The following is a 57,671-nucleotide window of genomic DNA, read 5'->3' as shown; positions in this document are numbered from 1 at the left end:
CTCGCTTCGGAGTGGCCTCCAACAGGCGGCGGTTCGGTATCGGCCGGATGTTGCTGGTTCTGGCCCTGGTATCAGCCGGGGTGAAACTGGTCGTGGTGCAGGGATTCGAGGCGAGCGCGCTGTCCGAACGGGCCGACGACCAGTTGCTCACCAAGACCACGATCCCCGCGCAGCGTGGTTCCATCCTGGACTCCGAGGGCAGAGTGCTCGCCTTCAGCAGCGAGTCCCGCAAGCTCTACGCCAATCCGAAGCTGCTGGATCAGCAGCAGCGCGAGTCGGACAATCCCGAAGCGCCGAGCGGTCCGGAGAAGAAGCGGGAGATCGCCGCCTACATCGACAAGGTGACCAACGGCAGGGTGAGTGAACGGGAAACCCTGCGGGCGTTGTTCTCGGGCGAGCAGTTCCTCTACTTCGGCTCGTTGATCGATCCCGCGGTCGCCCGCGAGATCCACGACAAGTACCCGCAGATCGGTACCGAGTACCGAGCGGTCCGGCAGTACCCGGCCGGATCGGTGGGCGCCGGTATCGTCGGTTCCGCTTCCTGGCGCAAGGGCAAGAACAAGATCCTGGGGAACGTGGGTCTCGAGAGCTCGCTGGACGGCACGCTCTCCGGTGAGGACGGTCTTCGGATCTCCCACACCGCTCGCATAAGCACCGGACTCGTCATCCCCGGCACCAAACGCACCATCCGACCGGCGGAGCCGGGCTCGGACGTCCGGCTGACCGTCGACTCGGACCTGCAGTTCGTGCTCGATCGGAAACTCGACTCCTACGTTCGGGATGTCGGCGCGGAGGGGGGAAGCGCGGTCGTGCTGGACTCGCGGACCGGCGAGGTGCGTGCTCTGGCCAACTCCGATCTCTCCGCCGATCCCTCGCAGGGCAGTCGTGCCTCTCGCCACCTGAGCAACCCGGCGGTCACCACTCCCTACGAACCCGGTTCGGTGAACAAGATCATCACGGCCGCCGGGGCCATCGAGCACGGGATCATGCGGCCCGACAGTGTGCTGCGCGTGCCGTCGAAGATCGAGATGGGTGGTGCCACGGTCAGGGACGCCTGGCAGCACGGCACCCTACCGCTCACGTTCACCGGAGTGCTCGCCAAGTCGTCCAACGTGGGGACCCTGATGACGGCGAAGCGGCTGGGCAAGGATCGCTTCGGCGAGTTGGTGAAGAAGTTCGGGCTGGGTAGTGAGACCGGCATCGCCCTTCCCGGCGAGAGCTCCGGGGTCGTACCGCCGACCAAGCAGTGGTCGGACACCCGGTTCGCCAATCTGCCGATCGGCCAGGGACTGTCCATGACAGTGTTGCAGATGGCCGGGATGTACCAGGCCATCGCCAACGACGGTGTGCGGATCCCGCCGCGGGTGGTCGACTCGACCATCGGGCCGGACGGCCAGGAGCACCAGCGGTCCGCACCGCAAGGGGTTCGCGTCGTCAGCGAGCGAACCGCCGACACGGTCAAGAACATGCTGCGCGCGGTCGTGCAGGACGAGCGGGGACAACGTGGCACCGCGCCGCGGGCCGCGCTGGCCGGTTACCAGGTCTCCGGCAAGACGGGGACGGCGCAGCAGCCCGATCCCGAGTGCGACTGTTACAGCAACTCGCAGCACTGGGCGACCTTCGCGGGGATGCTGCCCGCCGACAACCCGAGGTACGTGATCGGAATCATGATCGACGATCCCGACAGGGGGCATCTCACCGCCGCCCCGCTGTTCCACGACGTCGCGGCTGATCTGACACGTCGGTACGACATCCCGCTGTCCGGCGAACCGGCTCCGGAGATGACGCTGCGGGTGAGATAGCCACCACGACGTCCCGGAGAGGTCGGACCGACCGCGCGAGTCGGGCGGCGACGTGAGTCGGGCGGCGAGCTGGCGGTGGTCATTCGTGGGGAAGGAACAGTTCTTCACTCGAACGAGTGAAAACCGTTCGAGCAGGCGAGACCACCTCGCGACGCACCTGCCTACCGTAAAGCTGCTCCGTGGAGCGGTACCGGTAACCTTTTTCCCGTGCCTTCCCCGGTTGCGAGTTCTCCGCCACGTCCCTCGCGTGTCGAGCCGGTACGTGTCGAGGAGTTAGCCGACTCGATCGGTGCCCGTGTCGTTCGTCCCGCCGAGACCCCGGAATCAGCCGCCGCGTCCGTCGAGGTGGCCGGAGTGACGCTGCGTGCCCAGCACGTACGGCCGGGTGATGTCTTCGCCGCGTTGCGGGGCGCCAGAACGCACGGTGCCGAGCACGCGGCCACCGCGCTGGATGCGGGTGCCCGGGCGGTCCTCACCGACGAGGCGGGGGCCGCTCACCCCGAGCTGCTGCGGCACCCCGCCGTGTCGCGCGGTGAGGTCGCGCTGCTGGTTCACTCGGATCCGCGCGGTGTGCTCGGTGAGCTCGCCGCCGAGGTCTACGGTCGTCCCGCCGACGGGTTGTCGGTACTCGGTGTGACAGGGACCTCGGGCAAGACGACCACGAGCTATCTGATCGAGTCGGCGCTGCGGTCGGCCGGGCTGGTCACCGGCCTGATCGGGACCGTCGAGACCCGGCTGGCCGGTACCCGGCTGGAAAGCGCGTTCACCACCCCGGAGGCCCCCGACCTGCAGGCACTGCTGGCGGTGATGCTCGAAGGGGGAGTCACCCACGTGGTCATGGAGGTGTCCAGTCACGCCCTCGTGCTGGGCAGGGTTGCTGGGCTGCGGTTCGCCGTGGGCGGTTTCACCAACCTCTCCAGCGAACACCTGGACTTCCACCGCGACATGGCGGACTACTTCGCGGCCAAGGCGATGCTGTTCGATGGTCGCTGCGCTCGGGAGGTGGTGTGCACCGACACCGAGTGGGGCTCCAGGCTGGTCGGGCCGGAAACCGTCACGGTGGCCACGCAGGGCACCGCGGACTGGACGGCCACCGATGTGGTCACCAGCACCACCGGTGCGCAGCGGTTCACCGTCAACGCTCCCGACGGCGCCCGCACCGAGGTCGAGCTGCGGCTGCCGGGCTCGTTCAACATCGCCAACGCACTGTTGGCCACCGCGATGGCACGAGCCGTCGGTGTCGAGTACGCCGATATCGCGAACGGGCTCGGTGAGGTGGACGTTCCGGGACGCATGGAGCGTGTCGCGCTGGGACAGGACTTCGCGGCGGTGGTCGACTACTCCCACAAGCCGGGAGCCGTCGGCGCTGTGCTGGAAGCCGCACGCTCCCAGGCGGCGGGGAAGGTGATCGTCGTGCTCGGTTGTGGCGGTGATAGGGACACGGCCAAACGTCCCGTCATGGGAGCCACGGCAGCCCAGCGGGCCGACGTTCTGATAGTGACCGATGACAATCCCCGTAGTGAGGATCCCGCGCGGATCCGTGCCGCCGTGCTCGAGGGAACCACTCGGGTCGCGAAGTCCGAGCGGGCCGAATCCCACGAGATCGGTGATCGGCGTGCGGCCATCGTGGAAGCGGTACGGCGCGCAGCCGGCGGTGACGTCGTCGTGGTCGCCGGTAAGGGGCACGAAACCGGTCAGGAAGTGGCGGGTGTGGTTCACCCGTTCTCCGATCGCGACGAGCTCGCCGCGGCACTGCGTGAACGACTCGGGAGTCCGCAAGGGACGGAAACCGTCCCCGCTGGTCGGATCCCCGACAACCAGCGGGGAAGTGACGAGGAGGCAAGGTGATCCGGCTCAGCCTCGACGAGGTAGCTGGGGCGGTCGGTGGCAGGCTGCACCGCGCCGATGGCAGCGAGGTCGTCACCGCGGCCGTCGAATTCGATTCCAGGAAGATTCGGCCCGGTGGGCTGTTCGTGGCGATGCCGGGCGAGCAGGTCGATGGTCACCGGTTCGCGGAGCAGGCGGTCTCCGACGGTGCCGTCGCGGTGCTGGCCGCCAGGGAGGTCGCGGCTCCCGCGGTGATCGTGCCCGCCGTCGGTTCGGCGGAGCGGTCCCGCGCGATGGCGCTCGCGGCCGACGAGGACGGCTCCGGAGCAGCGGTTCTGGTGGCCATGGCCCGGCTCGCCCGTTTGGTCGTGGACAAACTCGCGAACCAACTCACGGTCGTGGGAGTGACCGGTTCGTCCGGCAAGACCTCGACCAAGGACATGATCGCGCAACTGCTCGAGCGGATGGGGCCCACCGTGGCTCCCCCCGGTTCGTTCAACAACGAGCTGGGGCATCCGTGGACGGTGCTGCGCGCCGACGAACGAACCGAATACCTGGCGCTGGAGCTCTCCGCGCGCGGTATGGGGCACATCGCGGAGCTCTGCGAGTCCGCTCCGCCCCGGATCGGGGCGGTGCTCAACGTCGGCAGCGCACATCTCGGCGAGTTCGGATCCAGGGAGGCGGTGGCACAGGCCAAGGGCGAGCTCGTCGAGGCCCTGCCGAGCGCTGCCGAAGGCGGAGTGGCGGTGCTCAACGCCGACGACCCGGTCGTTTCGGCCATGGCCGAGCGCACCCGGGCGCGGGTGCTTCGTTTCGGGCAACACCCCCACGCCTCGGTGCGAGCCGACGACGTCGAGGTGGACGAGCTCGCCCGGCCGCGTTTCACCCTGATCACTCCCGACGGCCAGGCCCGGGTGCGGTTGCCGCTGCACGGTGAGCACCACGTCGGCAACGCACTGGCCGCGGCTGCCGTGGCGTTCGAGCTCGGAGCCGCGACCGAGGACATCGCCGAGTGGTTGAACGGGATCGAACAGCTGTCCGGAAAGCGGATGGAGGTCACCACCACCCCGGACGGGGTGACCGTGATCAACGACGCCTACAACGCCAATCCCGAGTCCGTGCGGGCCGCGTTGAAAGCATTGGCGGCCATGACGCACGACCGTCCCGGCAGCGGATGGGCGGTACTCGGCGCGCTCGGTGAACTCGGCGACGCCGGTCCCGAGGAGCACGACGAGATAGGACGCCTGGCCGTGCGGCTGAACATCGATCGCCTCGTGGTGGTGGGTGACCAGGCACGTGCCATGCATCAGGGAGCCGCGCTGGAGGGCTCCTGGGGAGAGGAATCGGTTCTGGTGCCCGATGTGGACGCTGCCCTCGCATTGTTGCGCGAGCAGCTGCGGCCCGACGACGTCGTGCTGGTCAAGGCCTCGAACGCCGCGGCGCTGTGGCGGGTCGCCGAGGAGCTGGTTCCCGCGGCGCCCGGTTCGGCGGAGGGCTCCACCGGACGGGACGGTGGTACGACGTGAAGCACATTCTGATCGCGGCCGCCGTCGGGCTGGTCGTCTCGATTCTGTTCACCCCGTACCTCATCCGGGTCTTTTCCAAGCAGGGGTTCGGCCAGGAGATCCGTGAGGAGGTGCAGAAGTCCCACTCGGCCAAGCGGGGAACACCGACCATGGGTGGTATGGCGATCCTCGTCGCCATGTGGGCGGGCTATCTGGCCACACACCTCACCGTCTCCGAAGCGTTTCCCAGCGTCACGGCCCTGCTGGTGCTCGGCCTGACCACCGTGCTGGGCTTCGTCGGTTTCCTGGACGACTTCATCAAGATCCGCAAGCGCCGCAACCTCGGGCTCAACAAGACGGCCAAGCTCGTGGGGCAGATGGTCGCCTCGGTGCTGTTCGCGATTCTGGCCCTGCAGTTCAAGGACCAGAACGGCATCACGCCCGCCTCCGCGCACCTGTCGTTCATCCGCGACATCAGCGTGGTCTCGTTCGGCGTCATCGGCTTCGTGATCTTCGCCTACGTCGCGATCAGCGGTTGGTCCAACGCGGTGAACTTCACCGACGGCATGGACGGACTCGCGGGTGGTACCGCGGCGATGGTGCTGGCCAGCTACGTGCTGATCGGGTTCTGGCAGTTCCGCAACTCCTGTGCGCTGTTGGACGACCCCGGGCCGGCCTGCTACCAGGTGCGTGACCCGCTCGACGTCGCGGTGGTGGCCGCCGCCGCGATGGGAGCCTGTGTGGGTTTCCTCTGGTGGAACGCCGCTCCTGCCAAGATCTTCATGGGCGACACCGGTTCGCTCGCGATCGGTGGACTCGTGGCCGGTCTCTCCATGACGACCCGAACGGAACTGCTGATGATCGTCATCGGCGGTCTGTTCGTGGTGGAGGCGCTCTCCGTCGTGCTGCAGATCGTGGTCTTCCGCACCTCGCGGCGCAGACTGTTCCGGATGGCCCCGTTCCACCACCACTTCGAACTCGCCGGCTGGGCGGAGACCACGGTTATCATCCGGTTCTGGATACTGGCAGCGATCAGCTGCCTGTTCGGTGTCGGGCTGTTCTACGCCGACTGGTTGGCACTGGTACCGAGCTGATGCCCGGTGTTCCCGCCGGGACGTGTTCCTCCGGAGCCGGCAGCCGCCGTGCTCCGGGCACGTCCCGGCGGCCCGATGAACGACACGGCAGTCACGAGGATCTTTGGTGAGGTCATGAGCAAGGTGGGGACGCGGATCCTGGTCGCCGGAGCGGGGGTTTCCGGCAGATCGGCCGCCGAGGCGCTGCTGGCCGAGGGAGCGAGTGTCACCGTCACGGACGCCTCCGAGGAGCGGCTGGCCGAACTGGCCGGACCACGGATGCGGGGAGCCGAACTCGTCGTCGGTCTCACCGAGCCCCCGAGCGCTACCGATCTCGTGGTCACCAGTCCCGGCTGGCGCCCCGACGCACCGCTGCTGACGGCCGCTGAGGCCGCTGGGATCGAAGTGATCAGCGAGATCGAGCTCGCCTGGCGTCTCGACCGGGCTTCCGCACGGCCCGCCCACTGGCTGGCCGTTACGGGGACCAACGGTAAGACCACCACCGTCGGAATGCTGCAGTCGGTGCTGCGTGCGGCGGGCATGGACGCGGTGGCCTGCGGCAACGTGGGACTTCCCGCCGTGGACGCCGTCCGCGCGGGCCATCGTGTGCTGGCGGTGGAACTGTCGAGTTTTCAACTGCACTGGTCGAACACCTTCTCACCCGACACCGGGGTCATCCTCAATCTCGCCGAGGACCACCTGGACTGGCACGGCTCGCTGCGCGCCTACGGCGCTGCCAAGGGCAAGGTGTACGGCGGGAACTCGGTTTCGGTCTACAACGCGGACGACCCCGCCTCCCGCGAGCTCGTCACCGAGCACTCCGCCGCGAGACGGGTCGGGATCACGCTGGGTGAGCCCGAACCCGGTCAGCTGGGAGTGCGGGACGAGGAACTGCTCGACCGCGCGTTCGGCCCGGACGGGGTTTCCCTCTCGGCCGAAGCCGCACCGGTGTCGCTGGCCACGGTGGCCGATGTCCGGCAGGTGGGTGAGCACAATCTCGCCAACGCACTCGCCGCCTGCGCGCTGGCCCGGTCGTGCGGGGTGTCCGCGACAGCCTGTGCCGAAGGGCTCCGCGAGTTCGCTCCCGGAGAGCATCGTTCCGTCGTGGTCGCCCGGTCGGGGGGAATTGTCTACGTCGACGATTCCAAGGCGACGAACCCACACGCCGCATCGGCCGCGCTCGGTGCGCATCGGGACGTGGTATGGATCGCGGGTGGACTCCTGAAGGGAGCCGAGGTCGACGAGCTGGTCCGGCAGCACGCCCACCGGTTGCGTGCGGCGGTGCTGATCGGTACTGATCAGGAGTCGATAGCCGAGGCGCTGCGCAGACACGCCCCGGACGTGCCGGTGGTCGGTATCCCCACGCGACGGGAAGCCGCCATGTCGGAGGCCGTGCGGTCGGCCAACGACTACGCGACGTCGGGGACCGCCGTCGTGCTGGCACCGGCCGCGGCGTCCATGGACATGTACACCGACTACGCCCATCGTGGGCGGGAATTCGCGGCAGCGGTACGTGCCGTGCGGGCGGAACCGGGGACGGAACCGGCCGAACATCCCAGGGGGTGAGGCAGCTGTGGCAGCCCGGAACACGAGCGGGACTCGTGGACGAGGCACACAGGGGGTCGCGGACGGTCTGCGCGGGATCAGTTCCGCGCTGACTTCCTGGTTGACCAGACCGCTGGCCTCGTTCCACCTGTTACTCGCGGCGTTCGGGCTGCTGACGGCTTTCGGAATGGTGATGGTGCTGTCGGCCTCCAGCGTGGAGTCCTTCAGCCAGCAGGGGTCCTCCTACAGCGTCTTCCTGAAGCACCTGCTGCACTGCCTCGCCGGGGCGGTCTGCTGTTACGTGGCCATGCGAATGCCGGTCTGGATGCTGCGCCGGTTCAGCCACGTGTTCCTGTTGGTGTGCCTGGTGCTGCTGTCCCTGGTGCTGACCAGGTTGGGCTACGAGAACAACGGTGCGCAGAGCTGGTTCCGACTGGGGCCGGTCTCGTTCCAACCGGTGGAGCCCGCCAAGATCGCGCTCGCGCTCTGGGGGGCTCACGTGCTCGTCACCAAACGGGCTCTGCTCGGCCAGTACCGCCATCTGCTGGTGCCGGTGCTCCCCGCGGCGCTGTTGATGTTCGCCCTGGTGATGATGCAGCCCGATTTCGGCTCCACGGTGACGCTCGGCATCGTGCTGCTGGCGCTGCTGTGGTTCGCGGGTGCACCGTTGCGGCTGTTCAGCGCCCTGGTGCTCGGTGCCGTCACCGGCATGCTTGCCCTGATCTTCCTCTTCCGCTACCAGATAACCCGGGTTACCTCGTTCTTCGACTCCGGAAGCGGCAACGACGACAAGAGTTTTCAGGCGACCCAGGCGCTGTTGGCGCTTGCCGACGGCGGCATGTTCGGTGAGGGAATCGGACGCGGGTGGTCCAAGTGGCAGTACCTGCCCGAAGCGGACAACGACTTCATCTTCGCCGTGCTGGGCGAGGAACTGGGGTTCGTGGGGTGCGCTTCCGTGCTGCTGTTGTTCGGTACCGTCGCCTACGTGGGGATGCGGATCGCCGCTCGCAACACCGATCCGTGGATCAAGCTGGTCTCCGCCACGCTCACCATGTGGTTGGTGGGGCAGGCCGCGATCAACATCGGTTACGTGGTGGGACTGCTGCCGGTCACCGGACTGCCGCTACCGTTGATCTCCTCGGGGGGAAGCTCGGTGGTGACCACCATGGTCGTTTTCGGGTTGCTGGCCAACTTCGCCAGACACGAACCCGAGGCCATCTCGGCGCTGCGCTCGCTCGGCCCGGGCAAGATCGGCAAGCTGCTCAGGTTGCCCACTCCCTCGCCCTATCGGCCTCCCGCCTCGCGACGTCCCGCCGGCGCGGCCAATCCGCGCAGGCCGCAGCCCGCCAAGCCGTCCGGTAAGAAGAACCGTTCCGAGGGGCCGAATCCCGGAAAACGGCGGACGCCGAGCGGACAACGACGTTCCGGATCCCCACGATGAGCCGGAAACCGCCGGAACGAGCGGTTCCCACCGACGGCCGCCGGGAGCCGTTCGAGGGGCATGACAAGCTCACGTGAAACGGATCCGGTGCCGTGAGTCACCGGACCGCCACCACCGATCACCCCGAATCGCCACCCGGCCCAGCGGTGCGCGATCCAGAAACCAAGGAGGACTTCGTTGAACACGCAGCAACCGGGTGACCCGAGCGGTCGAGGTGGAGCACCGTCTCCCGCGGGGGAGACCGGCGCCGGTTCGCCGCGACGTCGGGGCCCCACGGTCGTCGTGGCGGGTGGTGGTACAGCAGGCCACATCGAGCCCGCGATGGCGTTGGCCGACGCGGTCCGCAGGCTGCGTCCGGACGCCAGTGTGGTGGCTCTCGGTACGGAACGCGGACTGGAGACCGACATCGTGCCCGCACGCGGCTACCCGTTGGAACTGGTCCCACCGGTGCCGATGCCGCGCAAGGCCAGTCCCGAGCTGCTCAGGATGCCCTCGAAGGTCCGCGATTCGGTACGTCGTACCCGCGAGGTGCTGGAACGCGTGGGCGCCGACGTGGTCGTCGGTTTCGGCGGCTATGTCTCCCTCTCCGCCTATCTGGGAGCCCGTGGCCGAGTTCCGATCGTCGTTCACGAGGCGAACGCGCGAGCCGGGCTGTCCAACAAGGTGGGGGCCCGCTTCGCCAGGGAAGTGCTGGCGGCCGTGCCGGACAGTGGCTTACCCGGTGCGCGCACCATCGGAATACCCCTGCGCGAGTCGATAACCACGTTGGACCGTGCCTCGCTGCGCGCCCAGGCCCGCGCGCACTACGGGCTGCGTCCCGACGCGCCGACCGTCCTGGTCTTCGGTGGTTCGCAGGGTGCGCAGACACTCAACACCGCGTTCTCGGGGGCCTCCGACGAGTTGGGCAGGGCCGGTATCGGTGTGCTGCACGCACACGGGCCCAAGAACACGGTGGCGGTGCGGGAGCTTCCCGGAGCGCCGCCCTACGTGCCGGTGCCCTACCTGGAGCGGATGGATCTGGCGTACGCGGCGGCCGATCTGGTGGTGTGCCGCTCGGGTGCGATGACGGTGGCCGAGGTGTCCGCGGTGGGGCTCCCCGCCGTGTTCGTGCCGCTACCGCACGGCAACGGTGAGCAGGCCCTCAACGCGCAACCCGTGGTCACCGCGGGGGGCGCGAAACTGATTTCCGACGCGGAACTGACACCGCAGCGTGTCATCGATGAGATACTGCCGTTGGCAGGTGATTCCGAAGGGCTGGCACGAATGAACCGCGCGACGCTGAGTACCGGGCATCGCGAGGCGGACCGGGTGCTGGCCGAGACCACGCTGGAGGTGGCCGGGGCGTGAACGACGATGAGGATGGCAGGCAGTCGCGGGAGACACTTTCGGAGGGTTCTCCCGCCACCACCGACGATCTGCTGTCCCGGGTGCATCTGATCGGCATCGGCGGGGCGGGGATGAGTGGTATCGCCCGCATCCTGCTGGCCCGGGGGAGGAAGGTGTCGGGCTCGGATGCCCGCGATTCGAGAACCGTGCTCGCGCTGCGTACCCAGGGGGCCGCCGTCGCGATCGGACACGACGGTCCGAACCTGGACCAACTCGGATCGGGGCCGAGCGCCGTGGTGATCTCCACGGCCATCGAGGCCGAGAACCCGGAGCTGGCCGAGGCACGTCGCCGAGGTGTCCCGGTGCTCGGCCGTGCCGAGGCACTGGCCGCGCTGATGCGGGATCACCGGGTGGCGTGTGTGACCGGGACGCACGGCAAGACCTCCACCACCTCCATGCTCACGGTGGCGCTGCAGCACTGCAGACTCGACCCGTCGTTCGCCATCGGCGGTGATCTCAACGACTCCGGGGCGAACGCGCACCACGGCGAGGGCGGACTGTTCGTCGCGGAGGCGGACGAGAGCGACGGTTCCTTCCTGGTGTTCTCCCCCTCGGTGGCGGTGGTCACCAACGTGGAGCCGGACCATCTCGACCACCACGGAACCACCGAGGCCTACGTCGAGGTGTTCGAGAAGTTCGTGGAGCGGATCGAGCCGGGCGGGGTGCTCATCGCCGGAACCGACGATCCGGGCGCCGCCGCGCTGGCCGACCGAGCCGAACGCGCGGGGGTGCGAGTACGCCGTTACGGCACTGCCGTGGAAGGGGCGGACGACGCCCGCATCGTCTCCTACGCACCGCGGCACGGTGGTGGTTCGACGGAACTGATCCTGGACGGAAGCGGTGCCGTGGAACTGTACGTGTCGGTCCCCGGGGAGCACATGGCGGCGAACGCGGTCGCCGCGCTGCTGGCGGGGATCGAACTCGGGGCCGACACCGGCGAGTTGCTGGACGGCCTGGCCGCGTTCGGCGGGGTTCGGCGTCGTTTCGAGTTCAAGGGAAGAGCCGACGGTGTGCGGGTTTACGACGACTACGCGCACCATCCCACCGAGGTCCGGGCCCAGCTGCGCGCCGCTCGTACCGAAGTGGATTCCGGCAGGATCGTCGTCGCCTTTCAGCCGCACCTGTTCTCCCGTACCGCCGCGTTCGCCGACGAGTTCGGTGCGGCGCTGGCCGAGGCCGACGAAGTGGTGGTGCTCGACGTGTACGGTGCCCGTGAACAGCCGCAGCCGGGGGTTTCCGGCCGACTGATCGCCGATGCGGTGCCGTTGCCCCCCGAACGGGTGCACTACGAGCCCTCGATCACCGAGGTAGCGCCCCTGACGGCGGAATTGGCACGTCCCGGTGACATCGTGCTGACCATGGGTGCGGGCGACGTCACCATGCTGGGACCGGAGATTCTGACCGAGATCGACAGTCGTGACGGTGCCGCCGACCCGGGGCCGTCGGAGAACTGAGGCCGCCGACCGGCACACCCGGTCCCCGGGTCGAACGGGCCCGGGGACCGGCGGTTCGCACGTTCATGGGAGGTGCGTCCCCCGGAACGGGAACAGCCTGCCGCCGGGAGCCCGCGAGAGGCTCCGTCCAGCGAGAGCACGAGAGAACCGATTCAACAGCGTTCCACCGGATCCCCGGCATCTCATCTCGCCCGATCGACCGACGTGTGCGGGCCGCTCCCCGAGCACGCGAGCGAGTTCTGCTATGGATTCCGAACGAAAAGCACCACCGGACGGAGATCGTGGGGTCGTCATGGCGGATTCCGGAACGACACGGACGCGTCAGCGCGGTCGCGCCACCTCGAGAGATCGGCGAGGCAGTGGATCCGGTACCGAGTCCTCCGGTGTGGGAGTTCGGGGATGGGTGACGCTGGGGTCGCTCGCCCTGCTGACCATCGGTGTGGTGGTGGTCTTTTTCACGCCGGTGCTGGGTGTGCGTTCCGTGCGGATCGAGGGAACCCGGGTGCTCGACTCGTCCAGGGTGCGGCAGGTGGCGGCGATCGAGCACGGTACTCCGATGGTTCGGGTGGACCGTTCCGGGGTGCTGCGGCGCGTGAACGGTATCTCCCGGATCGATTCGACCACCGTCCGGTTGTCACTGCCCGCCACGGTGGTCATCGGCGTCGAGGAACGGCGACCGGTGATGTACACCGGGGCCTCGGAGGGGTTCCGGCTGGTCGATGACGAGGGGGTCGGTTTCGCCACGGTCACCGAGCGCCCGAGCGATCTGCCCGAGCTCCGGCTCGGCCCGGAACAGCGGACGAAGCGAGTGCGGATGGCGGCTGTGACCGCCGTGACCGCGCTGGACGGAAAGACGCTGGACCAGGTGAGAGCCGTAAGTGTCGAGACCGGGGCGGGAGCCCCGCGGGTGCGTATGTCACTGACGCGGGGACGTGCCGTCGAATGGGGCGGCACGGGTGAGTCCGAACGAAAGGCGGCGATTCTGCCCGTGCTGCTCGGCCGACCCGGTGAGGTATACGACGTGACCAGTCCGGAGCTGCCCACCGTTTCTTGAACCGAGATCCGGCGCGTTCGGTGATTCGGTAGCCCGCCGTATCCGGTCCTGGCCCGGATTTTCCGGTGTGGCTTTCGTTCCCGGCGGGTGCAGCGTTTCGCGCGGCGCGCCTTCCGAGGCGCCAGTGGTGAGGCCGCCGGGCTCGTCCCGTTCGTATCGGAGGTTTCAGCGGGTCCCCAGGTAGAGGTGGTACTCCGTGCGCAGCGAGCCCAGGGTGACCGGAATCGGGTGCCGCCGTACCGTGCCGAAGACTTCCCGCATGGTCGTTTCCAGCTCCTCGGAGTGCGCCGCGGACCAGATCGCCACCACGCCGCCCACCGCGAGTCCGCTGTGGCAGTCGGCCAGGAAGTCCTGTTCGTACACCGTCTCGTTGGCGTCGTGCACGAGATAACCGGGGCCGTTGTCCACATCGAGCAGTATCAGTTCCAGGGAACCACTCGTGCGTTCGGCCAGGACCGCGGTGACGTCCGAGGCGCACAGGTGTATCCGCTCATCCGAACGATCGTCGGCCAGCTCGGGAACCAGGCCGCTCCGGTACCAGTCTATGACCGCTGGTTCCAGTTCCGCGACGGTGACCTCGCGCACGAGCGGGTCGGCCAGTACCTCGTGCAGGGTGTACCCGAGCCCGAGTCCGCCGATCAGCACTCGCGCTCCGTGCCGGGACTCCTCGGTTCCCGAGAGGGGCAACGACTCCAGCGCCGTTCGCGCCAGCAGGCGCTCGCTCTCGGTGTGGGCGGTGTCCATCACGAACACCCCGTTGACCCGTAGTTCGAGCGTGCCGTCAGCGCGCCGCAGCAATACGACCTCGCCGCGGGGCGACTCCACCGTGGCCACTCGTTCGACGGACACTCGTTCCACGCCTCTCGTCGGGTGCCTCGGTTCCGCGTTGCTTCGCGCTCGGTGCGGATCGGCGGTCGTGCGAGCATTCGACCCTGTTGGCCCGCCCCGCTTTTCCTCACCCGGCCGCACACAATATCGTTGACGAGGTCCACCGTCCGAAGGTCCGTGTGAGTCCCGGATCAGCCGTCATGGACACCACGACTCGCGGATTCGTTCGCGGTACGGTGTGGACCGTGATCGTGACAAGCCGACGGGTCGGGTGTACTCGAGGTTTCGTGGTGTGGGGCGCGGAGCTTTCCGGGCGTCGTGCGGGCGTCCGTGGTCACGGCCGGTGAGTCGATGACACACGTGCGGCGGTAATCGGCGTGGCTGCTGGACTCTTGCCGTCCACGGTGCATAACGTCCGATCACTGCGGGTTGACGACGAGTCGGCCACGTAGTCACACACCACACCGGACGCCGGACGGCGTCCACGACCGAGACCTGTCACGGTCCACCCACAGCGAGCGCTTCAGCCACGACCAGGAAGGCGGATGACGATGACGCCCCCGCACAACTACCTAGCGGTGATTAAAGTCGTCGGCATCGGTGGCGGCGGTGTAAACGCCGTGAATCGGATGATCGAGGTCGGGCTCAAGGGTGTCGAGTTCATCGCGGTGAACACCGACGCGCAGGCCCTCCTGATGTCGGATGCCGACGTCAAGCTCGACATCGGCCGTGAGCTGACGCGCGGTTTGGGAGCGGGAGCCGCTCCCGATGTCGGTTACCAGGCCGCCGATGACCACAAGGACGAGATCGAGGAGGTGCTCAAGGGCGCCGACATGGTCTTCGTCACCGCGGGCGAGGGAGGTGGCACCGGTACCGGTGGTGCTCCGGTGATCGCCTCGGTGGCCCGCAAGTTGGGGGCGTTGACCATCGGTGTCGTCACCCGTCCCTTCTCGTTCGAGGGCAAGCGCAGAGCCAACCAGGCCGAGCAGGGCATAAAGGATCTGCGTGACGAGTGCGACACCCTGATCGTCATTCCGAACGATCGGTTGTTGCAGCTCGGCGACATCGGCGTGAGCCTGATGGACGCCTTCCGCTCGGCGGACGAGGTGCTGCTCTCCGGTGTGCAGGGGATCACCGACCTGATCACCACACCGGGGCTGATCAACCTCGACTTCGCCGACGTCAAGAGCGTCATGTCCGGGGCGGGGAGTGCCCTGATGGGTATCGGCTCCGCACGGGGTGAGGGCAGAGCGGTGGAGGCGGCGCAGAAGGCGATCAACTCACCGTTGCTGGAAGCCAGCATGGAAGGCGCGCACGGTGTGCTGCTCGCCATAGCGGGTGGTTCGGATCTCGGACTGTTCGAGATCAACGAATCGGCTTCGTTGGTGCAGGAGTCCGCCCATCCCGAGGCCAACATCATCTTCGGTACGGTCATCGACGATTCACTGGGCGACGAGGTGCGGGTCACCGTGATCGCGGCCGGTTTCGACGCCGGGGCACCGACGCACAAGAAACTGGACCCCGACAAGGTCGGTTCCACCGAGGAGGGCGATCCGGAGGCACCTGTGACAGCGGGCCAGGTGGTCGAGGGACAGGCCGAGCCCGCCAACCGTGAGGCTCCGGCCGCCCCCGAGAGCGCGCCCACCGCATCGGCGCCCCACTCGACCGGTCAGCCCGAGGGGAACACCGGCACCACACCGATCAGGCACCACGAGCCGTCGTCCCAACAGACCGAGGCGGAGAGCACGACCCCCCCGGCCGCGGGCTCGTCCCAGGAGGCGATCTCCCCCGAGCAGGGGAGGACTCCGAACCACGAAACCGGGGAACAGCGTCAGCCACAGCAGGGAATCGGCGGCGCTGTCGGTACGGACGGCTCGACCATCGGTGGTGAGCAGCAGTCCGGCACTGTGCCTGCCAGGCCCGCTGGTGGCTATCCGGGCTCCGGGAGCGGGTTCGGCGGTTCGTTGCTGGGACGCTCCAGGAACCAGAACGACGACGACAACGACGACGAGGTGGATATTCCGCCGTTCATGCGTAGGTGACACGACCCGTTCGCCCGTTCGGGGAGTGCGGGACAATGCACGGTGTCGGTGTCGTCGAACCGGACGCGCCGTGGCATGTTCGCAAGCACTCGCGGGAGGGCGCATCGTGCGGATCCGTCGTGTTGTCACGACTCGTGAAGGTGGTTATTCGAAACCGCCGTTCGACTCGTTCAACCTGGGGGGACGTGTCGGCGACGATCCGGAGCACCTGGCCGCGAACCGGGGAAAGCTCGCCGCCGGCATCGGGATAGCCGAACAACGTTTCGTCTGGATGGAACAGATCCACGGCAGAACCGCGGCCGTGGTGGACGGTCCACGCGCGGAACCCGTGGAGGGAGCCGACGCGTTGATCACCGCCGTTCCGCGGCTGCCGCTGGTCGTGCTGACGGCCGACTGCGTACCCGTTCTGCTCGGTGATCCGATCAGCGGTGTCGTTGCCGCGGTGCACGCCGGGCGCGTGGGAGCACGTGTCGGTGTGCTCGTCAGCGCGCTGCGACGGATGGTCGAGGCCGGAGCACGGATCGATCGTGTCGAGGCACTGCTCGGCCCCGCCGCGTGCGGTGGGTGCTACGAGGTCCCCGCCGAGATGCGTGACGAGGTGGAACGGCAGTTGCCCGGCAGCGCCACGAAGACGCGTGGCGGCACTCCCGCACTGGACCTGCGAGCCGGCCTGTGGGAGCAGCTCGCCGCCGCCGGCATCGCGCGGGTCGGACAGGACCCGCGCTGCACGCTGGAGAGCCCGGAACTGTTCAGTCACCGGCGTGATTCGGGAAGCACGGGAAGGATCGCCGCGGTGGTCTGGTCCGAGCCGGAGGAGCAGCAGTGAGCGACGAGATGGCCGAACACGCCCGCAAAGCCGGGATAGCCGAGTCGCTGGCCAAGGTCAGGGAACGCATCGAGCGGGCCTGCGTGAACGCGGGAAGATCCTCCGGGGAAGTCGGGTTGTCCGCGGTGACCAAGACGTTTCCGGCCTCGGACGCGGCGCTGTTGGCCGACCTCGGTGTGACCGATCTCGCCGAGAACCGGGACCAGGAGGCCGCGCCGAAGGTCCGCGAGTTCCACCGGTTGCGCCCGCGCTCCCGCGTGCGTTGGCATATGGTCGGTCAGCTGCAACGCAACAAGGCGCGATCGGTGGTGCGTTGGGCCGACGTGGTGGAGTCGGTGGACAGCCGTCGTCTGGTGGAGGCGTTGCAACGGGCCGTGGGCGGTGCTCTCGAATCGGGTGAGCGTTCCGAGCCGTTGGACGCACTGCTTCAGGTCAACCTGGAGCAGCGTGCGGATCGGGGTGGTTGTGCACCGGAAGAGGTCCCTGAGCTGGCGGAGATGATTACACGAATGTGTGAGATTCGACTCTGCGGTGTTATGGCTGTCGCCCCGCTGAACGAGGATCCGGATGTGGCGTTTGCCACCCTTTCGGGAATTTCCGAGCGGCTTCGGCGGGACTTCTCCGAAGCTCGGGAGGTGTCGGCAGGAATGAGTGGTGATCTGGAGAGTGCGATAGCCCACGGTTCGACCCGAGTGCGTGTCGGAACGGCGTTGCTCGGGGGGCGCCCGTTAGTCTCGCCGTGACCCGCCAAGCGGATCGAAGGCCTGCCGTCGCTGTACTTTTCGCGGAGGAAGGGGCTTGCCGATGAGTAAGCTACACAAGCTTAAGGCGTACTTCGGCATGGTCCCGGCCGAAGAAGTCGACGAGTACGACGAAGCGCCCGACGGATACGCTCCGGACTACGACGAGTACGACTCGTCGGAGGACAGGACGCTCGCTTCGCGCCGACACCTCGGCACACGCGGTGGCGGCCAGGACGATGATCAAGAGGACGACCATGACAGTGAGCCACGCTCCCGCGTCACGCGTACTCGGAGGCAGTGGGGAGCCGAGAGTCCGGTGCGCGGTTCGTTGGCGGTGGATCCCAACCTGGAACAGACTCCACGGTTGCGCGCGGTGACCGACACGGGTAGCCACTACAGTTTGAGCAAGATCACAACCTTGCATCCGCGCAGTTACAGTGAGGCGCGGACCATCGGGGAGCAGTACCGCGACGGCACACCGGTGATCATGAACCTGACCGAGATGGACGAGGCCGACGCCAAGCGGCTGGTGGACTTCGCCGCTGGTCTGGCCTTCGCGATGCGTGGTTCCATCGAGAAGGTGACCAGCCGTGTGTTCCTGCTCTCACCCCCCAACGTCGACGTGGCGGCCGAGGACAAACGCCGCCTCGCCGAGGGGGCCTTTTTCAATTACGGGTGAGTGGTGGCAGAGTTGAGTTGTGGAACCGGCCCTGATCGTTCTTTACTATCTGCTGTTCTTTTTCTGGCTGCTGCTCATAGCGCGTATCGTGGTGGAGCTCGTTCGTGCGTTCGCCCGCGACTGGAGACCCGGTGGCGGGGTTGCGATCGCACTGGAGACCATCTACACAGTGACCGATCCACCCGTACGCTTGCTGCGTCGGGTGATCCCGACGGTCCGAATCGGCAACGTCGGGCTGGACTTGTCCATTATGGTGCTGCTGCTGGTCGTGTACATCTTGATGCGACTGGTTCAACCCGGGTAACGGGGAACCCGGTGACTCGCAGCCGAGGAGTGCGTGAGGTGATCTTGTGGGTTTGACCCCCGCCGACGTCCATAACGTGGCGTTCAGCAAACCTCCCATCGGAAAACGGGGTTACAACGAGGACGAGGTGGATGCCTTCCTCGATCTCGTCGAAGCCGAGCTCGCGCGGCTCGTGGAGGAGAACGGGGACTTGCGGAACCAGGTCGAGCAGCTGGAGTCCCAGCTGCAGTCGGCCCAGTCCGATCTCGACGAGGCGCGGAGTCAGCCCGCCCCGGCCGATTCGGGCGCCGCCGCTGGTCCGTCGAGCTCCGCGGCCGCTTCCGAGGAGCCCCGCAGACTGCAACCCGTCCCCCCGCCCACAGCCGCTTCCGAGCAGACCTCGCCGGGCGGCGACCAGCACGTGCAGGCCGCCAAGGTGCTCGGCCTGGCGCAGGAGATGGCCGACCGGCTGACCGGTGAGGCAAAGACCGAGTCCGACGGGATGCTCTCCGAGGCGCGTACCAAGTCCGAACAGTTGCTCTCGGACGCACGGACCAAGGCCGACAGCATGGTCAACGACGCGCGCAGCCGAGCCGAAACGATGCTCAACGACGCGCGCAGCCGAGCCGAGACCCTGGAACGTCAGGCGCGTGAGAAGGCCGCGGGCCTGGAGCGGGACGCGCAGCACAAGCACGCCGAAGTGATGGGCAACATCACGCAGGAGAAGAACGCGCTCGAGAAGAAGATCGAAACACTACGCACCTTCGAGCGGGAATACCGCTCCCGGCTGCAGACCTACCTGGAATCGCAGCTACGTGAACTGCAGGATCGCGGTTCGGCCGCTCCGGCGGAGAACTCCAACAACAGCAGGTCGAACTCCTCGGGGCAGCAGAGTGGCAGCTACAACTTCGGGGCACGTGCCGCGGAAGCGGGCTGAGGTCTTCGGAGCGGGTGGCGCGTTTCGACGTGTCACCCGGCTCGTTGATCCGGGACGTACGGTCCTCGGATCCAGCTGAAAGCGTGAGTGCTCGTGCTGTTGACAGTGCTGCTTCTCCTCCTGGTGGCCGCGGGTGTCCTGGTGTTCGCGGTGGCCGCGGGCTCGGCCCAGTGGGCCTGGCTCTCGGTACTGCTGTGCGCGGTGGCCGCCGTCCTGCTGTTCTGGTCCCGTGCCCGTGACAGGAAACGGGGCGCCTCCGTTCCCCGGCACTCGGCACACGCCGTCGCGGACGGTGCCGCATCCGATCCGGTAGCCGAATCCGAAGCCCTCCCGGACGGGATCGGCACGACGGCCGGGGACGACGCGGTTGTTCCGCCCACGGAAGACGTCGAGCCGGATCCGGACACCGAGCCGTCCGAGCAGCGAACCGACGCCGCTGACGTGCTGTTGGTGTGCGAGTCGGACGCCGAGGTGCTCGTGATCGACGAGCGACCTCGCTACCATCTCGACACCTGCTCGTGGGTCGGTGAACGAGCCACCATGCCGCTGCCCGCGGGGGAGGCGCGTGAGCTCGGCTTCACCCCCTGTGCGGTCTGCTGCCCCGACACATCGGTGGCCCGACTGGAACGGTCGAGCGCCTGAAGCCGGTGGCACGTCGTGGCCCGCACCGTGCTCGGGAGGCAGTCGCGTGCCGGCGCTCCGGTGGCCCGTCGAAACGCTTCCGAAAACCGGTAAGCGGGCGCGCATCGCGCCCTGCGATGATCGACTGGCATGCGACCGCTATGCTGGACCCAACGGCGTTGATCCGGCCATCACCGGGGAGCCTCCGGAAGAACGGATGCGAGCACGTGGTGTTCGTTTCTCAGTAGAACCGGACGGGCAGGCCCGTAACAGCCGTGAACGAGAGGTCACGTGCCGTCTCCCGGCCACGTGGCAAGCGGGGTGGTACCGCGGTACGCGAGCGTGCGTTGTCCCGCAGCGAGCTCGCAGTGTCGTCCCTGCCCGGGCATCACCGTCCGATGCTCGTGCGGCGTAACCACACGACACACTCGCGAGGAGCGCATCCGCGATGGCTTATCCGAAGGTACCGTTCAACGGCGCGAGTTCCGAGAGTTCCGAAGCCGCGCGCTCCACCGACGCGGTGGCCGCGCAGCCGTCCTTTCCCACGATCGAGCACGAGGTTCTGGACTTCTGGACACGGGACGACACCTTCCGCGCCAGCGTCGCCAACCGTGGATCGGGGCACAACGGTTCGAACGAGTTCGTGTTCTACGACGGACCGCCGTTCGCGAACGGTCTGCCGCACTACGGGCACCTGCTCACCGGGTATGCCAAGGACGTGGTGCCGCGGTACAAGACCATGCGCGGCTACCGTGTCGAGCGCAGGTTCGGTTGGGACTGCCACGGTCTGCCCGCCGAGGTCGAGGCCGAGAAGCAGCTCGGCATCAGCGCCAAGTCCGAGATCGAGTCGATGGGTGTCGCCGAGTTCAACGAGGCCTGCCGTAGCTCGGTGCTGAACTACACCGACGAATGGCAGGACTACGTCACTCGGCAGGCGCGTTGGGTGGACTTCTCCAACGACTACAAGACGCTGGATCTCGACTACATGGAAAGCGTCATGTGGGCCTTCAGGACCCTCTGGGACAAGGGGTTGGTCTACAGCGGTTTCCGGGTGCTCTGGTACTGCTGGCGCTGCGAGACCCCGCTGTCCAACACCGAGACGCGCATGGACGACGTCTACCGGCAGCGGCAGGACCCCGCGGTCACCGTCGGGATGCGGCTGGACGCGCCGGGGGCCGTCTTCGACGGTGCGCTGGCCCTGGTTTGGACCACCACCCCCTGGACGCTGCCCTCCAACCTCGCCGCGGCGGTGCATCCCGAGATCGAGTACGTGCTGGTGCGGCCCGCCGACGGCGAGCACTCCTACGTCCTGGCCGCCGACCGGTTGGATGCCTACACCAGGGAGCTCGGCGAGGACGCCGCCGAGCACGTCGTCGCCCGATTCAGCGGTAGTGAGCTGCTGGGTACCCGGTACGAGCCGCCGTTCGATTTCTTTACGGGCAGGCAGAACGCGCACCGCGTCCTGGCCGCCGACTACGTCACCACCGACGACGGCACCGGGCTGGTGCACATCGCCCCCGCCTTCGGTGAGGAGGACAAGGCGGTCACCGATGCGGCCGGGATCGAGCCCGTGGTGCCGGTCGACGAGCACGGCAGGTTCACCTCGGAGGTCGCGCCCTACGAGGGGCAGCAGGTCTTCGAGGCGAACAAGGCGATCATCAGGGATCTCAAAGCCGCGGGATCGTTGCTGCGTCACGAGACCTACGACCACCCCTATCCGCACTGCTGGCGCTGTGACAACGCGCTGATCCAGCGTGCGGTGTCCTCCTGGTTCGTCGAGGTCACCCGGTTCCGCGACCGGATGGTGGAGCTCAACCAGCGGATCGACTGGGTGCCCGAGCACATCAGGGACGGCCAGTTCGGCAAGTGGCTGGAGAACGCGCGGGACTGGAACATCTCCCGCAATCGCTACTGGGGCTCCCCGATCCCGGTATGGGTCTCCGACGACCCGGAGTACCCCCGTACGGACGTGTACGGCTCGCTCGACGAGCTGGAGGCCGACTTCGGTGTGCGTCCCACCGATCTCCACCGTCCGAACATCGACCTGCTGACCCGTCCGAACCCGGACGACCCCACCGGCGGGGCCACCATGCGTCGGGTTCCGGACGTGCTGGACTGCTGGTTCGAGTCGGGGGCCATGCCCTTCGCGCAGGTGCACTATCCGTTCGAGAACGCCGAGTGGTTCGAGCACCACTACCCGGGCGACTTCATCGTGGAGTACAGCGGGCAGACCCGCGGCTGGTTCTACACCCTGCACGTGCTCGCCACCGCGCTGTTCGACAGGCCCGCGTTCGCACACGTGCTCGCGCACGGGATCGTGCTCGGTCACGACGGGCTCAAGATGTCCAAGTCCAAGCGCAACTACCCGGACGTGCGCGAGGTCTTCGAGCGTGACGGGTCCGACGCGATGCGCTGGTTCCTGATGTCCAGCCCGATCCTGCGTGGCGGGGATCTCGTCGTCACCGAGAAGGGGATCCGGGACGCGGTCCGGCAGGCGGTGCTGCCGCTGTGGAACTCCTGGTACTTCCTCGCGCTCTACGCCAACGCGGAGAACGTCGAGGGGACCTGGCGCACCGACAGCGGGCACGTGCTCGACCGCTACGTGCTCGCCAAGACGCACGAGCTCGTCGACAACACCCGGGAGGCGATGGACGCGTTCGACCTCTCCGGCGCCTGCGCGGAGGTCCGGGACTTCCTGGAGGTGCTGACCAACTGGTACGTCCGGCGGTCGCGTGACCGTTTCTGGGCGGGCGACCGGGACGCCATCGACACGTTGCACACCGTTCTCGAGATCACCTGCCGAGTGGTCGCACCGCTGTTGCCGTTGACCGCCGAGGCGGTCTGGCGCGGACTGACCGGCGGGCGTTCGGTTCACCTGGCGGACTGGCCGGAACCCGAGGAACTTCCCGCCGACACCGAGCTGGTATCCGCCATGGACAGCGTTCGGCAGGTGTGCTCGGCCGCGCTCGGGTTGCGCAAGTCGAACAAACTTCGTGTCCGGTTGCCGTTGCGTCGGTTGGTCGTGGCGCTGCCGCGGTCGGAGTCACTGCTCCCGTTCGTCGAGCTCGTGCGGGACGAGGTCAACGTCAAGAACGTCGAGCTGACCTCCGATGTAGCCGCGCACGGCCACTTCGAGGTCTCGGTCAACGCCCGGGTGGCGGGACCGCGACTCGGTGGCGATGTGCAGAAGGCGATCAAAGCGGTCAAATCCGGTGAGTGGACCCGTACTTCGCAGGGCGGTGTGCTGGCTGCCGGGATCGAACTGCACCCGGAGGAGTTCTCCGAACACCTGGTCTCGACCGACCCCGGTGCGGCCACCGCGCTGCCGAGCGGTGACGGACTGGTGGTGCTGGACACCGAGGTGACGACCCAGCTCGCCACCGAGGGATTGGCCCGGGACGTCGTCAGGGTGGTGCAGCAGGCCAGGCGTGAGGCCGGGTTGGTCGTCTCGGACCGGATCGTGGCAACGATCGCCGCCCCTGAGCCGGTCCGTGCGGCCGTGGCGGAACACCGCTCGTTCGTCGCCGGTGAGACGTTGGCCGACGAGATCGAGTCCGTCGAGACGGCGGGTGACGGGGCGCTGGTCGGCACTGTCGGCGACGCCGACACCGAGATCGCGGTTTCGGTGGTCAAGTCCTGACCGAACGCGCCGTTCCGATCGTGCGGAGCCCAGTGGCGGGACCTTTCCGAAGGCCCCGCCACTCGGCGACTCGGCGGGATTCGCCGATCAGGCCTCGTGCTCGGAGCGATCGGCCGACCACTCGGTGTGGAAAACCCCCTCGCGATCGGTCCGACGGTAGGTGTGCGCTCCGAAGTAGTCCCGCTGCCCCTGGATCAGCGCGGCGGGCAACCGCTGGGCCCGAACGGTGTCGTAGTAGGCCAACGCCGTCGAGATCCCGGGGACCGGCACTCCGGCCGCCGTGGCGGTGGCGACCACACGGCGCCACGAGTCCTGGGCCTCGCCGAGCGCCTCGCGGAAGTCGTCGTCGGCGAGCAGACCGGCCGGTCCGGAGGTCTGGTCGTAGGCCGCTCGGATGCGGTCCAGGAATTCCGCCCTGATGATGCAGCCGCCCCGCCAGATCGTGGCGATGGCGCCGAGGTCGATGTTCCACTCGTAGGTCTCGCTGCCCGCCCGGATCTGGTCGAAGCCCTGGGCGTAAGCGATGATCTTGGAGGCGTACAGGGCGCGTTCCACGTCGGCGACGAATCGCTCGGGATCGTCGACCACGGGTTCCGCCGAGGGGCCGGGGAGCCCGGCCGCGTCCGCTCGTAGCCGCGGCTGTCCGGAGATCGAGCGCGCGAACACCGCTTCGGCGATCCCGGTCACCGGGCTGGCCAGTTCCAGGGCGTTCTGTACGGTCCAGCGGCCGGTGCCCTTCTGCTCGGCCTGGTCCAGCACCACGTCGACGAACGGCCGGGAGGTGCGGCTGTCCACGTGACCGAGCACCTCGGCGGTGATCTCGATCAGGTAGGAGTTCAACCGGCCGGTGTTGAACCGGCGGAACGTTTCGGCGATCTCGGCGGGTTCCCGCCCCAGAACCTTGCGCAACAGGTCGTAGGTCTCCGCGATGAGCTGCATGTCGGCGTACTCGATGCCGTTGTGCACCATTTTGACGAAGTGACCCGCACCGTCCGCCCCCACGTGGGTGACGCACGGTGTGCCGTCCACGTTGGCGGCGATCGAGCGCAGGATGGGTTCCAGCTCACGGTAGGCGTCGGTCGAGCCTCCCGGCATGATGCTGGGGCCGTGCAGCGCCCCCTCCTCACCACCGGACACGCCTGCCCCGACGAAGTGCACTCCCCGGTCGATCAGTGCCGCTTCCCGACGTCGGGTGTCGGTGAAGTTGGCGTTCCCGGCGTCGACGAGGACGTCTCCCGAGTCCAGCATCGGCACGAGCTCGTCGATCACCGCGTCGGTGGGGGCGCCGGCCTTGACCATGATCACCAGGCGACGGGGGCGTTCCAACGTGTCGACGAGTTCCCGCAGCGATCCGGTGGCCAGGAAATTTCCCTCGTCCCCGAACCGGCTGATCAACTCGTCGGTGCGTTCCCGGTGACGGTTGTGCACGGCCACCCGCTGCCCGTTGCGGGCGAGATTGCGGGCCAGGTTCCTGCCCATGACGGCCAGGCCCGTGACCCCGATGTTCGCCTTGTCGCTCATCCGCGCTCCGATCCGATGTCCCGATCCGCGACGCGAACCGGGGTGTCCGCTCGGGCAACATCCTCAGTTGGTCCCGTGTTCCAAGGGCATGACTAGCGCACAGCCGCGGTTTTCGCAGCGTGGTGTTCGCCGCGAACCATCGCTTCGCGGTCGGGTACCAAAGCACACCGCTGTCCCGGCCTGGCTGCACCCCGTCCCGTCCGGTCAGGGACAATGGGGGAGTGAGCGATGAGCACCACACGACCGACCCCTCCGGTTCCGCACGTTCGGCGCCCGGCTCGACCACCGAACGTCGTGGTCCGCCGCGCCCCCGATTGTTGGTGCTGCTGTTCGGGATCGCCGTGGTCCTGATCGGGGCGGACGCGATCACCAAGTCATTGGCGGTGGCCGAGCTGGAGGACCGAGAGCCGGTCAAGCTGTTCGGCGGGGCCCTGTACTTGGTGCTCTTCCGCAATCCGGGAGCCGCGTTCAACATCGGCACCGGTCTGACCTGGCTGCTGGCGCTGCTGGCGATCGTGGTGATCGGCGCCATAGTCTGGTTCGCCCCGAAGCTCCGTTCCACCGGTTGGGCGGTGGGTATCGGCCTGGTGCTGGGAGGTGCCTGCGGCAATCTCGTCGACCGGATATTCCGGGAGCCCGCGCCGCTGCGCGGTCACGTGATCGACTTCCTGTCCGTGTTCGCCCCGGACGGAAGCGTCTGGCCGGTGTTCAACCTGGCCGACTCCGGCATCGTGTGTGGTGGAGTGCTGATCGTACTGCTGGCACTGCTGGGCTACGACTACGACGGAACCGTGCATCGGCGGGGGGCGGAACGGACCACCACCGGCGACAGCGGTGATCACCCTGCCGAGGGCGAGCGAGGCGAGGCCGCGGACGATCGCTCTACCGAACGGGGTAGGGCTTCGCCGGGCTCGGCCGAGGAACAGCGACGTGACGACGATGAGGGAAGCTCGTGAGCGAGTTGCGCACACTGCCCGTGCCCGACGGGCTCGACGGTATGCGGGTGGACTCCGGGCTGGCCAAGCTGCTGGGTGTGTCGCGCAACACCGTCGTGGCGCTGACCACGTCCGGAGACGTCGAGTTGGACGGGGCGCCCGCCGGTAAGTCGGACCGGCTGCTGGCCGGTTCGTGGCTCGAGGTGCGGCTTCCCGGCGAGGAAACGCCTCCCGAGATCGTCGCGGTTCCCGTGGAGGGGCTGACGATCGTGCACGAGGACGACGACATCGTGGTGGTCAACAAGCCCATAGGTGTGGCGGTTCACCCCAGCCCCGGCTGGGAGGGGCCGACCGTGCTCGGCGGGCTGGCCGCGGCGGGGGTCAATCTCGCCGTCTCCGGCCCCTCGGAACGGCAGGGAGTGGTACACCGCCTCGACGCGGGCACCACGGGAGTCATGGTGCTGGCGAAGTCGGAACGTGCCTACTCCGCGTTGAAGCGTGCGTTCAAGGAGCGCACGGTGGACAAGCACTACCACGCTCTGGTGCAGGGGCACCCCGATCCGAGCCGAGGCACGATCGACGCGCCCATAGATCGCCACCCCAGGGTCGATCACAAGTTCGCCGTGGTCACCGACGGTAAGCCCAGCGTCACCCACTACGAGACGGTGGAGGCGTTCCGGGCGGCCTCGCTGGTGGACGTGAAGCTCGAGACCGGTCGCACCCACCAGATAAGGGTGCACTTCTCGGCAGTGCGCCATCCCTGCGTCGGTGATCTGACCTACGGCGCCGATCCGACGCTCGCACGGCGGCTCGGCCTCACCAGACAGTGGTTGCACGCGTACTCGCTGTCCTTCGAACACCCCGGTTACGGCGATCGGGTGACTTTCGACAGCGATTACCCGGCGGATCTGAGTGAAGCGTTGGAGCAACTGCGGGAACAGGACCACTGAGCCGCTCCAGGGGCCACGCCGCACCGTCGGTGGTCCCGAGCCGGTGCGGAAGGTTCGTCATCCGCCGCTCAGAGGTCGCTGATGTCCCAGACCAGCGAGTGCGGTCCCGGATCAGCGTGCGGTGACCACTCGACGCTGCGCAGTTCGGTTTCCTCCGGCAACACGAACACGCTGTGCCCGCCACCCGTTTCCCCGGGCGAGACGCCGGAGCTGTGCGGTGGACGGGAGGAGAGCGCCACCGAGGACTTGGACACGGTCGAACCGTCCCGGGCCACCAGCAGCAGGTGCTGGTCCGGTGGTGAGTCGAACACGGTGGTGCCGCGGTTGGTCAGCTCGATGTGCACCACGATCGCCCGCTGCCCCTCCTCCAGGGTGTGCCCAGCGGCGCTGAACAGGAAGTCGGCGGGATCGACCACCTCGACCAGCAGTACCTCGACCGGTTCACCGTTGGGGCCGACCGTGTCCAGCTTGCTGCCGACCTTGCCCGCTCTGGGGACGGCGGGTGGTCGCGGTGTCGGACCACCCGCGGCGCCCTGCTCGCTCCGGGACCACGCCGCGGAGCCGGGAGGCCCCCACGTGTTGGGGGCCGCGGGTGGTTGTTGTGCCGGTGTCGTGGGGTAGGGCTGCTGTGGTCCCTGCGGCGGCTGTTGTTGCGGCGGTGGTGGTCCCTGACCGGGTGAGGGCGGTGGCTGCGGAGCCATCGGCGGATACGGACCGTGCGGTTGCTGAGGGCCGCTCATGCCGCCGTGGACCGCGTAGCCCCCGCTGTGCGGTCCCGAGTGCTGCGGAGGCGGTGGTGCGCCCGCTCCGGAGGGGGGTGTCTGGTAACCACCGCCGGGTTGGCTCTGCGGCTGGACTCCGACGGACGCGAGCGCGTTGCGGATCCCGTTCGGGTCGCACTCCACACCGACCACCAGCGGCAAGCCGGTGGTGGACAGCGTGGCCAGCCTCGCGGCCACCTCACGCACGTCCATGTTCAGGTAGGCGGCGAGTTCGTGAACCGCGGCGCGACCCGTCTCGGCGACGGCGCTGAGCAGACGGACGTCCACGGGATCTGGTGCAGCCACGTCTTGTCACGCTACCCGCTCCGGTGAGCGTCGTGTTTCGTGGTGTCGATTCCCTCCCGGGGGCCGTTGGACCGATTCCCCGGGATTTCCGCGCTCCCGTGGGCCGCTCGCGAACAGGCCGGGGACGGTCCGGTGTCGACCGAACGGACTGGACTAGGGTTGGAGGCTCGGTACCGGTCCACCTTTCGTCGTAACGCGAAGGACGTCGACCGAACCGGACTCCGGATCGACCATGCGAAACATCGTCGTTGGTCACGGTATTGAATTGCGCCGTGTTGCTTCACGGGAGGGAAAACCGCCGTACCTACCGATTCGTTCGTTCATCTGCACGTGTACACCGAGTGCTCGATGTTGGACGGCGCGGCGAAGATGGGGCCCTTTTCTCCGGGGCGAAACGCCTCGGGATACCCGCGGTCGCGATGACCGACCACGGCGATATGTACGGTGCCGACGAGTTCCACCAGCAGGCCAAGAATGCGGGCATCAAACCGATCATCGGTATCGAGGCCTACGTCGCACCGCAGAGCCGATACCACAAGAAACCGGTCTCCAGTCCGTCTCGCGGATCTTCTCCACCGCCCGTGGCCTGGAGGGGGCTGATCCGCAACGCGGGAGTGCACGCCTGCGCGGTGATCCTGTCCTCGCAGCCGCTGATGGGCACGGTTCCGCCGTGGATGCGTGACGACGGTTCCATCATCACGGGCTGGGACTATCCCAGCTGTGAGGCCATCGGGCTGCTCAAGTTCGAAGGTGGTGGGATGCGCGAGCTGCTCAAGCGGCTGCGTCCCACGGTACTGCCGTTCGCCGGTTACGCCCTGGTGGCCTACTGGACCGCCTATCTGAAGGCGAACTACCCGGCCGAGTACATGGCGGTGCTGCTGACCGCCAACGGTGACGAAAGGACAAGATGGCGGTCTACCTCTCGGAGTGCCGTCGGATGCAGGTCCGGGTGCTCTCCCCGGACGCCGTACCGGTGGACATCTCGGCTGCCGAGACCGGCCCCGGCAGCAGTCCTCCGTTCGTGCTGCGGCTCAACGCGTCCGAGGTGGACCGGAGCATGGTCGACGAGCTCAAGCGCACGCTGCGTGCCCACTCCGGTGAGGTGCCGGTGCAGGTCAAGTCGCAGGGCAGTCGCGGCGAGCCCAGACTCGCTCTTTCCAGTGAGTTCTTCGTCAACACCGACCACGGCTTGCAGGGTGAGCTCGAGGGGATGTTGGGAGCCGGTTGTTTCGAGTCCCTGACCTGATTGGGCGGCCCCGTCGGGGCGCGAAAGTCCTCGTGGTCCTCGTTTCGTGCGGGAAAGCCGGATCGTCCGATTCGGGCGAGCTCGCCCGTGCGATTCCACCGGGTTGATTACTTCGTGCTGGTGAAAATGGTTCGGACAATCCGCTGATCGTAGTGACAGCTTCGCTATTAACGGTGTTAACTGTGGGCGGACCGGTGTCTACCGCGAAGGGCTGTCATGACTTCGTCCCAGCAGTGTCCACATGACTCCGTATCGGTGCTCGACGACGAGTTCCTGCAGGATCCCCACGTGCATTACGCGTGGATGCGGGAATCCGACCCCACCAGGAGAGTGGTCACCGTGACCGGGCTGCCGGTATGGCTGGTGACCCGCTACGCCGATGCCAAAGCCGCGCTGACCGACCCCAGGCTCAGCAAGGACTACCGTGGTATTGGGCGGATAACGGAGCGCGAGGTCGAGCGGGGCGCCCAGCGGGCCGACATCTCGGAATCCGTCCAGGCCCACATGCTCAACATGGATCCGCCCGATCACACGCGACTGCGCAAGCTGGTGGTCAAGGCGTTCACCGCCCGTCGTGTCGAGGCGTTGCGCCCGAGGATAGAGCAGATAACCGGCGAGCTGCTCGACGAGATGGCGGCGACGGAGCACGCCGGTGACGCCGGTATCGACCTGCTGGACGAGTTCGCCTTCCCCCTGCCTATCCGCGTGATCTGCGAACTGTTGGGAATCCCCGAGGACCGCAGGGACGAGTTTCGCGAGTGGTCCAACACCGTGGTTTCCGGACAGGATCCACAGGCCGCGGAGCGGGCCGCCGCCGCCATGGCGGAGTACCTGTTCGAACTGGTCGCGGAGAAACGTCGGAACCCGATGGACGACCTGCTCACGGCGCTGATCGAAGCCAGTGATGACGCGGATCGGCTCAGTGGCGAGGAGCTGATCGCCATGGTGTTCCTGCTGCTGGTCGCCGGACACGAGACCACGGTCAACCTCATCGGCAACGGGGTACTGGCATTGCTCCGTGACCCGGAGCAGTATCGGCTGCTGCGCGACGAACCGGAACGGGCCGCGTCGGTGGTCGAGGAGACGTTGCGGTTCGACGGTCCCGTGAATCTGGCGACCTTTCGGTACACCACGGAACCGGTGATGGTCGGAGATGTGGAGATCCCAGCGGAAGAGCTGGTGCTGGTCGCACTGGGATCGGCCAACCGGGACTCGGAGAAGTTCGACACGCCGGATCGGTTCGACCAGGACCGAGCCACCAACGGCCACCTGGCTTTCGGGCACGGTATCCATTTCTGCGTCGGAGCCCCGTTGGCACGTCTGGAGGGCCAGATCGCGCTGCGGCGGCTCACCGAGCGTTTTCCCGCCATGAAGCTGGCCCTGTCGGAGGAACAGCTGTCCTACCGTCCCAGCACGTTGATGCGTGGCCTGGAACAGTTGCCCGTCCGGCTTTCCTGATCGGAGTTTTCCGGCAGGTTCGTCGGGTCGCTCGGACGACCGGACGGGCTCCGTCGTCGCTTCCGGTGGCGGGACGGGCTCCGTTCGGGCCGGAAGGCCGACCGTGCCGCTTCGGCCCGAACGGGTAGCCCGGTTCGTCACCGCACGACGACCACGGTGTACGGACCGATTTCCCGCGTGGTGAACTCCGGTCCCCGGAACAGTGCCGTGTCGAACAGCACCCGGTAGTTCAGCACGTTCGGCTGGGCGGGGAAAACATCGCGTTTCAGCGTCAGCGAGAGCTTCCCGACGGGCGGGTTCGAACCCTCGGCCGTGTCATCGCCGCTGCTCGGACCTCCGGCCTCTCCACGATGCCGGAGCACGAACACGTCCGGAGCGCGGAACGGACTGTCGCGCAGCAGTTCCGCCAGCTCGGCGCTGTCCGTGGCGTCGGCCCAGCGTTCAATCTCCGCGGCGCGTTGTTCGTACTCACCCAGCGGATTGGCGTAGTGCGGTGTTTCCTGCTGGAACATCCAGTAGGGTTCGAACGACTTCAGATTGTAGTTCGTGCTCAGCACGACGTTCCGCTGTGGATTTCGCCCGGTCATCCCGGATATGGTCGAGATGAGTTCGTCCAACCATGCGTTGGGTTCGTCCGGGTTCCGCGCGCCGTATGCGTTGTGGCCGGTGGGGTAGTAGTCCTCGTACGCCTCCCGCACGCGGGAGTCCAATCCGGTGTTGAGTTGGTACTGCGCCACCGAGAGCGCGCCGGTCACGGCCAGCACCACCGACAGCGCGGTCAGTCGCGGTAGATACCTTCCGGGAACTCGTCCCCGCAGCCTGTGGAGCAGCTCGACCAGTCCGATCACGCCTGCCACGACCAGGACGCACTCCAGGATCATGCGGAGGCGGAACGCGAGCAGCGTGGTCTCGGCGACCAGTGCGAGTGTGGACAGCCCGAACCACACGTAAACGGTGACCGTCACCATCAGCAACGCCGCCGCCAGCGAACTGTTCGTCGCGCGAAGTATCAACCACACCAGGCCGCACAGGCACAGCAATCCGAACGTGGAGAACTCGGTGAACGGCAACGGCAGGTAAGCGCTTCCGGCTGGCAAGTAGTGCTGTGCAGCGCTGCTCTCGGAAAGTCCGCCCGCGAGCAGGAACGGAGCCCACACCACCAGAGCCAACAGGCCGCTGACCACTCCGATGGGGACCAACCGTAGGAACAGTTCCCATGCCGTGCGCCCGGCAGGAGCGCCGCGCGCGACACGTGTCGCACCGATGACGGCGGCCATTACCACGGTTACCAGCACCGCGAACCCGAAGTTCAACGTGTAGGTCATCGCCGTTAAACCGACGAAGATCCCCACCCCCAACAACACGCCGCGCGGCGCGCGCTCCCGCGTGGACAGGGCGTACCAGGTCAGCACAGCCATCGGAGCCAGCAGGGCGGCGGAGGGCCAAGCGTAGGGTTCCATCAGGCCGTGCCGCATACCGGTCAACATCGTCACCAGCGCGGCCAGCAGCGCCTGCTCGCGCGGTATCACCAGACTCCACAGCGTGAAGGCCAGCACGACGACCACTGCCAGCCACGTCAGCGCGTAGGGTTTGTAGGCGGCCCAGCCCTCCCACCCGATCAGGTTCGCGAAACGCCCGCCGATCCAGAACCATCCCCAGGGATAGTAGGGGGCTATGTCGGCGTAGTTCATGTCCGCGGGAACCAGGTTCTCCGCCATCCGATTCATGTACTGCAACCGGAACCCGTTGTCCACCGAGGCTCCCCCGTAGTAGAACCGGGTGCGTTGCAGCGGCGTGGCCAGCAACAGCGTGGTCAGCGTGGTCAGGGCGGTCCAGACACCGATGAGGCGCAGCCCGCCGTTCCCGATCCGCTTTCCGAGAGCAGGCGGCACCAGGAGCAGCAGCAGAAGTACGGTGGAGCCGAGTACGGCCAGGGCCTCGGGAGCGTTACCGGGTTCGGAGATTCCGGGCTGAACGATGAGGAATTGCAGCAGTAGACTGAGCACGACCGCGATTCCCGTACCCAGCGAAAGTTCGAGAACCGTTCGACCGCCGGAAAGTCTCGGTATCGAGTCCGGGTGGCTCCGCTTCGTGTTGTCCGTTCCGAGCGAGCTGGAACTCGGCAAGGTGCCACTCCAGGTCCTGAGAATTCGATGATGGATGTCACGCACAATAGCGACAGCTGAAGAGTTGGACTCTTGTGGCCCCGAACAGTGGCTGTTCGGGGCCGATTCGCCGTTTCTTTCGGAGGAGGCTCGGTGTCGGAACAACCGGTCGAAGGGCCGGAGAAGAAGTACACGACCGACCGCGATTCGACCACGTGGTGGCAGCTACGGACACGACCGCCGCGCCCCGCGGTGGTGTTCGGCGCGGATCTGTTGCCCGCACTGAGCGTGTTGTCCTTGGTGACCTTGCTGGGATTCCCGCTCGGTTGGATCTGGTCTCGCCTGGCACCGCCGCGGGAAAGCACCATGACACGACAGGGTGAGTTGGTTCCGGTGCTGGTCGAGAGCTACCACAGGTTCGACGGGCTGGCGGTTTTCCTGCTGCTGAGTTCCGCCTGTGGAGTGCTCGTCGCCGCGGTCGCCTGGCAGCTGCGTGGCCGCAGGGGGCCCGTGCTGCTCGTGGCGATGGTGCTGGGGTCGTTGCTGTCGACCTGGCTGGGAATGCGGCTCGGCACCTCGTTCGCCGCCGGGATGTACCCGGTGCCGGACACCTTGCGTCCCGGGGATCTGGTGGCCGTGGCACCGCGGTTGGACACGCTGGTCGGTTTGCTGGGGCAACCACTGGCCGTCGCCTTGACCTACGGGCTCGTCGCTTCGTGGAACGGGTTGGACGATCTCGGCAGGCGACGGGGTTGATCGGGACGACACACGCCCGTTTTCCGATGTCCGTGCTCGGGCGAAGCCGGGGTGTTCCGGGGCGGAACCGTCGCCGGCCGCCCTGTCAGCCCGGTAGTGCTCGCGGCGTCAGTCCGGTAGTAGTCGCAGCGAACGCAGTGCGCGTTCCATAGTGTCCGGTGTCTCGGCGCCCTCGAACTCCTGGTCCGCCATGCCCACCAGAATCGCGGTTCCCTGCTGGTACGGCAGGGCCATCACCCCGATGTAGGCGGACTCGGTGATGCACGTTTCCGTGGTCGCCGGAACGATCTCCGCGCTGACGAAGGTGGCTGTCAGCTTTCCGCCGTCGAGCGTCACCTGCCGTGGTTCCCGCTGCTTCAGCTGTGGTCGTACCCCGTCGCTGGTGGTCCAGAGCATGTTCCCGAGCTTTTCGACGGTCCCCTCGCCGGCTTGGGTGCTGTCGGTCAGCTTCGAGGAGGTCAGTCCGATCAGGGCGCGGAACGACTGCGGTGCCCGGTCGCAGAAGCCCTCCATGTACAGCGAGTACCCGCTCAGCGTGATCGTCCCGGTCGAGGAGTTTCCCAACCTGTTGACCGCACCGGGATGCGTGGTCCAGTCGCCGGGAACGTCGTACGCCACACCGGTCTCCGGGACCGGAACGGACTGCCAACCGGGAATCGCCGCGGTTACGGACTGCCGCGAGTCGGCCGTGGCGCTCGTGGAGCCCGCCGCGACGGATCCGTTCCCTCCGTCGTCGTCACCGAGTTTGACCAGTACCAGTGTGGTGATGATGATGACCACACTGGCTATCGCGGTCGAGACCACGGCGATGGTCGGGCCGCGGCTCCGCCCGGGCGGAGCCGCCGATTCCCCCTGGGTTGGGGCCCATGACGGCGTGCCGTACCGGTTCGACGCCGCCTGCGGCGGTGCGAACGAGGCGCCGTGTGGCGAGTGCCCGTACGGGGGTTGCTCGGCGGCGTGGGACCCGTCCCCGGGAACGGGTTGTCCGGTCAGCGGATCGTAATAGCGGTGTGCTCCGCCGTCCGGTCCCGTCCAGCTGTTGGACCCGCCAGGTAACGACATGGTTCGTGATCCTAGCGAGTACCGCGCATCGCGTGTCGGGTCCTCGCGTGATCGCGTCGGAAATCAGTTGGTTCCCGCGTGTTCGGCGAATTCGGACAGCTGGGCTGGAACGGCGCGCAGCCTCCGCACGAACTCGGTCTCCCGGTTGATCAACGAGCGGATCTCGCGCATCCGTGCCACCGGGTCGGTCTCGGCGAGCAGCTCCTGCCGGTCGTCCGGCGCGAGAACGCAGTTCTCCGCCAGCGCGTAGGACAGTTCGGCGAAATCCGTGCTCTCGTCGGGGTTGGTGGTGCCCTCCACCCGGAGTCCGGTCGCCACGTAGCGCTCCTGGGCGGCTCGGGCCGAGGCCGACAGCCTGTCCCTGAGCTGTTCGGAGTCCTGCCGCGGAGTGCTGTCCGGCAGCCACTCCACGCGGGCCATCAGATAGGGGGCCGCCTCGGTGTCCAGTTGCAACAGTCGAAAGCGGTCCCGGCCTGTGGTGGTGATGTCGTAGCGCCCCTCGGGGAGCTGTTGCACCTCGTCGAGGTGCGCGGAGCACCCGACCTCGTACATCGCGTCGACGTTGTCCTCGCCGACCTCCCATCCCTGGCGGATGCCGACCACACCGAACCTGCGGCCGGGTACGACTTCGTTGACCAGATCCATCACGAGTTGCCGGTAACGTGCCTCGAAGATGTGCAGCGGTAGCGAACCGCCCGGCAACAGTACGTTACCCAGCGGAAACAACGGAAGCGTTTCAGTCACGTCACCAACCTACTTGTACTTTCGCCGCGCTGACCAGCAGAGCCGCTCCAACGGCGTTCCGGGTCACGCGGGTGGGCGTAGCACCGCGAACCTGTCCGTGATCTGCAGGTCGCGCGAGGTGAACCGGAACAGCGCCGGTGGCCGACCCCCGGACGGGCCCGCCGCCACGGTCTCACCCGTCGTCTCCAGCGCGCCGCGTCGGGACAGCACGCGTTGCAGGTTCGTGGCCGATACCCGGTACCCCAGGGCGGCCGAGTACAGGTCACGCAGTTCGGAGACGGTGAATTTCGGCGGAGCCAGTGCGAAGCCGATGTTGGTGTAGGACAGTTTGGAGCGCAGGCGTTCCCGGCCCGCCAGCAGGATCTCCTCGTGGTCGAACGCCGTTTCCGGTAGTGCTTCGACGGGGTGCCAGGCGGTGTCGTTCGGCAGCTCGGGGTCCGTGTCGCAGGGGATCAGCCCGAGGAACGCGGTGGCCACGATGCGCTTGTCCGGGACTCTTCCGGGGGAACTGAACACCGCCAACTGCTCCACGTGTGTGAGCTCGCGCACGTCGACCTTTTCGGCGAGTTGTCTGCGGATGGAGGATTCCACCGTTTCGTCGGGGCCGAGTCTGCCGCCCGGAAGTGCCCAACGGTTCGGATGGGGTGGACGGGCGCGTTGCCACAGCAGTGCCTTCAGGGACCCCTGCCGCACCTGCACGACTCCCGCGAGTACCTCGTGGCCCGTGATGTGGCTCGTATCGCGCTCCCGGGGCCCCGGCGACGTGTTAGTATTGGACACGTTTTCGATCCTAAGACGAAAACCCTGGTCGCGAAATCAGGAGTTCGACAACCCGGTGATCAACCGGGCCCTGCGGGGAAATCGGCGCGGTGGTTCGACCACTCGCGTCGGTGAGGAGGAGGACATGGCCGCGACAGCAGCCACCGCCGGTGATTACGGCAACCCGACCGGACTCGACACCGCGGATCTGCGGCGCACCGAAGACGGTTACACGGGTATTCCCGGTAACGCGGCGTGGGCGGCCGAGGTCCGTCGGCTGGCCGAGCAGCTGGACGCCGTGCTGCTCGCGCACAACTACCAGCTACCCGAGATCCAGGACGTCGCCGATCACACCGGCGACTCGTTGGCGCTCAGCAGGATCGCCGCCGAGAGCACGGCGAGCACGATCGTCTTCTGCGGCGTGCACTTCATGGCCGAGACCGCCAAGATCCTCAGCCCGGACAAGACAGTGCTGATTCCCGACGAGCGGGCCGGATGCTCGCTGGCGGACTCGATCACCGCCGACGACCTTCGCGCCTGGAAGGCCGACTTCGTGCGAGCGGGCGAACCCGAGCCGGTGGTGGTCTCCTACGTCAACACCACGGCCGAGGTCAAGGCCGAAACCGATGTCTGCTGCACGTCCTCGAACGCGGTCGATGTCGTGCGCTCGATTCCGGAGGAACGTCCGGTGCTGTTCTGTCCGGACCAGTTCCTCGGCGCGCACGTGCAGCGGGAGACCGGTAGGCCGAACCTGCACGTCTGGGCGGGTGAGTGCCACGTACACGCCGGAATCAACGGTGCCGAACTCGCCGAGCGGGCCGCTGCCGAGCCGGAGTCGGAACTGTTCATCCACCCGGAGTGCGGTTGCGCCACCTCGGCGCTCTACCTGGCCGGGGACGGGACCGTGGACTCCGAGCGGGTCAGGATCCTGTCGACCGGTGGGATGCTCGACGCTGCGCACCGCACCGGTGCTTCCTCGGTACTGGTCGCCACCGAGGTCGGGATGCTGCACCAGCTGCGCACGGCGGCTCCGGAGGTGGACTTCCGGCCGGTGAACGACCGCGCCTCCTGCAAGTACATGAAGATGATCACCCCTGCCGCGCTGCTGCGCTGCCTGACCGAGCAGGCCGACGAGGTCGGCGTCGATACCGAGACGGCGCGGCGTGCTCGCTCGGCCGTGGAGCGGATGATCAGTATCGGCAGGCCCGGTGGTGGCGAATGACCTGGTACGCGGGTGCTGACCTGCTGGTCGTCGGAACCGGTGTCGCCGGGTTGACCGCCGCGCTGCGCGCCCGCGAGCGCGGGCTGCGCGTGTTGGTGGTCTCCAAGGAGGCCGCCGGTGTCGGCAACACCGAATGGGCCCAGGGCGGTATCGCCGTGGTCAGGTCGGAGGAGTGCGATCCCTCCGACAGCGTGCGGCAGCACGTGCGGGACACCCTCGAGGCGGGCGCCGGGCTCTGTTCCACCTCGGCGGTGCGCACGATACTCGGCGACGGTGCGGCCGCGGTGCGTCGGCTGTGCGAGGCGGGCGCACGGTTCGACGGCGAGGCGTCCGGGGCGCTCTCCCGTACCCGCGAGGGCGGGCACAGCGCGTTCCGCGTGATTCACGCCGGTGGTGACGCGACCGGTGCCGAGGTGCAGCGGGCCCTGGTCGAGGCCGGTACCGAGGTGGGAATCCCGATACTGGAGAACCACTGCGTGGTCGAGCTGTCGCACACCGAGTGGGGATCGGTCGGTGGTGCGCTCGTGCTCGACCACGCGGGCAGGCCCGGTGTCGTGCAGGCTCCCGCCGTGTTGTTGGCCACCGGTGGGCTCGGTCAGCTGTACCGGGCGACGACCAATCCCGAGGTCGCGACCGGGGACGGCGTGGCGCTCGGCCTGCGCGCCGGGGCCGCGGTCGCGGACCTGGAGTTCGTCCAGTTTCACCCGACCGTGTTGCACACTTCCGCCACCGAGCGCGGGAGTCGTCCGTTGATCACCGAGGCGGTACGGGGCGAAGGAGCCGTGCTGCTGGACTCCCGGGGTGAACCGGTGATGGCGGGCAGGCACCCGATGGGGGATCTGGCTCCCCGCGACGTCGTCGCCGCGGCGATCAACGAGAAACTCGCCGAGACCGGCTCGGAGTCGGTCTACCTCGACGCGACCGGACTTGGCGACGGATTCGTCGCGCGTTTCCCGACCGTGTACACGGCGTGCCGGGACGCCGGGATCGATCCGTTGGTCGAACCCATCCCGGTCACCACGGCCGCGCACTACTCCTGCGGCGGGATCATGTGCGATGTCGACGGCAGAACCGGGGTGACGGGCCTGTACGTCGCGGGCGAGGTCGCCCGTACCGGGCTGCACGGGGCCAACAGGCTCGCCTCCAACAGCCTGTTGGAAGGACTGGTACTCGGTACCCGTTCCGCCGACGCCGCGCTGCGCGATCTCCGATCCGGATCCCTGCGCAGGGGTTCGGTGGTCACCGAACGCCCGCCAGCCGCCGCCGTGGTCGAGCGTTCCCGGCTGCAGCGGCTCATGAGCGGATACGCCGGGATCGGGCGGCACGCCGACGGGCTGCGTCAGGCCAAGTCCGGACTGGACGCCGCGGCCGTGGTGCGGCCGTTGCGGAGTCGGTCGGAGGTCGAGGACGCCGCTCTCGGACTCACGGCCCACGCGCTGCTCGCCGCGGCCGCCGACCGGACCGAATCGCGCGGCTGTCACCGGCGCTACGACCACCCCGACACCGATGACCTGCGGTGGGGGCGTCCCAATCCGTTGCGGCTGGACGTGTCCGGCTGGTTGATCCGTTCCACCCCGGAGGAATCGAGGGAAGTGGCTTGAACCTCTCCGAGGACACCGTCCGAAATCTGCGTACCGCCGGACTGGACCCAGCGGAGAGCTCGGCTCTGGTGCGTGCGGCGCTGGCCGAGGACCTGCGCTACGGCCCGGACGTCACCACGAGGGCCACCGTGCCCGCCGAGGCGGTGGCCACCGCCTCGTTCAACACCCGAGAAGCCGGCGTGGTGGCCGGGCTGCCGTTCGTGCTGGCCGTGCTGGACGAGACGATCGGCTCGGACGGCTATCAGGTGCTCTCGGCGGTCCCCGACGGCGGGGAGGTCGCCGCGGCCGAGTGCGTGCTCGCGGTCCGCGCACCGGTGGATGGTCTGCTCACCGCCGAACGGACGGCGTTGAACCTGCTGTGCCACCTCTCCGGCGTCGCGACGGCCACGGCGGCCTGGGTCGCGGCGGTGCGCGACTCGCACTGCGTGATCCGGGACAGTCGCAAGACCGTTCCCGGAGTCAGACTGCCGCAGAAGTACGCGGTGCGCTGCGGTGGCGGCAGCAACCATCGGCTCGGGCTCGGCGACGCCATGCTCGTCAAGGACAACCACGTGGCAGCCGCCGGTTCCGTGACCGCCGCGTTGCGGGCCTGCCGTGAGTACGCGCCCGAACTGGAGCTCGAGGTCGAGGTGTCCGATCTCGACGAACTCGACGAGGTGCTGCTCGAGACCCCGGCGTTGGTGCTGCTGGACAACTTCACTCCGGGGGACTGCGCCGAAGCGGTCCGACGTGCCGCCGCACGCTCTCCCCGAACCGGGCTGGAGGCTTCCGGGGGACTCACCCTCGACGTCGCACCGACCTACGCCGCCACCGGGGTGCACTACCTGGCGGTCGGAGCGCTGACTCATTCGGCGGGCGTGCTGGACATCGGGCTGGACATGTGAACCGGTTCCGACACACCGGGTTCGATCGGTGCGACGATCGAACCCGCTCCGGCCGGATCCTTCCTCGCACGCCGTCTTGATCGGGTCACTTCCGTACTCGGACCGCGTCTCAGTACCAGTATCCGGGCTGCCACCGCACGGATTCGGGGCGTTGTCCGGTGCGGCAGTACTCGGTGATGGCCTCGCGGGCTTGCTCCAATGGGATCGATGCCGAGGCGGGGAACCACAGGTCGCCTTCGGGGTCGAACAGCAGCGGGAGTGTGTCCTCAGTGGCCTGTGGGTGGCCGGGCAGCTCCGCACCGGTCCCTCGACGAAGAAGGGCCGCTGCCCCGGAAAACGTCGAGCCCCGGCCGATAATGGCCCGGGCTCGAACTAATCCCCGCGTGCGCGGGGCCTACCACAGACTCCACTACCCCGAAAGCTCTCGGGCGGGTCCATCCCCGCGTGCGCGGGGCCTACACTTCGTGACCTGCGATCTTAACAGTGCTTTCCCGCTGTGGGAATCACTTTCGTTCCGGGCAAGACGGTGGTCAGTACCATTGTCCGGGCTGCCACCGCACGCACTCGGGGCGTGTTCCGGTGCGGCCGTACTCGGTGACAGCGGCTCGTACGTCTTCCAGCGGTAGTGAGGACGTGTGGGGAAAGTCGAGTCCTTCGGGGTCGAGTACCAGACTGGGAGCGTGGTTGGGCTCCTCGGGGTTGTAGGAGTAAACGAGTGCGCCGTTCGGTGCTCCGGGATGCATGTAGTGCAGCGCGCCCCACCCGAGAAATGGATTCACACTGACCATGAGTCGCCCCCGTGGGAATTCGTGGATGCTGCCGTCGTCGTTTTCTCGACACGGGCGATCCCATACGTAGACCTGTGAAATCAGGTGGTAGGTGGGGGTCGCGATCCGTTTGGTGAGGTCGTCGAGTTCAGCAGGGGTGTAGGCATAGCGGAACTCGCCGCCGAGGATGCCGGTCACCACCGGAAACGGTGTGGTAGTTGTCATGGCCGCGCCTGCCCGTGTATCTCGATGGGTGTCTCACGGCCGGGTTGCCACACCACGAGCATCGAGCCACGCGGGAGGATAGCCCGAACCGCTTGCTTACAGTTGAATTCGCCAGTACACATCGTATTGTTCAGTACCACGACCCCACGTGTTTGCCCTGCCTCTTTCATCCGTCGGGCGTATTTGGCTTCGACGTGCAACACGACACCTGGAGCTCCTCGGGTGTCGGGGTCACCGAAAACGCGCGAGTTGTGCAGGTTCAGCCGGGCGCGTTCGGAAACCTCTTCGCGTCCGCTGGTCAGGATCTGTTCGTTGCCGTCTTGGTCGTAGACCAGCCCGGAAGTCTGCCCACCGGTGTAGCCGGGTAGCCGTTCGCGAACCTGGTCGATCCACGAGCGGTCTCGGGACGCGTCGGTGGGAATCCGGGGTGTGGTCGAGGGATGGGGCAGGCTCGGTGGGGGATGGTCGCCGTTCACGCCGAGGGTGGCGAGGTAGCTCACCAGGTGTCCGCGGGTGTTGTCGGACAGCGCGAGCACGTCGTCGATGAGCTCGCGGGCTCGCTCGAACAGCGCCACGGCCTCGGCCAGTTCGGGTGAGGTGCTGCCCTGGCCGATTTCGGCCAGGGTCGGCAGGGCGTATTCCTCGATCCAGGCACGTACTTGGTGAAGTCGCTCGGGCGGCAGTCGTCCGAGCATCCCGCCGAGGGTGTTGCCCACCTCTTCCACATGGGACATACCGCTCTCCTACAGGACGGCGGAGAAGGCACTGACGTGTTCGGTGGCCCGCATAACCGCTTGGACCGCTTCGTCCGTCTTCTCGTGAGCGGTGACGAACAGTTGGAGTGCTTGTCGCACGTCATCATTGGTGCTGGTCCCGGCCACCTGGTACAGCAGCCCGCGGAGTTCCTCCAGCCTGGTTCGCACGGCCGCAAGCTCACCGGTGGGGCGGTATCGATGATCTGCTGCAGCTGACCGCGGATTTCTTCGAGCATACGGTTCTCCTATCGATGGGATGTGACGGCCAACCCCTGCCTGGGGTTGGTATTGGGAAGGCGACCCGTTGGGTGGCGGTATAGCTGTCTTGGTCATGTCTCTCCTCGTGGTGACCGCCCGGCCGGGACGGGGGAGGGGAGTAGCCCGGCCGGGCGGCGGACGGCCCGGCACTGGAGGTCGGGGTCTCGACAGTGCCGGACCGTGGTTCAACGGCGTCGTAATCCGTTCAGGACGCGACGCATCAGATCGAGTTCCGGGGCCTCCGGGGCGGAGTGCGGTTCCGGGGTATTCTCCGGGCGCCACTCCGGTAGGTAGGGACTACCGGAGTGGCCTTCTTTCGGTGATATCGGAGGCAGCGTGCCGGACCATCGGTAATACCGGGGTGGTCGTGCCACCCGCGATTCCCGAGTCCGAGGTTCGTCCGTCATTTCGGGAGTACCATCTACCGTTCCGATCGAGAGTCCGTGTCGTCGAGTTCTCCGGTAACCGAACTCTCCGGGACACCGATCGGTTCTCGTGAGACGTCGTCTGTGATCGGGGGAGATTCGGCTGTATTCGAATCGGGGTGCGACAACTTCGAGTGGGAATGTAAGGATTCGGTTCGCCCTGGAAGGCGAGGATGTAACCACGGCCCTTTTGATTCAACTGCTTAGAAGTCATGTTTGCGTATGTGCGAGCCCATCCACTCGCACTCGGGGCAGTGCTGCCAGTTCGACGGTGGTGTTCCGGGTGTGAACCAGCCCAGAAACCCGCAGACCGTCTGCGCTGCGTGGCCGTCCCGGTATCCGCTGATGAGCAGGTCCGCCGAGACGTCGTGCCAGATCCGGTCGTCGCTCAGTGACGCCGCGTAGGCGGGGCCGCTCAGGTCGATTCCCGGTTTTCGCTCCCGATCCGCTGTCTCCGGAAGCCGGGTCGGTGCGGTCTCCGCCGGTTCTACCGGTGCGCTTCGCAGGCACAGCTCGCACGGCATCCCGGCGAACGCTTCCGTGCTTTCCAAGTTGCTGTAGTGGGTGATGAAACCGCAGTAGGCTTTCCGTATTCCGTCCGGCCTCGTGCTCTTGTCCGGAGCGAAGATGTGCACCGATCGCACCATCGGAGGGTGGTTCTCGTTCAGCCGAGCGAGAATGATGTTCACAGCCCGTCCCCTTTCGGGCGAGATTCCGGGTATCTCTCCCACATCCGCCGAGTAGTTCGTCTCGCCCGATTTCGGGCTCGTCTCTTCTCCAGTGGCGGCAGCTCGTAGAGCACCACCGCCCACGGCAGCGCGGCCACCAGAGCCGCCAACGCGAGTGTCAGTTCCGCGTACACGATTACCTTTCACGGACATCGGCGGCGATGTCCACCACGAGCCGGATCGCCGTCACGCACGCGGCGATGACTTTCGGGACTGGAAACACCGAACTCACCGTCCATCCGGGAGGCCGCGGATCTCCTGTGGACGCTGGCGGTTCCGGCCTCGCGTAACTCGCCGCGTGGTGTCGCCTCTCTCCGGGACCCGATGTCGTCTCCGGCAGAGCGTGTAGCCGGAGGAATACACCGCGCTTGTCGCGGGCTCCACCGGGATCGCGTGCTCGGTTACGTGCGACAGCTCGTCCGGTCTCAACCGATGGCTGTGGGAGCAACGCACTCCGTGCCGGAACGGCAGCGGGCGTTGGTTCAAACGAGCCATACGTGCTCCTTGGGTCTCACTGTTAGCGTGTAGTCACTGCCTGTTGATGATGAGACTCTAACTTTGAACGTATCAAGGAGCAACGCATGACGATCATCCAACCGGGTGAAGTGGGAGGATGCGTACATGTCCAGCGGAGCACGACAGATCCAGCTCGGTAGGAAGCTTCGAGAGATACGTAACGCGGTAGGACTCTCGCTCGATGGCGTGGCGGCTCGCCTAGAGAGAAGCCGTGCAACAGTAGGTCATTGGGAAAGTGGTTACTCTCGTATCAGCGCTCAAGACCTGGAAGGTCTCTTCCGTCTTTATGATACGTCGGAGGAGATGCAGGACCAGCTACGTCAGCTCCGACGAGATAGTCACAAGAGGGGGTGGTGGCAAAGCTATAAACTACCAGATTACATCAATCCATTCCTCGGTTTTGAGTACGAAGCCGCGGAAATATTTCATTTCGAGCTAGGTGTTGTTCCCGGTCTTCTTCAAACGGAAGAGTATGCGAAGGCTGTGCACGAAGCCGGTAGATTGGAGTTGTCAGATGATGAGCTACAGGGATGGGTTGAGGCTCGTATCCAACGTCAAAAACGCTTGGAAAGTGGTGGAGGACTCACGCTTCACGCTGTCATTGCGGAGGAGGCTCTATATAGAATAGTAGGCTCATGCGATATAATGGCCAGGCAGCTAGAATACTTGGAAGAAGTAAGTAAAAGGGCTTCGGTTAAGCTGCGAATTTTGCCTTATAAAAACGGTGCCCATGTAGGGATGCATGGTCCTATCATGGTGTTGCGCAGTTCCGATCCGAGTCACAGTGACGTGGCGTTCAGCGATACACCTCTCGGAGGTCACATCATCGACGACCCCAGGGATGTATCAGAGCTATCCCGACTATACAGTGCCCTGGAATCTCAAGCGCTCCCGCTCGCATCGTCGTCCAAGCAACTTCGTAACATTGCACGCGAACACATTAGTTCAAAGGAGTGACCATATGGTTCACGCTTGGCGCACGAGTAGCTACAGCGGTCAAGGCAACGCCTGCGTCGAGGTCGGTGCGACCGACCACGGAGCGGCTGTCCGTGACACCAAAGATCGCTCGGCCGGGTACTTCATCACTACCGTTTCCCAGTGGGCCGCGTTCATCGACGCGGTGAAGGCCGATCGGTTCGAGTGAATCCCAGCGAACGGTCCAGCGCTCCCGGGGACACTTCATGGTGAAGGTGGACCGGGGGCGCTGTTTTGGCTCCTGTGGCCCGCGACGACGGTGATACCCGCCCTTACTCGTGGCTGACCACGTTGACCACCCTGCCGTTGGGGTCGCGAACGAAGAAGCGGCGTACTCCCCAGTCCTCGTCCCGCAGTGGGTGCACGATCTCCGCACCGTTGTCCACCATCCGCGCGTGGACGGCGTCGACATCGTCGACCTCGACACTCATGTCCGGCACGACCGTGGCGGTCTCGTCGTGGGTCATGAAGGTCACCTGGGCCGTGGGATTGCTGGGCGAGGCCAGCGTCATCACCCAACCGAGGTTCATCACCTCCTCGAATCCCATCAGGCCGTAGAATTCCCGACTCTCCGCCATGGCTTCCGACCGGATGTCGGGCATCGCGCGGCGGATGGACATAGGTGACTCCTGTTCGAACGGGGAAACACAGCGTCCCCGATTCTCCGCCGAGGGGCGACACCGCACATCGAACGCGGGACGAACCGTCGCGAACGCACACATCCGGAGTAGGGAGGCACCGGCGCCGGAGTTCCAGTACCGGATCCCCGCCGCGAGAGGACCCCGCCCCGGTGATCAGAACTTCCGGTTGGCCAGTACCGGAATCTCCTCCCGCGCCTGTTCGGCGCGTTCCGGAGCGATATCGGTGATCAGCACGTCGGGTTCGGCCTCGAGCTGGTCGTGTATCACCCCGTAGGGGGTGACCACGGTGCTGTAGCCGATACCGGTGGGGGCCTTGGCCGCCGGTTCGCGGCCGATGCTGCGTGGATCGGCCTGTCCGCAGGCCAGTACCCAGGAGGTGGAGTCCAGCGCCCTGGCCCGCGCCAGCAGTTCCCACTGCTCGCGCTTGCCCGTTCCCGCGCCCCAGGAAGCTGCCGTGACCGTCACGGTGGCGCCGCGTTCCGCCAGTGTGGTGAACAGACCGGGGAAACGAATGTCGTAGCAGGTCGTGAACCCCACGGTGGCGCTGGGCAGTCGCGCCGTCAGCGGTTGCTCTCCCTCGGCCACGTTGCGCGACTCGGTGAAGCCGAACGCGTCGTAGAGGTGGATCTTGTCGTAGCGTGCCCGCGTGCCCGGCCCGGTCACCAGCAGCGTGTTGGTCACGCGGCCGTCCTCGGTGGGGGTGAACATCCCCGCGGCCACCGTGATGCCCGCGTCCCCCGCGAGCCTGCCGACCTCGCCTGCCCATGGGCCGTCCAGCGATTCGGCCAGCGGTGCCAGCGGAACCCCGAAGCAGGCCATGGTGGCTTCCGGGAAGATCGCGAGTTCCGCACCGGCCTCGGCGGCACGACGCACTCCTCCCGCCACGAGCTCCAGGTTGGCGTCCGGGTCCGGTGTGGACGCGATCTGGCACAGCGCGACGCGCACTTGGACTCCTCCTGTCGTGGCCGGGCTACACTCGACATTCTCCCATGCGCTCACCGCCGTCGACGAGCGCGCGCCGAGGTAGGCAACGTCTCATCCTGTTGCCATCCTGTTGCAGCAGTTTCTAGGGTTGCCCCGTGCTGAACCGGCGTACACTGATCTCTTCCTCCTTGGCCGCCTTCGCCGTGGCGGGTACCGCCTGCGCGGCGCCCGAGCGAAGCGGCGGCGATCCCCGAACCATGCTGCTGGCCGACGGGTACGAACCGAGCAGTCTCAACCCACTGCTGGGCTACGCGCGCTCCGGGGCGGCCAAGTTCTACGACGGTCTGCTCGCCTTCGACGGCAACGGGCGACTGCACCCGGCGCTGGCGGCGGAACAGCCCACCCCCACGGACGGCGCACGCACCTGGACCGTGCGGCTGCGCCGCGACGTGAGGTTCCACGACGGCAGCCCTTTCCGTGCGCGCGACGTGGTGGCCACCTACCGTGCCGCCGTCGATCCAGCTTACGCGGCCACGATCAGTTCCGGGCTGTCCATGCTCGAGGAAGTCGAAGCCGTGGACGAGCACACCGTGCGGTTCCGGCTCAACATCCCCTACGCGCCCTGGCCCGCCCGTATGGTCATGGGGATCCTGCCCGAGTCGACGCTGGCCGAAGCCGTGCCACAGGGTGAGTCCCCGATCAATACGCAGCCGGTCGGCACCGGTCCCTACCGGCTCGCCGAGTGGCGGCGCGGCGAGCGAATGGTCTGGCGCGCCCACGAGAACTACTGGGGCGGTACGCCGCGGATCTCCGAGATCACCGTCGTTTTCGCCACCGACGACAACACCAGGGCGCAGCGCGTGCAGGCAGGAGAGTTCGACGGCACCGTACTGCCCCCACTGCTGGCCGAGCGGGTGGGCAGCGGCTCCTACCGCACCGTGCACCACGACACCGCCGACTACCGGGCCATCACGCTGCCCGCCGACCAACCCGTCACGGGTGACCCGGCCGTGCGGATGGCGCTCAACCTGGCGGCGAACCGCTCCGAGATGGTGGACAGCCTGCTCGGCGGGCACGGCGAACCCGCTTACACCCCCATCCCGGAGTCCATGGGGCGGTTCCACGAGCCCGAGGCGAAGTTGGAGTTCGACCAGCGTCGCGCTCGCCAGCTCCTGGACGAGGCGGGCTGGCGTGCCGGTTCGGACGGGATTCGTACCAAGGAGGGCACGCGGGCGAACTTCACCGTGATGTACTTCGCCGATGACACCCTTCGCAAGAAGTTCGCCCAGGCGTTCGCCTCCGATGCCGGGAAGGTGGGAGTGCGGGTCGAACTGGCCGGAGTGGACCGCTCCGAAGCCGCCGAACGAATCGGTACCGACGCGATAGTGCTCGGCGGCGGCAGTCCGCTGGATCCGGACCTGCAGATGTACTCCGGGCTGCACTCCTCGATGATCGGTACCGGTACGTACCGGAACCCGGCCAAGTACCGCAACGAGCGGGTGGACTCGGCGCTGGACGCCGGTAGGCGCACCGTCGAACCGGCCGAGCGTGCTCGGCACTACAAAGCGGCGCAGCGTGCCTACGTCGCTGATCCCGGCCTGGTCTACCTGGCGTTCATCCAGCACAGCTACGTCGTGCGTACCGGGATGTGGGACGGATACGAACCCGTCGTGGAACCGCACACGCACGGCACTACCTGGGGCCCGTGGTGGAACGTCGAGAAATGGACCCCGAAAGAGTGAACTCACGTGTGTGGACGGTGCGCCGTCGAAGCCGTGCGGGTGCGGTGGCCGGACTCGTCGTCCGCCGGGTCGTGCTCGCCGTGCCGGTACTGCTGCTCGTCTCGCTGGCGGTGTTCCTGCTCGCCGCGGCCTCACCGTTCGACCCGATCCACCAGTACTACGGGGTGCGGATCTTCGACGCCTCGGCCGCGGACGTGGCCAGCGTACGAGAACAGCTCGACCTCGACCGCCCGGTGCTCGCGCGGTTCTGGGACTGGTTGAGCGGAATCCTGTCCGGTGACCTCGGCATGTCCCGCTCGATGCGCGCACCGGTCGCGGACGTGCTGGCGAGGCGTCTGCCGTGGACGCTGCTGCTCGCGTGCTGCGGCCTGGTCCTCGCCGTGGTGTTCTCGCTGGTGATCGGCACCGTGGCCGCTTGGCGGCAGGGTGGTTGGACGGACCGGCTGATCACGGCTGTCGGCCACGCCCTGGAGGGGATTCCGCCCTTCGTGGTGGCGTTGTTGGCCATCGCGCTGTTCTCGCTCGGCCTCGGATGGTTGCCGGTCGCCGGCCTCACCGACGCGGGCAGTTCACTCGGCCCAGCGCAGGTGATCGAGCACCTGGTGCTGCCCGCCGCGGTACTGGGGATCTCGCAGAGCCCCTGGCTCGTACTGCACGTACGACAGTCGCTGCTGACAGCGTTCACCGAGGATCACGTCACCGGTGCCCGAGCCAGGGGAGTCCGCGAACGCGTGGTGGTCGCGCGGCACGCCCTGCCCACCGCGCTGTTGCCGTTCGTGACGCTGATCGGCGCCCGGATCCCCGAACTCGTGACCGGCGCTGTGCTGGTGGAGGAGGTCTTCTCCTGGCCGGGAGTGGCCTCCGCCGTCGTCACCGCGGCGAGAGCGGCGGACTATCCGCTGCTGGCGATCCTGACCCTGCTCGCCACGGCCGCCGTGCTGCTCGGTTCCCTCCTGGCCGACGTGGCAGCCGTACTACTCGATCCGAGAGTCTCCGCTGATGGTTGAGCTCGAATCCGACAGCGCCACCGCCGGTCGACCCCGCCCCTGGCGGAGCGCCACTCGTGCTCGTGCCGGGACCGTGCGAGGTGCGGCCGGAGCCGTGCGGGCACGGCTGCGCCTCGTGACGGCGGTGACCGCGCTGGGCGCGCTCATACTGGCCGCGTTGTCGGTTCCCGCCCTGTCCGCGGCACCCGGCACCGTGGACTACCAGGCCATACGGCTTCCGCCGAGTCCGGCGCATCCGTTCGGCACGGACACCTCGGGACGCGATCTGTTCGTGCGCTCGCTGGCGGGACTGCGGGTGTCACTGCTCGTGGCGGCGGTCAGCACAGTGGTGTCCACAGTGCTCGGTACCGCGGTGGGTGCGCTCTCCGGCGCGTCGGGGGGATGGGTGGATCGCCTGTTGATGCGGGTGGTGGACGCGGTCAACGCCGTACCGCACCTGCTGCTGGGCATCGTGATCGTCGCGCTCTACCAGGGAACGGTGCTGGCGGTGGTACTGTCCATCGGCCTGACCCACTGGGCCACCGTCGCGCGTGTGGTGCGTTCCGAAGTGCTCGGGCTGCGCAACCGGCCCTACGTGGACGCGGCCGTCTCGGCCGGTGCCGGTCGGTGGTGGGTGCTGCGCAATCACCTGCTGCCCGCGATCGTGCCCCAAGCGGCACTGTCCGCGGTGCTGCTCGTGCCGCACGCGGTGTTCCACGAGACCGCGCTGAGCTTCCTCGGGCTGGGACTGCCCCCGCATCTGGCCAGCATCGGCAACATCCTCTCCGACGGCAGGGAGGGGGTCCTGCTCGGTGCCTGGTGGATCGTGGCGTTCCCGGCCGGGCTGCTCGTGGCCACCACGCTGTCGGTGTCCGGGATCGCCGCCGCCTGGCGGGACCGGACGATTCCCACTCGGCGTTCCGAGCTGACGCTGTGAACGCCCCGCGAACCGAGCCGGATGGAGTGATCATCGGTGCAGCAGTCGCCACTGCTCTGGTTGGACGACATGTCGGTGCGTTTCGAACTGGGGCGGAGCCGTGGTTCCGAGACCGTGCACGCCGTCACCGACGCCAGGCTGCGACTGTTTCCCGGCCAGGTACTGGCGCTGGTGGGCGAGTCCGGCTGCGGGAAGTCCGTGCTCGCCTCCGCGCTGCTCGGACTGCTGCCCGCCAACGCGTGGTCGCGTGGTCGTGCCCTGCTGAGTTCCGGAACGGACGAGGACGTCGAGTTGCTCGCGGCGCCCGAGAGCGTGCTCGCGCGCGAGGTCAGGGGAAGGCGAGTCGGTCTCGTTCCCCAGTCCGCCGCGACCCACCTCACTCCGGTGCGTACCGCACGTGCCCAACTGTCCGAGGCGTTCCGTGAGCTGCGCGGCCGTGCCGACCGTGCCGAGGTGGAAGCGCTGGCCCGACGGGTCGGGTTGGATCCGGACGAGCTCGATCACTATCCGCACGAGCTGTCCGGGGGCATGGCGCAACGTGTCGCGGTGGCCTCGGCGCTGGTGGCCGAACCTCCGGTTGTCATCGCGGACGAGCCCACCACGGGACTGGACCGACCGTTGGTCGAGCGTGTCATGGACCTGCTCGGCGAACTCGCCGATCGCGAAAGAGGAGTGTTGTTGATCACCCATGATCTGGACGCCGCCGCGCGGGTGGCCACCCACGTGGCGGTGATGTACGCCAGCCGGGTGGTGGAGAGCGGGCCCGCGACCGAGGTGTTCGGGGAGCCCTGGCACCCCTACACGAAACGGCTGCTGGCGGCGCTGCCGGAAGGGGGGTTTCAGCCCGTCCCCGGGCATCCGCCCGCCCTGACCGAGTTGGCCGAGCTCGAACGCGAGTGGGGCTGCGTGTTCTGCCTGCGTTGCCCCGAAACACCCGGGGTGGCGCCGTGCAATGGCGAGCCGCGGCTCGCCGAGCACGGGCGCAGGTCCGTCGCGGCGCATCCGCCGTGCTGAGCGCCAGGGGAGTGGTCGCGGGCTACGCCCGCGGCCGTGCCGTCCTCGACGGAGTGGACGTGACCGTTCCCAGGGGGGCGGTTCGCGGTCTCGCCGGACCGAGCGGTTGCGGCAAATCCACGCTGGCCAGAGTGCTGGCACTGCTGCAGCGTCCGTGGTCGGGCACTGTCGAGCTGGACGGCCGCGAGATCCGGGGCGCGCGCTACTCGGTTCCCCGGGAGTCGCGCACCTCGGTGGGGATCGTTTTCCAGCAGCCCCGCCCCGCCGTGGACCCGCGTATGACGCTGCGCGAAATCGTCTCGGAGCCACTGCGCGTCCGTGGTGCGCGGCAACCCCGAGCCCGCGTGGACGAGCTCGCCGAGACGACCGGTCTCGACGCGGAGCTGCTCGGCAGGATGCCGCACGAGGTCAGCGACGGCCAGCTGCAGCGTGCCTGCCTGGCACGTGCGATGGCCCCGCGTCCTCGTTACCTGATCTGCGACGAGATGACCGGGATGCTGGACGCCTCCACCACGGCCGCGCTCGTCCGCGTCGTGACCGGACGGGTGGCCGAGGAGGGAACCGGTGTGCTGGCCATCAGCCACGACGAGTCGCTGCTGCGCGCCTGGGCCGGTGACGACGTCATCCGGTGGTAGGGCGGGGGAGTGTGGCAGGGTGAGGTGGTTGTCCGGTGCACGGTCGCCGCGTGTCGTGGTGGCCGTAGGCGCTCGATTGGTTGTGGAGAGCACTGATGAGTGAACAGACCACGTTCATGCAATGGCGTGAACGAGCCAAAACCGAGATCCGTGACGAACACCCGCAGCTGCGCTGGCTGCTGATCACGGCCGGAGTGGTCGTGGTGCTCGGGATCGTGCTGGGGGCCGCGGTGCTGCTGCTCCTCTGACCGCTCGAGATGGGGCGGTGTGTGCGAGACGCACCGCCCCACCCGTGGTTCGGTCAGGCGCCCGCTTCGTTCAGCAGCATCGCCACCGCTTCGTCGTTGCGAGCGGTTTCCCGCTCGATGACCTCGTCCGGCGGGTAGAAGCCGTCGATTCCCCCGCCGCTCGGATACATCTCGAACGTGAACGAGAGTATGCCGTGTTCGGCCCACATCCAGTCGTTCATGCTGCCGTCGGTGACGTAGAGGTCACTCGACTGCATCGGCGTGTACCCGTTGCTGCGGGCCATCGCGTTGCCCAGCTCGGCGAACCTGCGGTACTGCTCCCGTGTCATGCCCGGTGCAGTGTCCGCGGTGGTGTAGCCGTACGGCCACAGCACCAGTTCCGAGAAGCTGTGGAAATCGATGTGCGCGGTTATCCGTTGCCGTCCTCCCGCCTCGCGTGATTCGACGAAATCCCTTATCGTGGCGGTTTCCGGTGCGGAGAAGGGCGCCGGACCACGGTAGGTCGGTTGACTCGGGTTCCCGCTGGACCCGCCGCAGCAGCCCCACTCGTAGCCCCAGTTGCGGTTCAGGTCCACCGGCTCGCTCTCCCGGTTGCGGCGCCAGCCCCGGTAGCCGTTGCCCGACACGTCGTAGGTCGAGCCGTCCGGGTTGACCATCGGGATGATCCAGATCTCCCGGTTGTCGACCGCGTTCGTGATGTCGGGATCGGAGCCGTGGTTGTCGGTGTAGCGCCGCAGGATGTGCAGGCACATCTCGGTCGTGAGGTGTTCCCTGGCGTGCTGGTTGCACGTGAACAGCACTTCCGGCTCGTTCTCGTCCGTCCCGGCGTTGTCACTGATCTTGACCACCGGGATGTCCCTGCCCCGCGCCGAACGGCCCGCGCTCGTGCTGTCGACGATTCCCGGGTGCTCGGCCGCCGCCTCCTCGATCTCCGAAACCGTTTCGGAGTAGGTGTGGTAGCCGCTGTCCTCGGGAGGGAAGTCGGCAGGCGAGGCCTCCGGGTGAACGGGGGCGTCGGCCGCTGCGGGGAGGCGTCGCGGGCTCAGTCCCCGGGCGCGCAGCCGCTCGGCCTGCGCCGGGGTGGCTTCGACGAAGGCGGTTTCCCCGGTTACCGAAAGCACCAGCGCGCCGGTGCGATTGACAGCGGTGCGGGAAGCGGTGTCCGTGTTCGGGATCCGGTAGACAGCCCTGCTGGTGTCTTCCCCGGTGTGATCGCCTCCCCGCGCGAATGCCGACTGGGTGGCAGGCAGCGACAGCAGGAGAGCGGTGACCGACAGTGCCACGGTTGTCCGTCGTCGTAGCGTGCGCATGTTCCTCCGATCGATCACGGATTCGGTGCCCCCACCGAGGCTCGCCGCGATTACGCTTCGTCACAACATGCGTACGTATGAGGGTGGGACCGTTTTTCGTGTCAGGATCCCCTGCCGGTACGGCCTGCTTGCCCGCCCGGGGCGAGCACCCGAGCCGGGACACGGCCTCGGAATGATTTCTCAGGGGTGTCCTGATTCTCAGGGGCGGCGCGGTACGGCCCGCTCGTCCGGAAGGCGCCCGGACGTCGTCTCGAGGAGGTGGAGCTGCCGACGGAGCCGGGCAGGAGTACGGATACCCTGGTTCGCAGCAACGTTTCACGGAGGGAAGTCCCATGCTCAGCCGTATCGACCTGCGCGGTCGGGAACCGTCCGTCGGTGAGCTACGCGGTCGGCTGCCACGTACCGGTATGGACGTGGAACACGCGCTGCCCGCCGTGCGGCCGCTGCTCGACGACATCGCCGAGCGGGGTGCCGCCGCGGCCCTGGACCACACCGAGCGGTTCGACTCCGTGCGCCCCGAGCGGGTACGGGTCCCCGACACGGAGCTGCGTGCGGCTCTGGAGGAGCTGGATCCCTCGATCCGCACCGCGCTCGAGGAATCCGTGCGTCGAGCCAGGAAGGTGCACGCCGAGCAGCGGCGTGCCGACGTCACCACCGAGGTCGCCGACGGCGGCACGGTGACCGAACGCTGGGTGCCGGTCTCCAGGGTCGGGCTCTACGCCCCGGGTGGGCTGGCGGTGTATCCCTCCAGCGTCGTGATGAACGTGGTTCCGGCGCAGGCGGCGGGAGTGGAGTCGCTGGTGGTGTGTTCACCGCCGCAGCCGGAGTTCGGTGGCAGACCGCATCCGACCATCCTCGCCGCCGCCGCGTTGCTCGGCGTCGACGAGGTGTGGGCGGTCGGTGGTGCCCAGGCGGTGGGGCTGCTCGCCTATGGTGGTTCCGACACCGACGGGTCAGAGCTGCTTCCGGTGGACATGGTCACCGGACCGGGCAACGTCTACGTCACCGCGGCGAAACGACAGCTGCGGAACATCATCGGCATCGATGCCGAGGCGGGTCCGACCGAGATCGCCGTGCTGGCCGACGAAACGGCCGATCCGGTACACGTCGCCACCGATCTGATCAGTCAGGCCGAACACGACACGCTGGCCGCCAGCGTGCTGGTGACCACTTCCGAGGAACTGGCCGACGCGGTCGACCGACGGCTGGCGGAACGCGTTCCCGCCACCAAGCACACCGAGCGGATCCGCACCGCGTTGACCGGGGAGCAGTCCGGCTGCGTGCTGACCTCCTCGATCGCCGACGGGATCCGTGTCGTCGACGCCTACGCGGCCGAGCACCTGGAGATCCAGACCGCCGATGCCTCCCGGGTGGCCGCCGGGGTGCGCAACGCGGGCGCGATCTTCGTCGGCCCTTACGCGCCGGTCTCGCTCGGCGACTACTGCGCCGGCTCGAACCACGTGCTGCCCACGGGTGGGTGCGCCCGGCACTCCTCCGGGCTGAGCGTGCAGAGCTTCCTGCGCGGCATTCACGTGGTCGACTACAGCGAGCAAGCCCTGCGCGAGGTCACCGAGCAGGTGGTCGCGCTGGCCGATGCCGAGGACCTTCCCGCGCACGGTGAAGCCGTGACAGCACGGTTCGAACGACCCGGTTGACGACACGGCGTTCGGACGCTCCCTGGTCCCGAATGCCCTGGCCCGAACTCCCCGCTCCCGAACGACGACGAATTGGTGGAATCGATGAGCGACGTGATCGGCGGCGAGACGACGCTGGCCGATTTGCCCCTGCGGGAGGACCTGCGCGGCCGCAGTCCGTACGGGGCGCCGCAGCTGGACGTTCCGGTGTTGCTGAACACCAACGAGAATCCGTTCCCGCCTCCCGGACAGCTGGTCGACGACCTCGTCGCCGCGGTCGGCGAGACAGCGGCCGGGCTGAATCGCTATCCCGACCGCGACGCGGTGTCACTGCGCGAGGACCTGGCGGCCTACCTGGCCGGTGCCACCGGCGTGCCGGTTTCGTCCGCCAACGTGTGGGCGGCCAACGGATCCAACGAGATACTGCAACAGCTCCTGCAGGCGTTCGGAGGGACCGGACGCACCGCGCTGGGCTTCGAGCCGTCCTATTCGATGCATCCCGTGCTCGCCGCGGGTACGCGCACGGACTGGCTGCCCGAACCCCGTCGTTCCGACTTCACGCTGGACGGTGCCGAGGCGGCGCGGGCGGTGACCGAACGCAGGCCGGACGTGGTTTTCGTGACGAGCCCGAACAACCCCACCGGGCAGTCGATCGATCCCGAGGACCTGCGTGCCCTGCTGCGTGCCGCTCCCGGCCTCGTCGTCGTGGACGAGGCGTACGTGGAGTTCTCACAGCGGCACAGCGCGATCTCGCTGCTGGAGGAGTTCCCGAGCAAGCTCGTCGTCAGCCGGACCATGAGCAAGGCGTTCGCGTTCGCGGGCGGACGGCTCGGTTACCTCGCCGCTTCTCCCGCCGTCATCGACGCGTTGTTGCTGGTGCGGTTGCCGTACCACCTCTCCAGCGTCACCCAGGCGGCCGCGCGGGCGGCGCTGCGGCACGCCGACGCCACGCTCGGCGGGGTCAAGCAGCTCGTGGACGAGCGCGCCAGGGTGACCGGACGGCTGCGTGAACTCGGATTCACCCCGGTCGACAGCGATGCCAACTTCGTGCTGTTCGGCATGTTCGACGACGCCCACCGCGCCTGGCAGCGTTACCTCGACTCCGGGGTACTGATCCGGGACGTGGGTATCGGTGGCCACCTCAGGGTCACCATAGGATCGCCGCGGGACAACGACGCCTTCCTCGCGGCCAGTGAGCGAGTCCGTGAGGAGCTCTCCCGGTGAACGACGCGGTATCCCGTACCGGACGGGTGGAACGTACCACCAAGGAATCAACGGTCTCGGTCGAGCTGGATCTCGACGGCAGCGGCCGGGTCGAGGTCGACACGAGCGTGCCGTTCTACGATCACATGCTGCACTCGCTCGGCACGCACGCCGCGTTCGACATGACCGTGCGCGCCAGCGGGGACATCCACATCGACGCGCACCACACCGTCGAGGACACCGCGATCGTGCTGGGGCAGGCGCTGCGCCAGGCTCTCGGGTACAAGACGGGGATCCGCCGGTTCGGGGATGCCTGGATACCGATGGACGAGACGCTGGCGCACGCGGCCGTCGACGTCTCCGGACGGCCCTACTGCGTGCTGACGGGCGAACCCGAGCAGTACAACACGTTCACCGTCGGCGACAACTATCCCTTCGTGCTCAACCGGCACGTGTTCGAGTCGTTGGCCTTCCACGCCGGGATCAACTTGCACGCTCGGGTGATCCACGGCAGGGACCCGCATCACATCACCGAGGCGCAGTACAAGGCGATCGCCCGCGCACTGCGCGCCGCCGTCGAGCCGGATCCCCGGTTCGCCGCCACGGTTCCCTCCACCAAGGGGACGCTGTGACCGGTTGGTGAACCGGTTCCGCGCGGGTTACCCGGTCCGTCGTCGCGCGGCACCTCCCACCGGTCCGTGAGCGGGAGGTGCCGTCCTCGTCCGGTCGCGCCAGGGCGCCCCGATGCCCAGGCATCACACGAGCGGGTGGAATCGCTGGGCGACTCCCTTGACAACACCGCAATACGGTCGCATTGTCGCTCATTAAGCAACATAGTGTGCATTACGCAACAGTAGTGTTGCCGCTTTGACAATGGTGTCAGGGGAGAGCGCATGACCGGATCACCGCTGGCCGGGGCGAGGCCACCGGCCGTTCCAGAGTCCCCCGCCGACGTCGGTTCCGTGCTGGAAGCGGTCGGCGATACTCCGTTGCTGCGTATCGAGGGAATCCGGGTCAAGCTGGAGTACCTCAACCCGTCGGGTTCGATCAAGGCGCGTATCGCCACCTACATGATCGAGCGAGCCGAACGGGAGGGACTGCTGCGTCCCGGCGACACCATCGTGGAAGCCAGCAGTGGTAACACCGGCAACGCCATGAGCATGGTGGCCGCCGTCAAGGGATACCCGATGCTGGTGGTGATGCCGCGCAACGTCAGCACCGAACGTGCCGCCATCTCACGTGCTTTCGGCGCCGAAGTCCGTACCACCGGCGACTTCCACGTCAACGACGCGCTGCGCACCGCACGCGAGCTCGGTGCGCAACCCGGCTACTTCGCCCCGCAGCAGTTCGACAGCGAGTGGAACGTCGACGAGAACCGCTGCTGGCTCGGTCCGGAGATCCTGTGGCAGCTCCCTCCCGGATCCCTGCCCGACGCGGTGGTCGGCGGTGTCGGCACCGGTGGAACGATCATCGGGGTGGGGCAGGCGTTCCGCGCTGTCAACCCGGGATGTCGGGTCGTGGCCGTGGAGCCCAACGAGTCGTGCACCCTGGCGTGCGGTGAGATCGACAAGCATCTGATCGAGGGCATCTCGGACGGCTTCGTGCCGGGAGTGTTCGACAGGCACCGCCACGAGGTGGACGAGATCATGGCCGTGGACAGTGCCGACGCCATCGAGCAGTCCCGCGAACTCGGAAGACGATACGGCTTGTTCGTGGGGCCTTCCTCCGGGGCGCATCTGCTCGCCGCCAAAC

Annotated in this window: 51 protein-coding genes and 2 pseudogenes (2 of these 53 only partly in view); 38 read left to right on the top strand and 15 right to left on the bottom strand. The window is 67.4% G+C overall.

The annotated features are described in order from the left end of the window. From BM394_RS11670 to BM394_RS11630, 9 genes are all read left to right on the top strand, one after another. Nucleotides 1-1,802 carry the 3' portion of a peptidoglycan D,D-transpeptidase FtsI family protein gene (locus BM394_RS11670; protein WP_092977611.1) on the top strand. Its footprint begins 142 nt before the window's first position, so only the last 1,802 of its 1,944 coding nucleotides appear in the window; the start codon falls outside the window, past its left edge; the stop codon is at nucleotides 1,800-1,802. A 207-nt stretch (nucleotides 1,803-2,009) separates the two neighbouring features. Continuing rightward, nucleotides 2,010-3,650 (top strand): UDP-N-acetylmuramoyl-L-alanyl-D-glutamate--2,6-diaminopimelate ligase, encoded by a 1,641-nt coding sequence (locus tag BM394_RS11665; protein WP_092977609.1) that lies wholly within the window; start codon nucleotides 2,010-2,012, stop codon nucleotides 3,648-3,650. Beyond that, on the top strand, nucleotides 3,647-5,155 hold the full coding sequence (locus BM394_RS11660) for a UDP-N-acetylmuramoyl-tripeptide--D-alanyl-D-alanine ligase (RefSeq protein WP_092977607.1): 1,509 nt from the start codon (nucleotides 3,647-3,649) through the stop codon (nucleotides 5,153-5,155). Before BM394_RS11665 ends, BM394_RS11660 begins: the two co-directional genes overlap by 4 nt. After that, nucleotides 5,152-6,228, top strand: a complete 1,077-nt coding sequence (mraY, locus tag BM394_RS11655) for a phospho-N-acetylmuramoyl-pentapeptide-transferase (protein WP_092977862.1) — start codon at nucleotides 5,152-5,154, stop codon at nucleotides 6,226-6,228. The genes BM394_RS11660 and mraY overlap by 4 nt, the downstream gene beginning before the upstream one ends. A 114-nt stretch (nucleotides 6,229-6,342) precedes the next feature. Next, entirely contained in the window at nucleotides 6,343-7,773 is a 1,431-nt protein-coding gene (gene murD, locus BM394_RS11650) for a UDP-N-acetylmuramoyl-L-alanine--D-glutamate ligase (RefSeq protein ID WP_092977605.1), read from the top strand. 7 nt (nucleotides 7,774-7,780) lie between these two features. After that, nucleotides 7,781-9,193, top strand: a complete 1,413-nt coding sequence (gene ftsW, locus BM394_RS11645) for a putative lipid II flippase FtsW (protein WP_092977603.1) — start codon at nucleotides 7,781-7,783, stop codon at nucleotides 9,191-9,193. A 177-nt stretch (nucleotides 9,194-9,370) separates the two neighbouring features. Beyond that, entirely contained in the window at nucleotides 9,371-10,540 is a 1,170-nt protein-coding gene (gene murG / locus BM394_RS11640) for an undecaprenyldiphospho-muramoylpentapeptide beta-N-acetylglucosaminyltransferase (RefSeq protein ID WP_092977601.1), read from the top strand. A 110-nt stretch (nucleotides 10,541-10,650) separates the two neighbouring features. Next, nucleotides 10,651-12,033, top strand: coding sequence for a UDP-N-acetylmuramate--L-alanine ligase (gene murC / locus BM394_RS11635; RefSeq protein WP_425427658.1), 1,383 nt, complete (start codon nucleotides 10,651-10,653; stop codon nucleotides 12,031-12,033). Nucleotides 12,034-12,436: 403 nt separating this feature from the next. Beyond that, nucleotides 12,437-13,087, top strand: a complete 651-nt coding sequence (locus BM394_RS11630; RefSeq protein WP_175530065.1) for a cell division protein FtsQ/DivIB — start codon at nucleotides 12,437-12,439, stop codon at nucleotides 13,085-13,087. Between the two features lie 165 nt (nucleotides 13,088-13,252). On the opposite strand, the gene BM394_RS11625 is transcribed toward BM394_RS11630, so the two are convergent. After that, the gene (locus tag BM394_RS11625) at nucleotides 13,253-13,936 is read right to left on the bottom strand and encodes a spermidine synthase (protein WP_092977860.1); all 684 of its coding nucleotides are present in this window, start codon (nucleotides 13,934-13,936) and stop codon (nucleotides 13,253-13,255) included. A 530-nt stretch (nucleotides 13,937-14,466) separates the two neighbouring features. Between BM394_RS11625 and ftsZ the strand changes: the two genes are divergently transcribed. From ftsZ to ileS, 8 genes are all read left to right on the top strand, one after another. Further along, nucleotides 14,467-15,957: a cell division protein FtsZ gene (gene ftsZ / locus BM394_RS11620; RefSeq protein WP_092977858.1), complete on the top strand. Its 1,491-nt coding sequence runs from the start codon at nucleotides 14,467-14,469 to the stop codon at nucleotides 15,955-15,957. Between the two features lie 106 nt (nucleotides 15,958-16,063). Then, nucleotides 16,064-16,783: a peptidoglycan editing factor PgeF gene (gene pgeF / locus BM394_RS11615; protein WP_092977595.1), complete on the top strand. Its 720-nt coding sequence runs from the start codon at nucleotides 16,064-16,066 to the stop codon at nucleotides 16,781-16,783. A gap of 8 nt (nucleotides 16,784-16,791) precedes the next feature. Then, entirely contained in the window at nucleotides 16,792-17,526 is a 735-nt protein-coding gene (locus BM394_RS11610; protein ID WP_092977856.1) for a YggS family pyridoxal phosphate-dependent enzyme, read from the top strand. A 61-nt stretch (nucleotides 17,527-17,587) separates the two neighbouring features. Then, the gene (locus tag BM394_RS11605) at nucleotides 17,588-18,205 is read left to right on the top strand and encodes a cell division protein SepF (protein ID WP_092977593.1); all 618 of its coding nucleotides are present in this window, start codon (nucleotides 17,588-17,590) and stop codon (nucleotides 18,203-18,205) included. 19 nt (nucleotides 18,206-18,224) lie between these two features. Then, nucleotides 18,225-18,509 carry a YggT family protein gene (locus BM394_RS11600; RefSeq protein ID WP_175496697.1) on the top strand — a complete coding sequence of 95 codons (285 nt, stop codon included), beginning with the start codon at nucleotides 18,225-18,227 and terminating at the stop codon, nucleotides 18,507-18,509. A gap of 46 nt (nucleotides 18,510-18,555) precedes the next feature. Beyond that, nucleotides 18,556-19,425, top strand: coding sequence for a DivIVA-like cell division protein Wag31 (wag31, locus tag BM394_RS11595; RefSeq protein ID WP_092977591.1), 870 nt, complete (start codon nucleotides 18,556-18,558; stop codon nucleotides 19,423-19,425). Between the two features lie 93 nt (nucleotides 19,426-19,518). Then, nucleotides 19,519-20,067 carry a hypothetical protein gene (locus BM394_RS11590; RefSeq protein WP_092977854.1) on the top strand — a complete coding sequence of 183 codons (549 nt, stop codon included), beginning with the start codon at nucleotides 19,519-19,521 and terminating at the stop codon, nucleotides 20,065-20,067. 427 nt (nucleotides 20,068-20,494) lie between these two features. Further along, entirely contained in the window at nucleotides 20,495-23,686 is a 3,192-nt protein-coding gene (gene ileS, locus BM394_RS11585; protein ID WP_092977589.1) for an isoleucine--tRNA ligase, read from the top strand. Between the two features lie 87 nt (nucleotides 23,687-23,773). On the opposite strand, the gene gndA is transcribed toward ileS, so the two are convergent. Then, a complete protein-coding gene (gene gndA / locus BM394_RS11580) occupies nucleotides 23,774-25,207 on the bottom strand; it encodes an NADP-dependent phosphogluconate dehydrogenase (RefSeq protein ID WP_092977587.1) in 1,434 nt (477 codons plus the stop codon). A 221-nt stretch (nucleotides 25,208-25,428) separates the two neighbouring features. On the opposite strand from gndA, the gene lspA reads away from it, so the two are divergent. Together lspA and BM394_RS11570 are read left to right on the top strand one after the other, a co-directional pair. After that, nucleotides 25,429-26,163, top strand: coding sequence for a signal peptidase II (gene lspA / locus BM394_RS11575; protein ID WP_175530064.1), 735 nt, complete (start codon nucleotides 25,429-25,431; stop codon nucleotides 26,161-26,163). Further along, nucleotides 26,160-27,092 carry an RluA family pseudouridine synthase gene (locus BM394_RS11570; protein WP_175530063.1) on the top strand — a complete coding sequence of 311 codons (933 nt, stop codon included), beginning with the start codon at nucleotides 26,160-26,162 and terminating at the stop codon, nucleotides 27,090-27,092. Before lspA ends, BM394_RS11570 begins: the two co-directional genes overlap by 4 nt. A gap of 68 nt (nucleotides 27,093-27,160) precedes the next feature. Here the strand turns inward: BM394_RS11570 and BM394_RS11565 are convergent, their stop codons facing one another. Next, nucleotides 27,161-28,159: an AsnC family protein gene (locus BM394_RS11565; RefSeq protein WP_092977583.1), complete on the bottom strand. Its 999-nt coding sequence runs from the start codon at nucleotides 28,157-28,159 to the stop codon at nucleotides 27,161-27,163. 348 nt (nucleotides 28,160-28,507) lie between these two features. Between BM394_RS11565 and BM394_RS23700 the strand changes: the two are divergent. From BM394_RS23700 to BM394_RS11550, 3 genes and pseudogenes are all read left to right on the top strand, one after another. Continuing rightward, a pseudogene (locus BM394_RS23700) lies at nucleotides 28,508-28,707 on the top strand (PHP domain-containing protein); the annotation flags it as partial. Between the two features lie 5 nt (nucleotides 28,708-28,712). Beyond that, nucleotides 28,713-29,405 (top strand): annotated as a pseudogene (locus BM394_RS23695) (hypothetical protein); the annotation flags it as partial. Between the two features lie 216 nt (nucleotides 29,406-29,621). Further along, complete coding sequence (locus BM394_RS11550; RefSeq protein ID WP_092977581.1) at nucleotides 29,622-30,863, top strand: cytochrome P450 family protein; 1,242 nt, start codon at nucleotides 29,622-29,624, stop codon at nucleotides 30,861-30,863. A gap of 137 nt (nucleotides 30,864-31,000) precedes the next feature. Here the strand turns inward: BM394_RS11550 and BM394_RS11545 are convergent, their stop codons facing one another. Further along, on the bottom strand, nucleotides 31,001-32,869 hold the full coding sequence (locus BM394_RS11545; protein ID WP_245780120.1) for an arabinofuranosyltransferase: 1,869 nt from the start codon (nucleotides 32,867-32,869) through the stop codon (nucleotides 31,001-31,003). A 252-nt stretch (nucleotides 32,870-33,121) separates the two neighbouring features. Here BM394_RS11545 and BM394_RS11540 point away from each other — a divergent pair, with 252 nt between their 5' ends. Then, nucleotides 33,122-33,724 carry a DUF2567 domain-containing protein gene (locus BM394_RS11540; protein ID WP_217643452.1) on the top strand — a complete coding sequence of 201 codons (603 nt, stop codon included), beginning with the start codon at nucleotides 33,122-33,124 and terminating at the stop codon, nucleotides 33,722-33,724. A 108-nt stretch (nucleotides 33,725-33,832) separates the two neighbouring features. Here BM394_RS11540 and BM394_RS11535 read toward each other — a convergent pair whose 3' ends face one another. The 3 genes from BM394_RS11535 to BM394_RS11525 form a co-directional block, all read right to left on the bottom strand. Further along, the gene (locus BM394_RS11535) at nucleotides 33,833-34,786 is read right to left on the bottom strand and encodes a DUF8017 domain-containing protein (RefSeq protein WP_139235204.1); all 954 of its coding nucleotides are present in this window, start codon (nucleotides 34,784-34,786) and stop codon (nucleotides 33,833-33,835) included. A 63-nt stretch (nucleotides 34,787-34,849) separates the two neighbouring features. Further along, entirely contained in the window at nucleotides 34,850-35,530 is a 681-nt protein-coding gene (locus BM394_RS11530) for an LON peptidase substrate-binding domain-containing protein (protein ID WP_165400587.1), read from the bottom strand. A gap of 63 nt (nucleotides 35,531-35,593) precedes the next feature. Further along, nucleotides 35,594-36,259, bottom strand: a complete 666-nt coding sequence (locus tag BM394_RS11525) for an NUDIX domain-containing protein (RefSeq protein ID WP_092977846.1) — start codon at nucleotides 36,257-36,259, stop codon at nucleotides 35,594-35,596. A gap of 175 nt (nucleotides 36,260-36,434) precedes the next feature. On the opposite strand from BM394_RS11525, the gene nadA reads away from it, so the two are divergent. From nadA to nadC, 3 genes are read left to right on the top strand one after another with little or no spacing between them, the layout of a single operon-like run. Further along, nucleotides 36,435-37,511: a quinolinate synthase NadA gene (gene nadA / locus BM394_RS11520; RefSeq protein ID WP_092977844.1), complete on the top strand. Its 1,077-nt coding sequence runs from the start codon at nucleotides 36,435-36,437 to the stop codon at nucleotides 37,509-37,511. Then, nucleotides 37,508-39,112, top strand: a complete 1,605-nt coding sequence (locus BM394_RS11515) for an L-aspartate oxidase (protein WP_092977575.1) — start codon at nucleotides 37,508-37,510, stop codon at nucleotides 39,110-39,112. Before nadA ends, BM394_RS11515 begins: the two co-directional genes overlap by 4 nt. After that, a complete protein-coding gene (gene nadC / locus BM394_RS11510) occupies nucleotides 39,109-39,996 on the top strand; it encodes a carboxylating nicotinate-nucleotide diphosphorylase (protein ID WP_092977573.1) in 888 nt (295 codons plus the stop codon). The genes BM394_RS11515 and nadC overlap by 4 nt, the downstream gene beginning before the upstream one ends. Before the next feature lie 109 nt (nucleotides 39,997-40,105). On the opposite strand, the gene BM394_RS11505 is transcribed toward nadC, so the two are convergent. The 5 genes from BM394_RS11505 to BM394_RS11485 all read right to left on the bottom strand — a co-directional run bounded on the left by BM394_RS11505 (nucleotide 40,106) and on the right by BM394_RS11485 (nucleotide 43,061). Continuing rightward, nucleotides 40,106-40,246 carry an Imm1 family immunity protein gene (locus tag BM394_RS11505; RefSeq protein WP_425427657.1) on the bottom strand — a complete coding sequence of 47 codons (141 nt, stop codon included), beginning with the start codon at nucleotides 40,244-40,246 and terminating at the stop codon, nucleotides 40,106-40,108. 280 nt (nucleotides 40,247-40,526) lie between these two features. Further along, complete coding sequence (locus tag BM394_RS11500; RefSeq protein WP_092977571.1) at nucleotides 40,527-40,988, bottom strand: Imm1 family immunity protein; 462 nt, start codon at nucleotides 40,986-40,988, stop codon at nucleotides 40,527-40,529. Next, complete coding sequence (locus tag BM394_RS11495; RefSeq protein ID WP_092977569.1) at nucleotides 40,985-41,722, bottom strand: DddA-like double-stranded DNA deaminase toxin; 738 nt, start codon at nucleotides 41,720-41,722, stop codon at nucleotides 40,985-40,987. Before BM394_RS11495 ends, BM394_RS11500 begins: the two co-directional genes overlap by 4 nt. A 9-nt stretch (nucleotides 41,723-41,731) precedes the next feature. After that, complete coding sequence (locus BM394_RS11490) at nucleotides 41,732-41,911, bottom strand: hypothetical protein (RefSeq protein ID WP_245780119.1); 180 nt, start codon at nucleotides 41,909-41,911, stop codon at nucleotides 41,732-41,734. Between the two features lie 718 nt (nucleotides 41,912-42,629). Beyond that, nucleotides 42,630-43,061 (bottom strand): hypothetical protein, encoded by a 432-nt coding sequence (locus BM394_RS11485; protein ID WP_175530062.1) that lies wholly within the window; start codon nucleotides 43,059-43,061, stop codon nucleotides 42,630-42,632. Nucleotides 43,062-43,754: 693 nt separating this feature from the next. Between BM394_RS11485 and BM394_RS11480 the strand changes: the two genes are divergently transcribed. Next, nucleotides 43,755-44,627, top strand: a complete 873-nt coding sequence (locus BM394_RS11480) for a helix-turn-helix domain-containing protein (RefSeq protein ID WP_092977565.1) — start codon at nucleotides 43,755-43,757, stop codon at nucleotides 44,625-44,627. Nucleotides 44,628-44,631: 4 nt separating this feature from the next. Continuing rightward, a complete protein-coding gene (locus BM394_RS11475) occupies nucleotides 44,632-44,814 on the top strand; it encodes a DUF397 domain-containing protein (protein WP_092977563.1) in 183 nt (60 codons plus the stop codon). A gap of 103 nt (nucleotides 44,815-44,917) precedes the next feature. Here the strand turns inward: BM394_RS11475 and BM394_RS11470 are convergent, their stop codons facing one another. After that, complete coding sequence (locus tag BM394_RS11470; protein ID WP_092977561.1) at nucleotides 44,918-45,265, bottom strand: VOC family protein; 348 nt, start codon at nucleotides 45,263-45,265, stop codon at nucleotides 44,918-44,920. Nucleotides 45,266-45,439: 174 nt separating this feature from the next. Further along, nucleotides 45,440-46,231 carry a carbon-nitrogen hydrolase family protein gene (locus tag BM394_RS11465; protein ID WP_092977559.1) on the bottom strand — a complete coding sequence of 264 codons (792 nt, stop codon included), beginning with the start codon at nucleotides 46,229-46,231 and terminating at the stop codon, nucleotides 45,440-45,442. A 134-nt stretch (nucleotides 46,232-46,365) separates the two neighbouring features. Here BM394_RS11465 and BM394_RS11460 point away from each other — a divergent pair, with 134 nt between their 5' ends. From BM394_RS11460 to BM394_RS22805, 6 genes are all read left to right on the top strand, one after another. After that, nucleotides 46,366-47,952: an ABC transporter substrate-binding protein gene (locus tag BM394_RS11460; protein WP_245780118.1), complete on the top strand. Its 1,587-nt coding sequence runs from the start codon at nucleotides 46,366-46,368 to the stop codon at nucleotides 47,950-47,952. Then, nucleotides 47,934-48,959, top strand: a complete 1,026-nt coding sequence (locus BM394_RS11455) for an ABC transporter permease (RefSeq protein WP_092977557.1) — start codon at nucleotides 47,934-47,936, stop codon at nucleotides 48,957-48,959. Before BM394_RS11460 ends, BM394_RS11455 begins: the two co-directional genes overlap by 19 nt. After that, nucleotides 48,952-49,875 carry an ABC transporter permease gene (locus BM394_RS11450; RefSeq protein ID WP_092977555.1) on the top strand — a complete coding sequence of 308 codons (924 nt, stop codon included), beginning with the start codon at nucleotides 48,952-48,954 and terminating at the stop codon, nucleotides 49,873-49,875. Before BM394_RS11455 ends, BM394_RS11450 begins: the two co-directional genes overlap by 8 nt. Nucleotides 49,876-49,944: 69 nt before the next feature. Continuing rightward, nucleotides 49,945-50,889, top strand: coding sequence for an oligopeptide/dipeptide ABC transporter ATP-binding protein (locus tag BM394_RS11445; protein WP_092977840.1), 945 nt, complete (start codon nucleotides 49,945-49,947; stop codon nucleotides 50,887-50,889). Beyond that, nucleotides 50,883-51,524 carry an ABC transporter ATP-binding protein gene (locus tag BM394_RS11440; protein WP_092924654.1) on the top strand — a complete coding sequence of 214 codons (642 nt, stop codon included), beginning with the start codon at nucleotides 50,883-50,885 and terminating at the stop codon, nucleotides 51,522-51,524. The genes BM394_RS11445 and BM394_RS11440 overlap by 7 nt, the downstream gene beginning before the upstream one ends. 95 nt (nucleotides 51,525-51,619) lie before the next feature. Continuing rightward, complete coding sequence (locus BM394_RS22805) at nucleotides 51,620-51,772, top strand: hypothetical protein (protein ID WP_165400588.1); 153 nt, start codon at nucleotides 51,620-51,622, stop codon at nucleotides 51,770-51,772. 53 nt (nucleotides 51,773-51,825) lie between these two features. Here BM394_RS22805 and BM394_RS11435 read toward each other — a convergent pair whose 3' ends face one another. After that, the gene (locus BM394_RS11435; RefSeq protein ID WP_092977838.1) at nucleotides 51,826-53,082 is read right to left on the bottom strand and encodes a M14 family metallopeptidase; all 1,257 of its coding nucleotides are present in this window, start codon (nucleotides 53,080-53,082) and stop codon (nucleotides 51,826-51,828) included. Nucleotides 53,083-53,414: 332 nt separating this feature from the next. Here BM394_RS11435 and hisD point away from each other — a divergent pair, with 332 nt between their 5' ends. The 4 genes from hisD to BM394_RS11415 form a co-directional block, all read left to right on the top strand. Next, nucleotides 53,415-54,737, top strand: a complete 1,323-nt coding sequence (gene hisD / locus BM394_RS11430; protein ID WP_092977553.1) for a histidinol dehydrogenase — start codon at nucleotides 53,415-53,417, stop codon at nucleotides 54,735-54,737. 84 nt (nucleotides 54,738-54,821) lie between these two features. Next, complete coding sequence (locus BM394_RS11425; RefSeq protein ID WP_092977551.1) at nucleotides 54,822-55,940, top strand: histidinol-phosphate transaminase; 1,119 nt, start codon at nucleotides 54,822-54,824, stop codon at nucleotides 55,938-55,940. Beyond that, nucleotides 55,937-56,551: an imidazoleglycerol-phosphate dehydratase HisB gene (gene hisB / locus BM394_RS11420; RefSeq protein ID WP_092977549.1), complete on the top strand. Its 615-nt coding sequence runs from the start codon at nucleotides 55,937-55,939 to the stop codon at nucleotides 56,549-56,551. The genes BM394_RS11425 and hisB overlap by 4 nt, the downstream gene beginning before the upstream one ends. Before the next feature lie 261 nt (nucleotides 56,552-56,812). Further along, nucleotides 56,813-57,671 carry the 5' portion of a PLP-dependent cysteine synthase family protein gene (locus BM394_RS11415; RefSeq protein WP_092977547.1) on the top strand. 89 nt of this gene lie beyond the right edge of the window, so 859 of the gene's 948 nt are visible here — the first part of the coding sequence; its start codon is at nucleotides 56,813-56,815; the stop codon falls past the right edge of the window.

This window comes from Actinopolyspora lacussalsi subsp. righensis, assembly GCF_900116555.1.
GTDB classification, from domain to species: Bacteria; Actinomycetota; Actinomycetes; order Mycobacteriales; family Pseudonocardiaceae; genus Actinopolyspora; species Actinopolyspora lacussalsi.
Note: the sequence above shows the minus strand (reverse complement) of the source record. Positions and strands in the feature narration are given on the sequence as shown.

Excerpts from the sequence above, each read along its gene's own strand:
- BM394_RS11425 (WP_092977551.1), top strand. The coding sequence starts at position 54,822 with ATGAGCGACGTGATCGGCGGCGAGACGACGCTGGCCGATTTGCCCCTG.
- ileS (WP_092977589.1), top strand. The coding sequence starts at position 20,495 with ATGGCTTATCCGAAGGTACCGTTCAACGGCGCGAGTTCCGAGAGTTCC.
- murC (WP_425427658.1), top strand. The coding sequence starts at position 10,651 with ATGAGTGGTATCGCCCGCATCCTGCTGGCCCGGGGGAGGAAGGTGTCG.
- nadA (WP_092977844.1), top strand. The coding sequence starts at position 36,435 with ATGGCCGCGACAGCAGCCACCGCCGGTGATTACGGCAACCCGACCGGA.
- BM394_RS11495 (WP_092977569.1), bottom strand. The coding sequence starts at position 41,722 with ATGTCCCATGTGGAAGAGGTGGGCAACACCCTCGGCGGGATGCTCGGA.
- gndA (WP_092977587.1), bottom strand. The coding sequence starts at position 25,207 with ATGAGCGACAAGGCGAACATCGGGGTCACGGGCCTGGCCGTCATGGGC.
- BM394_RS11475 (WP_092977563.1), top strand. The coding sequence starts at position 44,632 with ATGGTTCACGCTTGGCGCACGAGTAGCTACAGCGGTCAAGGCAACGCC.
- BM394_RS11515 (WP_092977575.1), top strand. The coding sequence starts at position 37,508 with ATGACCTGGTACGCGGGTGCTGACCTGCTGGTCGTCGGAACCGGTGTC.
- BM394_RS11535 (WP_139235204.1), bottom strand. The coding sequence starts at position 34,786 with ATGTCGTTACCTGGCGGGTCCAACAGCTGGACGGGACCGGACGGCGGA.
- murD (WP_092977605.1), top strand. The coding sequence starts at position 6,343 with ATGAGCAAGGTGGGGACGCGGATCCTGGTCGCCGGAGCGGGGGTTTCC.
- BM394_RS11450 (WP_092977555.1), top strand. The coding sequence starts at position 48,952 with ATGGTTGAGCTCGAATCCGACAGCGCCACCGCCGGTCGACCCCGCCCC.
- BM394_RS11445 (WP_092977840.1), top strand. The coding sequence starts at position 49,945 with ATGTCGGTGCGTTTCGAACTGGGGCGGAGCCGTGGTTCCGAGACCGTG.
- BM394_RS11435 (WP_092977838.1), bottom strand. The coding sequence starts at position 53,082 with ATGCGCACGCTACGACGACGGACAACCGTGGCACTGTCGGTCACCGCT.
- BM394_RS11605 (WP_092977593.1), top strand. The coding sequence starts at position 17,588 with ATGAGTAAGCTACACAAGCTTAAGGCGTACTTCGGCATGGTCCCGGCC.
- hisD (WP_092977553.1), top strand. The coding sequence starts at position 53,415 with ATGCTCAGCCGTATCGACCTGCGCGGTCGGGAACCGTCCGTCGGTGAG.
- ftsZ (WP_092977858.1), top strand. The coding sequence starts at position 14,467 with ATGACGCCCCCGCACAACTACCTAGCGGTGATTAAAGTCGTCGGCATC.
- BM394_RS11550 (WP_092977581.1), top strand. The coding sequence starts at position 29,622 with ATGACTTCGTCCCAGCAGTGTCCACATGACTCCGTATCGGTGCTCGAC.
- BM394_RS11470 (WP_092977561.1), bottom strand. The coding sequence starts at position 45,265 with ATGTCCATCCGCCGCGCGATGCCCGACATCCGGTCGGAAGCCATGGCG.
- BM394_RS11500 (WP_092977571.1), bottom strand. The coding sequence starts at position 40,988 with ATGACAACTACCACACCGTTTCCGGTGGTGACCGGCATCCTCGGCGGC.
- BM394_RS11610 (WP_092977856.1), top strand. The coding sequence starts at position 16,792 with ATGGCCGAACACGCCCGCAAAGCCGGGATAGCCGAGTCGCTGGCCAAG.
- BM394_RS22805 (WP_165400588.1), top strand. The coding sequence starts at position 51,620 with ATGAGTGAACAGACCACGTTCATGCAATGGCGTGAACGAGCCAAAACC.
- BM394_RS11455 (WP_092977557.1), top strand. The coding sequence starts at position 47,934 with ATGGACCCCGAAAGAGTGAACTCACGTGTGTGGACGGTGCGCCGTCGA.